Origin of the sequence: Allobaculum sp. (assembly GCF_047010065.1) — a bacterium.
Classification (GTDB): domain Bacteria; phylum Bacillota_I; class Bacilli_A; order Erysipelotrichales; family Erysipelotrichaceae; genus Allobaculum; species Allobaculum fili.
The window spans coordinates 310-45,640 of the sequence record NZ_JBKXLD010000004.1 but is presented as its reverse complement, the minus strand read 5'-3'; the positions used below and the strand labels follow the sequence as shown (position 1 = coordinate 45,640).

Here is a 45,331-nt window from a genome sequence, read left to right as displayed (position 1 = left end):
TCAATGATCTGGGCTTCGATGTTGGCGTTGCTTCTGAATACGTTCAGACGTGGGCATTCAGGAGTTCCGCTGACATTCTTGCGAACGCGAAGATGACGTTTCTGTCTTGCTTCGTTTTTTGACTGTTTTTTAATCATAGTCTTGCTCCTTTCCCACTATTTCTTACCAGCAGTCTTACCTTCCTTACGACGGATATGTTCACCTTTATAGCGAATACCTTTTCCTTTGTAAGGCTCAGGTTTGCGAACTGCGCGCACTTCTGCAGCGAATTCGCCGACGAGCTGCTTGTCAATGCCCTTAACGGTAATTGTGGTTGCGCTTGGGCAGGTTACTTCGAGTCCTTCGAAGATTTCTTTTTCAACGGGGTGGGAGTAGCCGACGTTCATGGTCAGCTTGTTTCCTTTAACCGCTGTACGGAAACCGATACCAACGAGTTCAAGATCTTTCTGGAAGCCTTCAGATACGCCGACTACCATGTTGTGCAGCAGAGCACGGGTTGTTCCGTGCAGCTGTTTTGTGGCCTTGAGATCGTTTGGACGTTTTACAGTTACTTCGTTTCCTTCAACCTCGATCGTGAGGATGTCGGAGAACTTTCTTGTCAGAGTTCCCTTAGGACCTTTGACAGTCACCTCATTCCCTGGAGCAACTTCAACAGTTACGCCGGCAGGAATGGTAATCAGTTTATTGCCGATACGTGACATTCAGTATTTTCCTCCTGCTGAACTATTACCAGATGTAGGCGAGTACTTCGCCGCCTACATTGGCTTTCTTTGCGTCGCGATCGGTCATCACACCGTGGGATGTGGAGATGATCGCAGTGCCAAGTCCGTTCAGTACGCGTGGCAGGTTGTCTGCGCCGGCGTATACACGGAAGCCTGGCTTGGAAATTCTCTTCAGACCGGAGATTACGCGTTCTCCGTTCTTGCCGTATTTCAGATCGATGGTCAGCGTTTTCTTAACACCGTCAGCTTCTGTGGAGAAACCGTTGATATAGCCTTCTTCGACCAGGATTTTAGCAATTCTTTCCTTCTCTTTGCTGGAAGGCATGGAGACAGTCTCATGCTTCTGAGCAAGAGCGTTGCGGATGCGGGTGAGCATATCCGCGATCGGATCAGTCATTGTCATGCTTGTTTCCTCCCTGCTTACCAGCTAGCCTTTTTCACACCCGGGATCTGGCCTTTGTAAGCCAGTTCACGGAAGCAGATACGGCAGATGCCGTATTTTTTCAGTACGGAGTGCGGACGTCCGCATCTCTGACAGCGAGTGTACTCGCGAACTTTGAATTTCTGAGGACGCTGCTGTTTCAACTTCATCGCTTTTTTTGCCATGAGTTCCTCCTATTTCTTAACGAAGGGCATGCCAAGAGCGGTAAGGAGCTCTTTTGCCTCTTCGTTGGTATCTGCGGTGGTTACGATAACGACATCCATACCACGGGATTTGTTGACTTTATCGAAGTCGATTTCCGGGAAGATGATCTGTTCCTTAACACCGAGAGTGTAGTTGCCGCGTCCATCAAAGGCGCTGTCTGAAACACCGCGGAAGTCTCTTACACGCGGAAGAGAGATGTTGAACAGTTTGTCCAGGAATTCATACATTCTGTCCGCGCGCAGGGTTACCTTGCAGCCGATCGGCATGCCTTCACGAACCTTGAAGTTCGCGATGGATTTTTTCGCCTTTGTGATTACCGGCTGCTGACCGGAAATCGCTGCGAGTTCTTCTACAGCTTCGTCAAGATATTTCGAGTTCTGGATCGCATCGCCGACACCAATGTTGATTACGACTTTTTCGATCTTCGGAACCTGCATAACGGAAGAATAGTTGAACTGCTTCATCATAGCCGGGACGATCTCGGACTGGTATTTTTCTTTTAACCGGTTCATTTACTATCCTCCTACTTCTTTTCTTTCAGTTCGTTGCCGCTCTTCTTGAAGTAGCGGACTTTTGTTTTCTTGCCATTTTCGTCAACGGAAACCTTAACGCCAATGCGGCCGGCTTCTTTGGCTTTTTCGTCGTAGAGAGCGACGTTCGATGCATCGATCTTCGCTTCTTTTTCAACGATTCCGCCATCCGGGTTGGACTGGGTCGGTTTCATGTGCTTTTTGACGATGTTGACACCTTCAACGATGACTTTGCCTTCTTTCGGGAATGCAGCAAGGACTTCGCCGATGGTTCCTTTGTAAGCTCCGGTCATTACCTGAACTTTGTCACCTTTTTTAATCTTCACGAGAAATCCTCCTTACAGCACTTCCGGTGCCAGAGAAACGATCTTCATGAAGTCGTGGTCACGAAGTTCGCGGGCAACCGGGCCGAAAATACGAGTACCCCGGGGGGTTTTGTCATCTTTGATCAGAACGACTGCGTTGTCGTCGAACTTGATGTAGGTTCCGTTGTCGCGACGTACGCCGTATTTGGAACGAACGATTACGCCTTTTACAACGTCACCCTTTTTAACGGCTCCGCCAGGAGCTGCCTGTTTAACAGCACAGACAACGACATCACCGATGTTGGCAAATTTGCGCTTGCTTCCGCCAAGAGGACGAATGACAAGGACTTCCTTGGCACCCGTGTTGTCGGCTACGCGCAAACGGCTTTCATTTTGAATCATTTGCTCTTCCTCCTGACTCTAGCCGCGTGCTTTTTCCACTACGCTAACCAGACGGAAACGTTTGGTTTTGGAAAGAGGTCTTGTTTCCATGATTTCAACGAGATCTCCTTCTCTAGCTTCGTTTTTCGCATCGTGGGCTTTGAATTTCTTAGTGTATTTAACGCGCTTGCCGTAGAGCGGATGTTTTTTCATCGTTTCAACGGCAACCGTAACAGTTTTGTCCATCTTGTCAGAAATGACTCTGCCACGGTAAACTTTTCGGTTGTTTCTTTCTTCCATGTCCAAGTCCTCCCTGATTAAGCCTGTTTCATTTCGCCCAGTACGGTTTTGATGCGGGCGATGTCTTTTTTAACCGCTTTAAGACGTGCAGTATTCTCGAGCTGGCCAGTTGCCTGTTTGAAGCGGAGATTGAACAGCTCATCTTTGAGGAGATTGAGTTCCTGCAGCAGTTCAGCTTCTGTCTTTGTGCGAAGTTCACTTGCCTTCATGACTATTCAGTTTCTCCTTTCTTAACAAAACGAGTTTTAACTGGAAGCTTGTGGCTGGCCAAGCGGAGCGCCTCGCGAGCTACTTCTTCCGGTACGCCGCCAACTTCGAACATTACGCGGCCGGGTTTAACAACAGCTACCCATCCTTCTGGAGCACCTTTACCGGAACCCATGCGGACTTCAAGAGGTTTTTTGGTTCTGGCCAGATGCGGGAAGATCCGGATCCATACTTTACCGCCACGTTTCATGTAACGGGTCATGGCAATACGGGCTGCCTCGATCTGACGGTTGGAAACGTAGTTGCCGCTGTCTGCTACCAGACCGTATTCGCCGAATTCGACGTTACGGCCGGCTTTGGAACGTCCTTCGTAGGAAAGACGATGCGGACGACGGTACTTCGTACGCTTTGGCATTAACATTATTCGTTACCTCCTTTAGGAGCTGCGGCGGCAGGTGCAGCGTTCGCATTGGAACGGCTGTCTCTGCGTCCGCCTTCTCTGCGGGGCTGACGTCCGGCACCTCTGCCGCCCTGACGGCGGTCGTTGCCGTTGCGTCCGTTTCTGCCTCTTGCAGGACGAGTGCGTCTCTGTTTTGGAGCTTCCGGTTCTTTAACCATTTCTCCAGGGAGAACTTCACCGCGGCAGATCCATACTTTTACGCCAAGACGGCCGTAAGTGGTAGCTGCTTCTTCAAGGGCATAGTCGATATCCGAACGAAGTGTGTGCAGTGGTACAACACCTTCGGAATAACCTTCGGTACGGGCGATATCTGCTCCGCCAAGACGGCCGGAAACAGATGTCTTGATGCCTTTCGCACCGGAACGCATGGTGTTCTGGATGGCTTTCTTCTGGGTTGCACGGAACGATTTACGGTTTTCGAGTTCGTTCGCGATCCAGCGAGCCACCAGACGAGCGTCCAGGTTCGGGTTGGCGATTTCTACGACGTTGATCTGCAGGTTTTTAACCGAAGTCATTTTCTGCAGGGCTTTTTTCAGGCCTTCAATGGATTTTCCATCCTGACCAATGACAACGCCTGGGTGAGCAGTACGAATGATCAGAGTCATTCGGTTCTGCGTTCTTTCAATTTCGATTCTCGAGATCTGAGGATCGGCTTTTCTCTTATCTGCTGCTGCTTTGGAGAGATTTGCATAATAGTTCTCGACGAATTCGCGGATCTTCACGTCTTCCATCAGGAGTTTCGAGAATTCTTTATCATCTGCATACCATCTGGACTGCCAGTCACGGATGATACCGGTCCGCATTCCAATCGGGCTTACTTTCTGACCCATGGTGTTCCTCCTTAGTCTTTCTCAGCCACAACAACAGTGATATGGCTGGTACGTTTATGAATCGGGCTGGCGCTGCCTTTTGCACGAGGCATGAAGCGCTTGAGTGTTACGCCTTCGTTTGCGTAGCATTCTTTTACATACAGTTTTTCTTCGTCCATTTCGTGGTTGTTCACCGCGTTGGCGACTGCGCTTTTGAGGACTGCGCCGACCATTTCACCGCCTTTGTTGGGAGTGAACTTGCAGATGGCTGCAGCTTCTTCAACATTTTTGCCGCGGATCAGGTCCAGGACAAGTCTGGCTTTACGGGGCTGAATGCGAAGTGTTTTTGCGGTTGCTCTTGCTTCCATACTGACCTCCTACTTCTTGCCTTTCTTGTCATCGGCTGCGTGGCCGAGGTATTTGCGGGTTGGGGCAAACTCACCGAGCTTGTGTCCAACCATGTCTTCGGTTACGAACACAGGTACGTGTTCCTTGCCGTTGTATACGGCAAATGTGTGTTCAACGAATTCAGGGAAAATAGTTGAACGACGGCTCCAGGTCTTAATGACTTCTTTTTTATTGGAAGCGTTCAGAGCCTGAACTTTTTTCATAAGGCTTTCGTCGACGAAAGGTCCTTTTTTCAAACTACGACTCATTTCAACGTTCTCCTTGTCTATTTGCCGTTTCTTCTGCGTACGATCAGTTTGTTCGACGCTTTCTTCTTAGCACGTGTCTTCACGCCAAGAGCCTTCTTGCCCCACGGCGTCATTGGAGACTTGCGGCCGATCGGCGTACGGCCTTCACCACCGCCATGCGGGTGATCGTTCGGGTTCATTACAGAACCGCGTACTGTCGGGCGAACGCCTTTCCAGCGGGTTCTTCCGGCTTTACCGAGGTTAACCAGAGCGTGGTCTTCGTTGCCGACTGCGCCAACAGTAGCGCGGCAGGTTCCGAGTACCTTGCGAACTTCGCCGGATGTCAGACGCATCGTAACGTATTTGTCTTCAATACCGAGAATCTGTGCGGAAGCACCGGCTGCACGGGCCATCTGGCCGCCTTTGCCAGGACGGAGCTCAACGTTGTGAACGATCGTACCTTCAGGCATGTTGCGCAGTTCGCATGCGTTTCCGACTTTGATATCCGTTTCCGGACCGGAAACGATTTTAGCGCCGACCTCGAGGCCTTTCGGAGCGAGGATGTAGCGTTTTTCACCGTCCGCATATGCTACGAGAGCGATGTTGCAAGTACGGTTTGGGTCATATTCAATCGCCTTAACGGTTGCAGGGATGCTGTCCTTGTTTCGTTTGAAGTCGATGATACGGTAAGTTCTCTTGTGACCGCCGCCCTGGTGACGGGTGGTGATGCGGCCTGTGTTGTTGCGTCCGCCTTTGGATTTCAGCGGAGCAGTCAGGCTGCGTTCCGGAGTTGTCTTTGTGATTTCTTCGAAAGTCAGAACAGACATTCCACGGCGGCCGGGTGTAGTCGGTTTATACTTTTTGATTGGCATAAACTTTTTCTCCTCTCAATACGCGATGTTTATTCAGGAAATAGCGTCTTCTCCCTGATGCAAAACCGTTTCTTTTTATCGGATCGGCTTCGATCCTCGGAATCAGTTTTGCGTATTTTCCTTGTCTCTATATAGATAGAGGAAGGAAGCTATGGATCGTTTATTCTTCTTCGCCGAAGATGTCGATCTTTTCGCCCTTCTTCAGAGTAACAACGGCTTTCTTGAAACCATTGACAACGCCGACTGTAGCGCCTCTGCGTTTTGTATGGGCTTTGGTATTGCTGATGTTGACTTTTTCAACCTTAACGCCGAACAGATTTTCAACAGCCTGACGAACTTCGATCTTGTTGGTCTGTTTCGGCACTTCGAAGGTGTATTTGCCTTCGTCTTCCATCGCGGCTACGGACTGTTCTGTGATAACCGGACGGATCAGTACATCTCTGTAGTCTTTCATTAAGCGAGGGCCTCCTCTACTTCTTTTACAGCCTGTTCAGTCATGAACACCTGGTTTGCGTTGAGCAGGTCGTAAACGTTGATGCCACGGGAGTTCATCATCATGACATCCGGGATGTTGCGGGCGGAGAGATAAGCATTATCTGTATCTTCGTCCATGCCTACAACGAACAGGGTCTTGCTTGGAGCTTTGATTGCTTCCACAACAGCTGCGAATTCTTTTGTTTTCGGAGCGTCGAATACCAGAGCGTTCAGTACGCCGAATTCGTTGTCCTGAACCTTGCTGGAAAGCGCAGATTTCAGAGCCAGACGGCGAACTTTCTTATTGATTCTGTAGGAGTAATCACGGGGAGTCGGGCCGAATACAATTCCGCCGCCTCTCCACTGTGCAGCACGGATGGAACCCTGACGGGCACGTCCGGTGCCTTTCTGACGGTAGGGCTTACGTCCGCCGCCGCTTACTTCGCTGCGGCCTTTAACGGAGTGCGTTCCCTGACGCTTGCCGGCCTGCTGCATTTTAACAGCTTCGTACAGAGCGTCTTTATGCGGTTCAATGGCGAAGATGCTGTCGTTCAGCTCGATGGAGCCGACAACTTCGCCCATCTGATTCAGTACATTGATGAGTGCCATTATTCTCCAGCCTCCTCTGTGCGGTTGATCAGAACTACAGGAGCCTTATCGCCTTTAGAAGCTTTGGCTGTGCGGATCATAACCATTCCTTTTTTAGGACCAGGAACGTTTCCTTTGATCAGTACGTAGTTGTTTTCCGGATCAACTTTGATTACGGTCAGGTTCTGAGCAGTTGTGCGTTTGGCACCTTCATGACCAGGCATTGCAGTACCCTTCATGATGCGTCCCTGACGGGATGTAATACCGTTGGTAGCCAGAGATCCGATGTGACGGATGTTCTTGGATCCACCATGTGTTTTTGGGCCCTGATGCGCATTGTTGCGGTAAATGGTACCCATATATCCTTTACCTTTGGATGTGCCGATTACGTCGACAGTTTCTCCAGCAGTAAAGATGTCTACGCTTACTGCGTCGCCTGGCTGAACTTCCAGGTCACAGTCGCGGACTTCGCGGACAAAACGTTTCGGGGCAGTGCCAGCTTTTTTGGCATGTCCGATTTCAGGTTTTGTCGAACGTTTTTCTCTTACGTCTTCGAAACCAAGCTGTACAGCATTGTAGCCGTCTGTTTCAACGGTTTTCACCTGCAGCACAATGTTGGGTTCGGCTTCGATTACAGTTACAGGAATCAGGACGCCATCTTCTGTGAAGACCTGAGTCATCCCTAACTTTCTTCCTAACAAACCTTTCACGATGACTTCCTCCATTAAAGTTTGATTTCGATGTCAACGCCGCTGGGCAGTTCCAGTCTCTGCAGTGCATCGATAGTTTCCTTGTTCGGCGAAACAATTTCGATCAGACGCTTGTGCGTACGGATTTCGAACTGTTCACGGGAATCTTTGTACTTGTGAACCGCACGAAGAATGGTCACGATCTGTTTTTCTGTTGGCAGAGGTACAGGTCCAACCACTTTCTTTGCACCATGTTTCTGGGCAGCTTCAACGATTTTCTTCGCGCTGTCGTCCAGAATGCGATGCTCGTACGCTTTCAAGCGGATTCTCATTGTGTTTTTTGCCATGGTTACTCCTTTCGTTTATTCTTGATAAACATGCTCTGTGCGAATTCCCCAACCCATTCCATGACAACGTATTTCAGTGGGTCAGCAACCTCGCACTTCCTCGCAGTGCTTGAACAGTCTATCAGAATATCCCCCTCATTACAAGCGATATTTCTCGGCGATTTTTACATTTTCTTAAGATCCGGCCCGACGAGTAAAGGCTTTTTCGGATTTTCAGCCTCTTTCCGTATTGAAAAATTCTTTCATCATTGTGTAAGCGCTTTTACTCTTTTAATCCTGACGTCGTCATTTCGTATTTGGCAAAACGATAAAAAAGACGTCGCCAAATCGAAGTTATGTACGTTTTTCGAATCCGCTTTTCTCTGTTCTCAGCACGTGGATGCTTCTGTATAAATGGCTGTGACATTCCATTGATCCTCCTGAGTGTTCTCGGTCCTCTCTGATTCATGTATCATTCACCAGAGTCTCAGAATTCTCGCAGGCGTCAGGCTTCCGATCTCCTGCTTCCGTCGCGGCGACTTTGCGTTTTCCTTTCTTATATTTATCTTATTTGCCTTATTTGCCGTATATGCGCTTCTTATATTTCCCCTCATATTCGCTTATTTGAATTTCTGCGCGTTCTTCCATATGTTCGCCTCGCTTGTATGCACGCTCTTCCCATTCATCCATATATAACGCAATTAAAGCGGCACATAGAATCTAGCCTGACCACGCAAAGTTCGGACCTTGGCAGACCGATCCCTCCATTCCAGCTCGATCTGCCTTTCACCTATCACTGTTCACGTATCATCCTCACCCCAGAAAGAGGATCGCAGCCCGGATCCGGAGCGTCTCTAGATGATCCGACTTCGCGTTCTGACAGATTCTTATATTAGAAAAAGCCTGAACGCTATTTTTTAGCGTTCAGGCTGATTTCTAAATGGTTTTCCTGAATAAATTTTTCCTGCATTTTCTTGAAACGCCAGAGGCTGAAGAAATAGGTGACCAGGAAAATCACAATCGAGCTGTCAAAATTGCGGAAGACCTGCATCATCAAAAACCAGAGGACGAGAGCCAGGACGTCGGTCAGAACCATCGGCCGCGTATTGCCGTACAGCTCAGCGGTCTGCAGCTGCGTTCTAAGGTTCAGGATGGCAAGCGCTGCACCAATGGCAGCAACGACGGCGTCCACCGAGAAGTTAACGAGATACTTTCCGAAAATGGCATTGCGGATGAAGGAGCAGAGCAGAACCATCGCAAACGCGGTCGTTATGCCGGATAGACGAAAGGTTCCTCGATCTTCAATCATCTGTTTTCTGGCAAAGTCCCGAAAGGAAGTGCTTCTCTTGCGGGAAAGCAGCTTTTCCGGAAGTTTGCGGTCTTCCAGTCTCTCCTGAGCCGCCCACCCGATCAGCAGATGCTTCATGCCGGCGCTCTCGTCGGTTCGATCGATCTGTTCGAGCGCTTTCTGATACGGAACATCGTCAATCAGGCCAGCGGTGTTGCTGGTAATCGATTTGGTCAGCCAGACCGGTTCTTTTTTCTTCTTCGCCATTTATTCGAAGCTTACGGAGTCTGCTCCGTCAATCTTGATATTGGTGCTGAAGTAAGTCTGCATCGCCTGGAAGAGATAGTACGGATCTTTGGCACCGCCGGTCTCAAAGGAAGAATGCATGGCCAGCTGAGCCAGTCCGATGTCAACAGCGTGTACAGATACCTGAGTATTGGAAAGGTTGCCCAGCGTCGATCCGCCGACAATATTCGAACGGTTTGCGAAGTTCTGTACAGGAACGCCGGCTTTTTCGCAGATCATTGTGAATACAGATCTCGAGAAGGCGTCGGTTGTGTACTTCTGGTTAGCGGCCTCTTTAATAATTGGGCCGTGGTTCATGTAAACCGTGTTTTCGCCGGCATCGGTTTTTTCCGGATGGTTTGGATGAACGGCATGGCCATTATCCGCCGATACGAGGAAGCTTGCGGATACGGCGCGGTAGTATTCTTCTTCCGTTTTGCCGAGCGCGCTGTTGATCCGACGGAGCACATCGTGCAGGAAGGTCGACATAGCGCCCTGCTTGGTGTTGGAGCCGACTTCTTCGTTGTCGAAGCAGCAGTAAACATCAATCTTGTTTCCGTGTTCTGCATTCAGGAAGCCCTGCAGAGTCGTATAGGCGCATTCGAGGTCGTCAAGTTTCGGGCTGGATACGAATTCATCCTTGTAGCCCCAGAGAATGCCTTTCTGACGGTTAACCAGGAACAGATCCTTGCCCTTGATGGCATTTACATCTACGCCAAGTTCGTCAGCAACCATCTGATTGAAGGAGCCTTTGGTCATTGCGCCGCAGGAGAACAGAGGGCACAGATCCACCTGACGGTTGAACGCGAAGCCTTCGTTGATCTCACGGTTGAAATGGATCGGCATGTTTGGAATGGTCAGAATATCCTGATCCATATAGAACAGACGGCTTTCGAGACCGTTGCCGGTATCGACCATGACACGTCCGGCAATAGTCAGAGGACGATCGAGCCATGTGGAATCGATCATTCCGCCGTACGCCTCGACGTTAAGACGGATGTATTCAGCCGGTCCGGTAATTTCCGGAACGGATTTGATTTTAAACGTTGGAGAATCGGTATGCGCTGCACTCATCTGGAAATGATAGTCAGTCAGATTTTCCGGAATCATGAACGCAATAATGGAACTGTTGTTGCGAATTGTATAGTAGCCTTTGCCTGGTTCAAGATTCCAGGCGTCTTTTTCTTTCAGCGCGCTGAATCCTTTGGCTTCAAGTTCAGCGGCAATGGAATGTACGGAATGAAACATGCTTGGGCACGCTGCAATAAAATCGGTCAGCTTGCCTGCAAATTCTTTGTAGGACATAAGTTTTCCTCCTTATCTAAGACAATACCATATCCAGCAGAAACAGGATGTCCTGGAAAAGCGACTCAAGTACAGAATGACAGTCCTGACTAAAACGAAAAACATCGCTGGTCTAATACGGTTTCCAGACTCCCTTTTCCTTCCTTGCGGGCGGTCTGTCTTTCTGAGCAGAAAGTGCGCCGAGCCGGTCGGTTCCCATTAAAGCCATGGTCAAAAATTATGGGCTGCATGCTTTCTCTCAGCGCAAGGACGCATTTGGCAGACAGTATCGGCAGCCAGATCACCAGATCTGCAGGACAGGGATGAAAAAAAGCGGAAAGCCCGAAGACATTCCGCTTTATATTCTCCGAATAAACTCAAATCCGCTCAAACCGAAGGGATTCGAATTCAGAAAGATCAGAGACGTTTATTTTACAATACCAGCTTTGCGATCTTCGGCCTTGCGGATTTCCGGCATGATCAGACCGAGAGCAAGCAGAACGAATGGCATCGCAATGTTCAGAATTGTACGTACGACATCGCCTTCTACATAAACACCGAGAATGCAGCAGAATGCGGTAACGAAGAAGCACCATGCACCAGCAACGATGGCGAAGGTTTTGTTTTTAACAAATACGTAATCGCTGTGGAATTTGTTTCCGGCTGTGCGCAGCATGATATATGCGAAGAATACCCAGAGGTAACGCATTGGCATGCAGACAGAGTTCAGTTTGGTCAGCCAGGTGATGATATCGGCTGCACCAGTTCCGAGCATCTGAATCAGAATGATCGAACCAGCCAGAACACCGATCAGCAGAATACCGTTGGTGTATGCACCGTATTTGTTCTGCTTGAGCAGACTCTTTGGAACATACTGACGAGCGGATTCATCGTCAAGAAGCATACGCAGAGGAGCATCGATGGAAAGAACGAGAGTAGAGAACTGACCGATCGCATTGCAGGCACCGTATACGATAACGAAGAAGTTGCCCAGGTGGTAGTATTCACCGAGTTTCTGGAAGGACATATAAGCACCGTTGGCGATGAACTGTTTCTGGAAATCCGGGTTGGCCAGATCTGCAGAGTTGAACATCATACCCATGGCGATGGTACCGAGGATAGCGCAGACCATAACCATGATTGCCAGGGAGATCATACCTTTCGGGAAGTCTTTACCAGGGTTTTTAACCTTATTTACATAAGGAGAAATCTTTTCACATCCTCCGACTGCGAATACAAGAATCGACAGAGACGTGAAGTACTGCCAGTTGAATGTCGGGATCAAACCTTCCCAGCTCCAGTCAATAGGAGCGAACGAAGCGGACGGGTTGATCGCCGGTGCTGCGAACATCATTACGATGTAGAGCAGAGACATTACGAACATACTCGATCCAGCTACGGAGGTTAGAGCCTTAAGCGGTGTCAGGCCGCGGGAAGCTACCCAGAGGAAGATGATGAAGACAACGAGAGTCGCCAGCTGTACCTGAATTGCAGGCAGGCTGTCATACCATTCGTTGGACAGGAACATCCATGCGAGAGCCTTCAGGCCGCCGCTTCCCTTCGAAGCAATGTAAGGGATATGGACTACCCAGTACGTATAACCAGCGTAATACGCCAGTTTAGGATTGGTTGTTTCCAGAACCCAGCTCGTTACACCGCCGCCGGCAGTTTTAAAAGCGGAACCAAGTTCACCAACCATTAATGCGTAAGGTACAAAGTACAGCAGGAACATCATTACCCATGAGAAGATTACCTGTGTGCCGTTGAAGTACCCAAAGCCGTTTACGACGTTACCAAATCCCCATACGGTTGAGAACGCCATGAACGCCAGAGTCAGCCAGGTGATTTTCTTAGTATCGGTTCCGGCTGAACTTTTCGTTTGGTTCATAATTTGAGAACACTCCTTTCTGACACATTATCCCATAAATATACGGATTTTGAGATAATCTAAGCGTTTAAAAACATTACATTTTCTCCTAAATATCAAAATCTGCTCAGAACGTCAAAATAGAGCATTCCCGCCTCTTTTGATGCAAGGCATTCACTTAGCATGTGCGTTTACCATTATTACACATTTCAGATAAATTTTTCATAATTTCATTTTGTTTCATCACAAATTTTCACCAAATTTTTGTCAGGCAGGTTTCAAAATTGCCTTACTTGGCGTAAAAAAGTAAAAAACAGTGAAAATCGACACTTTGTGCTCTCATTTTCGTTTTGTCAACACTTTATTTTGCGATTCGTAGACGGATGTTTTACATCTGTAAACAGTCTGTGTTCCATCACACATTCGCTTTTAACATTAAAAAGGGGACTCTGAATGGATTTTGTCTGCCGCTGCAGCATGCATGATCGTCTCAGCATTCGACATCATCTCGGCATACAGTCAGAACTTTAATGCATTCCTCGTCTGGTCCGCTAGATCACGTTTTCCCTTCCGCTCGTACTAAAACCCTTGAGCTTGCAGTCAGAGATTTATGGTTGTCTCAATGGTTTTCCTGGTTCGGCAGAATAAGGCTCCAGAACAGCGTTCTGCTGCTCGTATATGAATGCGATACAGTTTTCCTGTTATTCTCTTCAAAACCGTCAGAAAGGCCTCATACGCTTTTCTAGACCGCAAGCTATGAATAAGGACCCAATTTCCCCAGCCATTGAATTTTTTCAAATATACAGTTGAGAGGAAATAAGAATTGCTAGAGGATCGTGTGCAGAGAGGCAGCCATTATCGGTCAGGCCCTGATTTCAACTGGCGAATCCGTCTCTTCTTGGTAGGCAAAAAACAAAAAAGGAGAACCCATTCGTAAGATTGGGTTCTCCTTAATTTTTTAGTTAGCTGAAAGCTTCGTCAGTTTCTGAACGTCGATTATTCAACGATTTCAGTAACGTTACCAGCGCCTACAGTGTGTCCGCCTTCACGAATAGAGAAGGTAGTACCGTTTTCGATAGCGATAGGAGCGATCAGTTCAACGGACATTTCAACGTTGTCGCCAGGCATAACCATTTCAACGCCTTCTGGCAGAGTGATTACACCAGTTACGTCAGTTGTACGGAAGTAGAACTGAGGACGGTAGTTGGAAACGAACGGTGTGTGACGTCCGCCTTCATCTTTGCTCAGTACGTAAACCTGAGCTTTGAATTTTGTGTGAGGATGAACGGATCCTGGTTTTGCCAGAACCTGTCCACGCTGTACTTCGTCACGTGCAACACCACGGAGCAGAGCACCGATGTTGTCACCAGCACGAGCTTCGTCGAGCTGTTTGTGGAACATTTCCAGACCAGTCAGTACAGTGGAGCGAGTTGGTTTGATACCAACGATTTCTACTGTGTCGGACAGGTGAGCAGTACCACGTTCTACACGACCTGTAGCAACGGTACCACGACCGGAAATTGTCATAACGTCTTCGACAGCCATCAGGAATGGTTTGTCGACATCACGAACTGGATCATCGATCCAGGAATCAACAGCGTCCATCAGTTCTTCGATAGCCGGTGTCCATTTCGGATCGCCTTCGAGAGCTTTCAGAGCGGATCCGCGGATGATTGGAGTGTCGTCGCCGTCGAATTCATATTCGTCGAGGAGTTCACGAATTTCCATTTCAACAAGGTCGATCAGTTCTTCGTCGTCAACCATGTCGCACTTGTTCAGGAATACAACCATTTTAGGTACGCCTACCTGACGAGCGAGCAGGATGTGCTCACGAGTCTGAGGCATAGGTCCGTCAGTGGCAGCTACAACGAGGATAGCGCCATCCATCTGAGCTGCACCAGTGATCATGTTCTTGATGTAGTCAGCGTGACCCGGGCAGTCTACGTGTGCATAGTGACGTTTGTCTGTCTGGTATTCAACGTGAGCGGTGTTGATGGTGATTCCACGTTCTTTTTCTTCTGGAGCACCGTCAATCTGATCGTAATCTGTTTTCTCAGCCATGCCTTTGCCGCTGAGAACGCTGGTGATTGCAGCAGTCAGAGTTGTTTTACCGTGGTCAACGTGTCCAATGGTACCAATGTTGACATGGGTTTTACTTCTGTCAAATTTTTGCTTAGCCATTATTTCCTCCTAGAGTTATTCAGACTGTTTCATTTTAAGGCTTTCGAATTTTAAAAGCAATAATGAGTATTTTACTTACCGGACTCGGCAATGATCTTCTCAGAAATCGACTTCGGTACTTCACTGTAGTGGTCGAATTTCATCGAGTAGTTGCCGCGGCCCTGGGTAAAGGAACGCAGGTCAGTTACATAGCCGAACATTTCTGACAGCGGGATGAATGCACGTACGATGACGGCATTTCCGCGTTCTTCCTGATCGTTGATCTGACCGCGACGGCTGGATACGTCGCCCATTACAGAACCAAGGTATTCTGCTGGTGCTGTAATTTCAACGAGCATGATTGGCTCGAGCAGTACAGGATCGCACTTCTTGGCAGCTTCACGAAGAGCCATGGAAGCAGCAATCTTGTAGGCCTGTTCGGAGGAGTCGACATCATGGTAGCTTCCGTCGAACAGAGTTGCTTTAACGTCAATCATCGGGTAGCCGGCGAGTACACCTTTTTCAAGAGCGTCCTGCAGACCTTCGTTGGTTGGCTTGATGTATTCCTTAGGTACGGTTCCACCAACAACAGCGTCGATGAATTCGTATCCTTTACCTTCTTCATTCGGTTCAAACTTGATCCATACGTGACCGTACTGACCTTTACCACCGGACTGACGGATGTATTTACCTTCACATTCCGCAGCTTTACGGATTGTTTCACGGTAAGCAACCTGCGGCTGGCCAATCTTCGCATCGACGTTGAATTCTCTGCGCAGACGGTCAACGATGATATCGAGGTGAAGTTCACCTACACCAGCGATAATGGTCTGTCCAGTTTCCTTATTTGTATAAGTTCTGAACGTAGGGTCTTCTTCAGCCAGTTTGGCAAGAGCCAGACCCATCTTGTCCTGGTCAGCTTTCGTCTTTGGTTCAAGGGACTGTTCAATAACAGGTTCCGGGAATTCCATCTTTTCAAGAATGATCGGATGGTCCGGCTCGCAGAGGCTGTCACCAGTTGTGGTGTTTTTCAGACCTACTGCTGCCGCAATGTCGCCTGCGAAAACCTGCGGGATTTCGTGACGGCTGTTGGCATGCATCTGCATGATACGGCCGAAACGTTCTTTCGTATCCTTTGTGGAGTTGAGAACGTAGCTTCCGGAATCAGCTGTACCGGAGTAAACGCGGAAGAACGTAAGTTTTCCGACGTATTTATCGGTCATGATTTTGAAAGCAAGCGCAGAGAACGGTTCTTCATCGGAAGGATGACGTTCATCCGGTTCGCCATCAAGAGTCGTACCTTTGATTGCCGGTACGTCAATCGGAGACGGGAGGTAGTCAACAACTGCGTCGAGCATTGGCTGAACGCCTTTGTCTTTATAAGCGGATCCGCAAAGAACCGGGAAGAATTCAACGTCGCATACCGCTTTACGGATAACGCGCTTGATATCTTCAATGGAAGGTTCTTCACCTTCGAGGACCTGCATCATCAGATCTTCATCAAAGTCAGACAGAGTTTCGAGGAGTTTCATGCGATACTCTTCAACCATGTCTACCATGTCTTCAGGGATAGGGCCATCTTCAACGATGATACCTTTGTCGCCTTTGTTATAGACCGCTTTGCGTTCGATCAGATCTACAAGACCTTCGAATTCACTTTCAGCGCCGATCGGCAGCTGAATTGGAGCAGCTTTAACGCCCAGGCGATCAACGATCGTCTGGCAGCTCATCAGGAAGTCAGCTCCTGTTGAGTCCATTTTATTTACGAATACAATACGGGGAACTCCGTATTCGGAGGCCTGACGCCATACTGTTTCAGTCTGTGGTTCAACACCGGCCTTGGCATCGAGGACTGTAACCGCACCATCGAGAACGCGCAGGGAACGTTCAACTTCTACTGTGAAGTCAACGTGGCCCGGAGTATCGATAATGTTGATTCGGTTGCCTCTCCAATGAACGGTTGTAGCCGCAGATGTAATCGTGATACCACGTTCAGCTTCTTGTTCCATCCAGTCCATTGTGGATGCGCCATCATGAGTTTCACCAATTCTGTGGTTAACACCTGTGTAATACAGGATACGTTCAGTGGTGGTTGTTTTGCCGGCGTCGATGTGTGCCATGATACCGATATTACGGGTATTTTCTAATGAATATTCTCTTGGCATAATTCGACATCCTTTCTAGAGCTCCGATTGCCGTTTTTAATAACAGCTGAATCGGATGCAGACTACCAGCGGTAGTGAGCAAAAGCCTTGTTGGCTTCCGCCATGCGATGAACGTTGTCGCGCTGTTTTACCGATGCACCCACACCGTTAGCGGCATCGATGATTTCAGCAGCAAGTCGCTGTTCCATCGTTTTTTCGTTACGCAGGCGTGCGTAGTTCACGAGCCAGCGCAGTCCAAGTGTCAGACGGCGTTCTTCAGATACTTCAACTGGTACCTGGTAGTTCGCACCGCCTACACGGCGAACCTTAAGTTCGAGCTGAGGCATAATGTTGCCCAGCGCCTGTTCAAAAACTTCCATTGGCTGTTTGCCAGTCTTAACCTCGACAATGTCGAAGGCGTTGTACAGAATTTTCTGTGCAGTTCCACGTTTTCCGTCAATCATGATTTTGTTAATTAAACGAGTGACGAGTTTGGAATTGTAAATAGGATCTGGAAGTACATCCCGTTTTGCAATATGTCCTTTTCTTGGCATCTTTTATTCTCCTTTCACGATTGACTTATTTCTTAGGTTTCTTGGTTCCGTAAAGAGAGCGGCTCTGACGACGGTCCGTTACACCTGCGCAGTCAAGAGTACCGCGAACGATATGGTAACGTACACCAGGCAGGTCTTTAACACGACCGCCGCGGATCAGTACTACCGAGTGCTCCTGGAGGTTGTGTCCGATACCTGGAATGTAAGCAGTAACTTCCATTCCGTTGCTAAGACGTACACGAGCATATTTACGAAGAGCAGAGTTAGGTTTCTTCGGAGTCATTGTTCCGACACGGGTGCAGACGCCGCGTTTCTGCGGGCTGGACAGGCTTGTCGGTCTGGACTTCAATGAGTTGTATCCGCGGTTCAGTGCAGGAGATTTAGACATGTTCTCGCTGGACTGACGGCCTGTGCGAATTAACTGATTAATAGTAGGCATTTCTTCTCCTTATCTACTTGTATCAACTTATTCATGCGAACGAATCCGGGTGGACCATTTTTCGTCCTTTTAAAAGCGGGAATCTATCCCGCGCATGCTTTGACAGTTTAGTAGATCACAAAATATATGTCAATCACAAAAAATCATGAAAATTATGAAACTGTTTTGTAACCGGAATTTTCACTCTCAGACCACTTTTCGCCCTTACTCATCGCCCTTCCTAACTGAGTCAGCCGATACGTAAGTATTTTCTATCGGCTTTTCCCGGTCTGAATTTTGTAAAAAGACAATTCGGGCATTCATATATTCTGCTTCCCGAAGATCATGCGTTGCAAAGACGATTGCGAACCCCATCTGTTTCTGCAGCTGCAGAAGCGTATCCATAAGCACGTAACGCAGCTTTTCATCCAGCGCATGGAAAGTCTCATCCAGAAGAAGCAGATCCGGATTCTTCATCATGGCGCGAGCGAGTGCTGTGCGTTTCCGCTGACCAGCTGACAAAGTCCCTGCTTTCTGTTTCAGAAAGGTATCACAGTGAAAAATCGATGCCCAGTTCCTGGCGGCGTTCGTTCGTAAGGCGCGCGGAATCGTTCCCCAGTCGCATCCCAGACAAATGTTTTCGAGCGTACTGAGACAGGGATACAGCCGATCATCATCAAATACCATGGATACCGTTCCGACTCGATCCAGTGTTCCTTGATTTGGATCAATCAGTCCGGCCAGAACGCGGAGCACGGTACTTTTCCCGATTCCAGAGGGACCGCACAGCGCTACTCTTCCTTTACGACAAACTGTAAGCGAAAAATCTTCAAGGATCGTTTTCCCGCCAAGAGTAACATTGATTTTTTGGGCTGTGATTAAAGTCTCATAAGAATCATCCTGTTTTTTCTCGATGCCCGTCGTATCGTAGTCCATTTTCAAGCTTCCTCATGTTTGTCTATGGAATTACGATAACAAAAAAAGCCCGTCGAGCGGGCTTTTGTATTTCTTTTCAATTATTGCTTTCTTACTGGAAGCTGAATCCGAACTTTGCAAGATAATCGTAAACCTGATCCATGTTGGTCTGAGAGATCTCTCTTACAACGATCATGTTGTTGTTCTTTGCATCAAAAGCGACGACTGCATTTACGTAGTTGATGGAGTTGTTGAATACTGCAACGCTGCCAGCTCCGTTTTCCTGTTCTGCAAGCATGTAGTAATCCGACTGCGTCATAACTGCTTTTTCCTGGTCATAGGCTTCAACAGCACTCATCAGGTCATCAAAACGAGTAACACTTACATTTGCACCGCCGTCTTCACCAACAGCCTTGAAGCTGACTTTATTGCCATTTTCTGTAACGTCTTCTACCGAATAGCCATAAGCACCAAATTCCTGAACCGCCGCTTCAGATACCTCGCTGTTTGTCTGGGCTGCTGCAGCGCATCCTGTAAGGGAAAGAACCATAGCCGCTGCGGCAATAGATTTTGTAAACTTGTTCATGTTTTTATGTCTCCTTCTTTATTTCGCCTTTATTATAGGAACTTCCGTGAAGGAGAAAAGAAATTTGTCCCGTTTATTTTAAGTTTATTCGGGTCATATCTAACTATAATTTATGTATTCGTTTACATGAGAATTCTTAATGCGAATTTTGCAGATATGTATCCTCTTTCACCTTTCACGCATAGCAGAGTTGTCAATAGCGATTAGTCAATTTATTGGATTCTGCGTGAATTTGATCGGTTTTCTGCTGTTTTGCAAATTTATCCAGAAATGGAGATGTACATGTTTTTCCAGGCCCAGATATCGGATTCAACAAGTGCTGCTATTTTTGATCGCTTTCTTTCTTCAACGTTTCCGGTGATCAAACTGACATCGTTTGTATGATTTGCTATAATAAAGCCGCTCAAGGAATTACATTTTTCCTACATCTGAGATATGGGATTTCGGATGCTCTTGCCGGTGTTGAATACCAGCAATAAGCTGCTTTTTCGCGGATGAAGCTGGGATCCTAAACGCAATGGCAGAAAACCCACCTGTACACACAACAGGCAAAAATCTCATTTCTTGAGTGACCGGAGTGATCCGGTCTTTTTTTTGCCCTGGTTTTTCCGGCCGAAAGAAAAGAGCGAGGCCCCGAAAGGCTTCGCTCTTATTGTGTTTAAAAGTTGAATTCGTGCGTCTGTGAAAACAATTACTTGATTTCGACAGTAGCGCCAGCTTCCATGAGTTTTTCTTTGATCTTTTCTGCTTCATCAGGAGAGATGTTCTCTTTGATAACAGCAGGAACAGCATCAACGAGTTTCTTAGCGTCGATCAGACCGAGACCAGTGAGTTCACGTACGGCTTTGATAACCTGTACTTTGGTTCCGCCAACGTTAGTCATCGTTACGGTTACTTCGCTTGGTTCGTCGTTAGCAGCAGTGTCAGTAGCAGCTGGACCAGCAGCTACAGCAGCAGCTACAACGCCGAATTTTTCTTCGATTGCTTTTACGAGTTCGTTCAGTTCAAGGATTGTTGCTTCTTCGAGATAGGACAGGATTTCGTCCTGAGTCAGTTTAGCCATGTTAAGTTTTCCTCCAATTACGCTGCAGCTTCTTCTGCAGGGGCTTCGCCTGCCTGACCTTTTTTCTCAGCAAGAGCTTTGATGGTCAGAGCAAACTTGATAACAGGTGCATTCAGGGTAGATGCAAATTTTGCGAGCATGCCTTCTTTGTTAGGCAGACCAGCGAGAGTATTGATGGTTGCTTCGTCTACTACGGCACCGTCTACAATGCCGCTTTTCAGAATCAGCTTGTCGTGAGTTTTTGCGAAATCAGCGAGGACGCGAGCAGGAGCTACCTGATCGTGACCGAATGCGAGTGCGTTCGGTCCTTTGAGTGCAGCATCCAGACCGTCGAGGCCAAGCTGTTCAACAGCGCGCTGAGCGATGGTGTTTTTGTAAACCTTCATCTCAACGTTTTCGTTGCGGAGAGCGTGACGGAGTTCTGTGATCTCCGCTACGGTAAGTCCGCGATACTCAACTACGACAACAGAGCTAGAATCAGAAATCTTTTTCGAGAGCTCAGCAACATCAGCTTCCTTTTGAGCAAGGACATCTTTGTTCATGAGTTTTCCTCTGCTTTCTGTATATTGCATCAATATTCAAAGATAAAGCCCGCGCGTGCGGGCTTGAATGGCATATGAAAATAATGCTCTTCAATCCCTCGGTAACATGATTAAGCTTTCGCCGTTACTGTCTTTGGAATATTGAAACAATCAAATAGTACGGTTGAAGATTGCGCTTGTCAATTACTTCATTTCAACATGGATACCAGGACCCATAGTTGTGGAAAGAACAAGGTTCTTCATGTAAGTGCCTTTAACTTTGGATGGACGAGCTTTTTTGATTACTTCGTAAACTGCGTTGAAGTTTTCAACGAGCTTGTCGTTGTCAAAGGATACTTTTCCGATCAGTACGTTGATGTTGCCGGCTTTGTCAACACGGTAAGTGATTTTACCTTTTTTAACTTCGTTAACAGCGTTAGCAATATCTATCGTTACTGTACCGGTTTTTGGGTTAGGCATCAGACCTTTAGGTCCGAGTACGCGTCCCAGACGGCCCAGTTTACCCATCATGTTCGGAGTGGCGATAAGAACATCAAAATCGAACCATCCGCCCTGGATTTTCTGGATCAGTTCGTCAGAGCCTACAAAATCCGCACCGGCATCCTCAGCTTCTTTTGCTTTGTCGCCTTCAGCAACAACAGCAACGACCTGAGATTTACCAGTTCCGTTTGGGAGAACCATTGCGCCGCGGATCTGCTGGTCAGCATGACGCGGGTCAACGTTCAGGTTGAAAGATACTTCAACTGTTTCGTCGAATTTAGCGGAGCTGGCTTTTTTAGCCAGATCAACAGCTTCTTCAACGGTATATACTTTAGAGCGATCGATCTGATCTTTCGCTGCCGCATAGCGTTTACTTACTTTTGCCATTGGTCTTCCTCCTTATCCTTCGTATCCTGTAACTTTGATACCCATGTTCTTTGCAGTACCGGCAATGATCTTCATAGCAGCTTCAATGTCGTTAGCGTTCAGATCGGGCATTTTGTATTCAGCAATTTCTTTAAGCTGGTCAACAGTGATTGTTCCAGCAGTCTGTTTCTGGTCGCCGCTTGCTTTCGCAACGCCTGCTGCCTTTTTAATCATCTGAGCAGCTGGAGTTGTTTTCAGCACGAAGTCAAAGCTCCTGTCTTCGTAAGCAGTGATCACAACAGGCACGATATCGCCGCGGCGTTCTTTGGTTGCATCGTTAAATGCTGAGCAGAACTGCGGCATGTTGATTCCAACACCTGCGAGGCCTGGACCTGGTTTGGCTCCGCCAGCAGGGAACTGGAGTTTTACAACTTTGGTAATCTTTTTCTTTTTCTTAGCCATAAGACTCTCCTCCTGTATTGGTCTTATGCAGTGGTTTACGGACACGAAAGACGCGTCCTCCCACGCATGCCTTGAACATATTACTCGGAAAGAACCTTTTTTGCAATTGATAGAAATGGGAAAAGGATGTGAAAAAGCGTCAAAATCCCCTATAAATAGAGCAAGTTCGACGCTTTCAAACGCGCAGGATTCCAGATCTGAATCATCCCGCTATTCTGCAGAGTTCATAAGACATAAAAAAACCTCCGGGATATACCCAGAGGGAATATTCAATGGTGACGCGTACGGGATTCGAACCCGTGAGTGTATGCGTGAAAGGCATATGAGTTAACCATTTCTCCAACGCGCCGTTTACTTTTTGCCTTGATCGGCCTCGTTATAATACCACAGTCCCAAGCATTTGCAACCAAAAAAGAAAAAATATTTTAAGCACAAAAAAACCCGGATTACCCGGGTGGATTTCCAATGGTGACGCGTACGGGATTCGAACCCGTGAATGTATGCGTGAAAGGCATATGAGTTAACCGTTTCTCCAACGCGCCGTTTACTTGCTTAGTGCTTAACCATAATATCATCTGTTCTATAGAATGCAAATAAAAAGTGCTCTTCAAAAAATTGTTTTTAAGGCCTTCAAATTCTATCAGTTTTTGATATACTTTGACTTGCACGGGGTGTTAGCTCAGTTGGGAGAGCGCTTGCTTCGCATGCAAGAGGTCAGGGGTTCGAATCCCCTACGCTCCACCACCTATGCTCTTTACGTGCTATTCTTGGAATACCTAACTTCCAGAAATAGTTCGTCATCTAATATATAGAGAATTGGCTTTGCTAAGCATGTAGCAGGTTCACTGCACCCTCTGCAAAAAAATCCTCTTTTCATATTTTGGTACATTAGTACATATAGTAGAGACTGACCTCTCCACTTAGATCAGCGGCTGCAACTTATGTTGCGGCCTTTTTGTATTTTGTTCCTCTTCTAATCCCCGAATGATACCCAGTTCCAATATGCTCCCAATTACGTAAAAATCGGGCTAAAGCCCTAGCATTGTTTTGTTCATGAGAAGATCGCAGGAAAAAGGGTACGGGGCCGATAGAAACCGCTCCAGTCGTCGAATCATCCCTGCGTATGCAGGGAAAAGCAATTACTTTGATACGCTTGCCCGAGACGGTCAGGATCACCCCTGCGTATGCAGGGAAAAGACTGGGCAAAACCTTCCAGCATGCTTTCCATAAGGATCACCCCTGCGTATGCAGGGAAAAGAGCGATATCAGACGGATATTACATCATTTAGAGGGATCACCCCTGCGTATGCAGGGAAAAGCATAATCTCACTTTCCGGATAAAGCAGTTTTCCGGATCACCCCTGCGTATGCAGGGAAAAGACCGTACCTTGTTCAACGCTCATTGTAGCTGCGGGATCACCCCTGCGTATGCAGGGAAAAGAATCCCATGCGCTGCTTCTTGCTGAATTTGGGAGGATCACCCCTGCGTATGCAGGGAAAAGCCCGGAAGTCGGGTCATTCTGGACGGGTTGCTGGGATCACCCCTGCGTATGCAGGGAAAAGGATGGACAAGTTCATAAATCTCAATATCAGCAAGGATCACCCCTGCGTATGCAGGGAAAAGCAGATACGCGAAAAAACAGATAGATCAATGTGAGGATCATCCCTGCGTATGCAGGGAAAAGAAAAGCTTTATGGCGATTTGAACCAGGCTATCAGGATCACCCCTGCGTATGCAGGGAAAAGAACAGCATTGCCAGAACATTTGACGCTTCTTACGGATCACCCCTGCGTATGCAGGGAAAAGTAAAAAACGAGAACACAACCAAGTTCAAGCACGGGATCACCCCTGCGTATGCAGGGAAAAGGGTGAATTTGATTTCCACCCGTGCCGTTTTGAAGGATCACCCCTGCGTATGCAGGGAAAAGGATTCGCTGTCAAGGTCGCAGATCCGGAGATCAGGATCACCCCTGCGTATGCAGGGAAAAGGCAGACGGCATGATCAAAGCCACAACCGCCTTAGGATCACCCCTGCGTATGCAGGGAAAAGGCATGGCCGAACATAAGCGTGTTATGGGCGAAAGGATCACCCCTGCGTATGCAGGGAAAAGGCCAGGCTTCGGAAGCTTTGTCGGCCATCCAATGGATCACCCCTGCGTATGCAGGGAAAAGAGCGGGAAGCGCCGCGGGATTTTTCTTCCAGACGGATCACCCCTGCGTATGCAGGGAAAAGTTTTACACCCCCCCTTCGAAAATCAGGATTCGAGGATCACCCCTGCGTATGCAGGGAAAAGACTAATATTTCTCTTTATATAAAGCCTATCTATTTGTCATTAAGGCCTGTTTTGATCATTTTTTCAAGCATCAACAGGATGATTCTACAATTCTCTAAAGATTGAGATAAAGTCTCCATATCTCTTGGACGGCCAATCCCATTTAAGCCATCATACGGTCTCACATTTCCCTGCCATTTTGCCAGTTCCCGTATATCGAAAACCTGGTCCTCGCTTAAATTAATTTCATTTAACTCAGCTGCTTTTTTTAAAAACAGAAGATCCCTTTGAGGATCGAGCACCAGAATTGGCATCTTGTCACGGAAAAGATTCAGATAATAAACCGCTTCAGGTTCAGAAAGTCCTTGAGAGAGCTTTTCTAAGATATTTCCATTCTGCATAAACTGACTTTCCGGAATGGATTCAACCGATCGTATATACGTATGAAAGCAATCCACTTCCTTTCCTTTTTTCACCTTGAGCGCACCGATTTCGAGAATGGTATCCTCGTTAGGATTTGGGCCAGAAGTCTCGATACAGAGGATAATAAAACCGCTGGGCCAAAACGTATCCTTAAAATGAAGATAATCTGGCGTACTTAGCTTCTTTACATCTATAGACTCTTCCTGCTCTATCCATTTCTGAGCTTTTATATGTTTCATCAGTTGAATACCGTCAAAATCAGTCACTTCCAAATCAGAATGGTGAGTTCTGATGACATAGCCTTGTTCATTAGAAGCTGACAAAGCCATAACCGCTTTCCCCTTACGAATTGAGGTGGTAACTCGATTCCAGATTTGATCTGCAACTCGCCTTGACGGTGATCCAATATAGACTCCAGGATGAATCTCAAACAGCCATTTACTTATATCCCCCTTCAAACGTGGAGGGCATGCGGTCAAGAGTAAAACTAGCATTTCGAGCATTCACCTTTTTCTGACGATCGATTAGCCAATTCCTCTTCAGATTGATAAGAAATGCCGGATGATTTAGCAGTACGATAGTTATCCCATAAGCAAAGAGGCGTTTCCAGAGGGATAATCTCTTCTGCTTCTTCCTCTTTGATATCAAAAATAAACTTTAAATCCTGGATCATTCTTTCGATCAGCCGATTGCTTCGAAACACCTCCCTCAATTCTTTTCGCACTCTCGTTTCGATACTATCTGAAGATATTGAGGCCAAGCGAAAAGCAAGCGGAATCGTAATATCAGCTTTATACAGATCAGCAATGTCATAAACAAATGACTTTTCATGGCCTACATGAATAAAGCCTAAACCGGGACTGAGTCCTAGTCCATTAATCACGGATAACACCAAGGCGTATAGGCAATTATTAGCAACCGAGAGTGCTCTGTTAACTGGATCTCCTTTTGAAAAATCATCCGGTTCATAATCCCTTTTGGACCAAGGTACATTCCACTTCTTAGCTTGCTGCGCGTACTCTTTCCTCACGCGCGCTCCTTCTTTTCCTCTAAGCTGCTGGAGAGTCAAGCTCGTAAGATCTTCGCCTGGATAGCGGAGAGAATACATACGTTTAACCACTTCCATGTGAAGACGCGGGCTGCTCACATACTTTGCCTGAAGCTGCAGCAAGTATGTCCCGCCTGAAAGTGATCTACCCATTCCATAAAACTTTGTGTTTCCTTCACCCACCCACATAACAACTGTCCCGGAATCTGCAATCAGCTCAATTGCCCGATGCGTAACTGTCGTACCAGGGCCACAAAGGATAACCAAAAGCGCATGAGATGGAATAAGCACATAACCAGTTTTATCTTCCGCTTTTAAAGCACAATCCTGTCGGGAGATTCTGCAAGACTCCAAGTAAATGAAAGTCAATCGATCTTTCATGCTTGGAAGCTCAGAGAGTTTAGGCTTATCCGAGCCTTGCCAGCTTTTCATTATCATAACGGTGCAATTGTCAGCATTCCCATGCCGTAGGCTTTTCCTCGTCCAACTCCTGCACGTAATGCATTGCAGAAATTCTCAGGATCCTCGACAGTCAAGATCCCTTCAAACGATACTTGTTTTAAGGAAATATGTTGCCCGTCTTTCTTTCTAAAGGAAACCCACCTTGATCCAGTGACCTGAGTTGCAGACTCATCAATCGCAAACCCTCGCTTAGCAGCCTGTTCTTTCAGCCAGCTCATCTGCCATTTTGGAGATACATGAGCAGCAACTTGTCCTCTTCCATCTGACGGAAGCCATTTTACAGGGTTTGCACAAAGTCTGAATCTCCATCTGGATTTTGGAGTGACATATCGAAAAATCTCATCATATTTTTTCACTTGTGCCTGTTCTTCAGCCATTCCAAACTGGTCTTCTAGCTGGCGTGTTTCAAGAGGTTGTTCAGAAAGAATCAGCAGATAGTATTGCCCATTAACTTTGTCAATTCGCCACAAAATCCGTGTCCTTTTACCAGGGCGCGCTTTTTCTATAGCCCCATGAAACAGGTTCGGATTTTCCAAGCCAAGAATCACCTTACGTACATACGGATCAAGATGGAGTCGAGTCATATACATACTTATGTCTCCTTATATTCTGGCAGCTTGTCAAAATAATCTATCGAAGCCTCAAAATGCATTTCGGACTGGGAATGGTAAGGTTCTAGACAAATGGATTCTAACGTCATCTCTCCCATACGATATTTACGATGGTGGAAATCAAAGCTGACCGGCTGATCCATTCGCTTCCGAATAATGTCGCCCTTATTCCCCTCAGAATAAAGTGAAAGTGAATTGGGCATTGTCCCTCTTCCTGTCCACGCTATTTTTCGGAGTGCAGAAAGAGCATCTGTATCATACCGTCCATAAAGCAAAGGAAAATCAGGAGGACAGGATCTTCGGCCAAGATAAAGCGGTCTTTTCGGATTCTTTATCGCAGCTTCGATTTTCTTCAACAGGCTCTGATCCTCACATTCGATTGCACAAAGAAAGACTGCATCGCTTAAATACCAGCGTCTGGAAACAAAAGGATCTTTCTTCTCTTGTGGCTTAGATATTTGAAAATCTTCCAGAAACACTCCCGGCTGATCAATACGGACTGAAATCTTTATTTTTTGCAGATCGCTGATGTCATCATCTCGTTTGCGTCCCATCGCATTTGCAATCATTCCAATAATCCCGCTTTTGGTAGGAAAGTTTTCGGCTCTCCTGTGCTCAAAGCGGCTGTCCGTACTCCAGTTCTGCAGCGGCCCTGCCAATCGTAATATCAGCGTGCTGCCCATTACAACACTCCATTTGGCTGAAGCATTTCATCCAATTTATGCTGAATCAAACCGAGTGCAGCAGATAAAGAGGACGGACTAGCGAGGCCCTCAAGTTCTTCTCCACAAGTCACTTCCAGAGCTGGACGTTCGCCGAGCATTCCGTATATTTGATTTGCTTTTTTTGCCAGTGCTTTTCGCGACTTTTCTTCATAACCTTCTTTCGATGAAGGGATTGGCTTTTCAAAGGCCGTAACGAGCGAAATCGGCTGGTCGGTACGAATTGTGATGTAGACCGAGGCAGGCAGAGTTCGATTTGCAAATGAATTCTGCTTTCCAGTTGGCATAGAGCATATGAAGGCACGGATAAATTCAACGGCAACTTTTGAAGGGATGGCAAGATGAGTCGCTAGTTCCGTGACATTTACCGTTGCATAGCGGTACAGCGTGCTTGAATTAAACTCAACATTAGCCATGAAACCTGCTCCAGGTGAGTCGCTGTCTTTCAACTCATCGATCGCTGTTAAATAATCAAACTCATTCTGAATAGCGTGAGTTGAGATGGCATGTGCAACTTGTGAAGCTGCATCGAAGCTCAATGTCTGGGGTTTAGCTACCATCCGCCCGAACAGAACTAGATCTACAGGCGGCTGCTCCTTCAGGGCATTCTGGATCGTATCTTTAAGGGTACCGGTCTGTTCATCCTTCCCCTTTTTCTTACTCAGCTTTGCTCCTTTTAATAAACTATCTTTATTATTCACAGCAATCTTTGCAACTGCAGCCGCCTGTTTTCTGCCTACAATCATTAATGCTGGCGTGACGATATGCTCTTTTTCTGTACCGCCTTTTTCTTTTTCAGTACTCGTCTCTACACCCGCATAGTTGAGTACTTTTTTCGCGAGTTTTTCTGCCTCTGTGTCTGAAATGTCGGACTCAAGAGCAAGAATTTCCTCTTTTATCATCTCAACTGCTCTTTTCGTACGAACGCCAATCTCGTCTGGAGCGAATTTGCACTTAAACAAATCACGCATTGCTTTTTTCCAGGCTTGGCTGGAGACTCTCGCTCGCGTGACGCCGCCGTATACGGCAGTTTTGGGCGCCCCCGTTTCATCCCGGTTAACACAGCTAGGCGGGACGGTTTGAAGCACATGAATATCAACAAAAATGGAAGTCATATCATTCTTCTCCTTATTATTTGCTCTTTATTATTTGCTCTTTGCTTTTCCAGCTGTTGCAGTTTGTTGGCGTCGGGCGGTTTCTTCTCGATTCATACGAGAATAGTAATCTCTGGCCCAGTTCAGTCGTACTCCAGCTCGTCCATTCGGAGTGGAATAGAAGCAAAGATCCTGGGCAAGCAAAGCAAAATCCATACCAATACTTTTTTGATTAAGAAGCTGTACAACATTTCTGAGAGGAACAGCAGCCTCTTCCACTGAATCGGCCGCAATCAGGCGTCTAAGTCGAGGGAGAATTCGACTTTTTCCCTCTTCATCCAGTCCTTCTGTCTGGATCGTAAACTCCGCCGCAGCAGCTCCCAGACTTTTTCCTGCCTGATGAGTCGAATTATTCCTAATATCTTTACCTGACATTGTCATTGCAAATAAGGTTAAAGCGTTAAATACGGCAGATTCAGCTGGACTAATAAACTGACTCTTTCCCATCATATCTTCGGGAAGCAGCGCAAGGACTACTCGCCAGGTTTCTGGGGCTTCATCCATGTTTTTCCCCATTCCTCTTCGAAGAATCGCCAGTTCCGCACGGACACGGTTCGCATTGCCTCTTTGAAACCAGGCTAGCTTTTGCGCGACTACAGCACGTACGTTTTTCGATGAAGTCATCCTTTTCCCCCTTTCACGACCAGATGCCATCCAACATTTGTTCAGATGAGACTTGATGAATCATTCTGTCTCCGGCTTTGGATAGATCTTAGCCATCTCTGCAAAATAGCGTTTTTCCGCATGAACTACCGATTGGAAGCTGGATTTGCTCTTCTCATTCTTTACTAGTCTTCCAAAGTAAGACGACGGCGGATACTTCTGCATCTCTTGCCGAATGAGTTCAGTTCCAATAGCTCTGGCTGTTTTTTCCCATTCCTCCAGAGACTCATCGAACAATGAATCTTCATCCCCAGGCTGAACTTGACTAAGCCAATCCAGAAAAGGCTGGTTGAGCAGCCTGTTCAGCTGTGCCGCAAGTCTCTTCTTTTCATTGTTCGCCTGGGCTGGATCTGCTCCAGCTGCATAAGAGCAGGACATAGCAAACCTCCCTGCCGCTTCTGCTAATTGAGCGTTTTTTTCAATTTCGGCTAGTATGTTTTCTCTCCATTCTGCATTTTGAGATTCTAATAACTTTGAGTAAATCGTCAGCGAGCATGACGAGATGTCCGTTAAGCTCGAGTAAGATGTTCCATACCGCACAAACGGCGCCAAAATCTGGATTTTAAACCCCTTCGGGAGCAATCCTTCATCTTGCAGCCGATTAATCCATTGAATCACACCAGGAAGGTGAGCTGGTTCTCCTTTGCAATTTGAAATAAACGATGTTTTCAAATCATGCCATCGATCTGATTCCAGCGTAAAGCTTGCAGGTCTGAAACTTGGAGGTGTGTCTTTTGATTTCGATACGGGTTTCCAAAGTGTGAACTGTTCACAAAAAGCATTCTCTGAATCGAACACATCACCAGCAAAAGTTCGAAATCCCTCAATTCGTCCTTCTTTTTCATCCAGCCATATTCTTCGTGACGGGAGGGTCAGAAGCGCAGCCAGATTGGTTGGCGCGGGAATCAGTCTTCTTTCCAGACGGGCGGATTCCGTCTCTTCCTGCTGCTCCTGAATCTCCCAATACGGCTGCATGGAATCCCACACCGTGATTCCATCTTGAAGAACTACGCAGTTGAGCATCAGGGTTTCAAATAAAGTGCTCCCCGCCACGTAGACAGGCGAAATTTTCCCGCCCCAGCCAACTCCCGTAGGATGATCAACCTTCGTAACTTTTGAATAAGCCTTGTAAGGTATCGTTTTTTTAACAGCCGTGTCGTCGAACAACAGCAGATTTGGTATCCAAGAAGCTGCTTCAGCCAGCGATATGCTTGGTGTTCCTTCCCAGGATCTCATTTTGAACAGCCGATCTTTATGGCCGCTGACTGCCAAATCACCAATCAGTTTCTTACAGCTATAGAAACTTGCCTGTTTGGCGTGTTTCGACTGCATAAAACGTTTTTCTCCAAGAAGATTGAACTCCGATTCATGCTTCTGGAAATAAGGCGCCATCATTTCTGTCGGAATTTTGCCTGCTTTCCAGATCGTACTCCAGCGGTTAAAGATTGTTTTTTCATCTTTAACCGGCTTGTAGTTACCTTGAAGATCGTATCGATATACAACCGTGACAAGCAGAGCTTCCAGAATCCTCAAAATTGCAAAATTCTGTGCAGGCGTCTCTCCGGCCAAACTCGATAATTCCGAAGCTCTGGAAAACAATTCTCTGATTGAAACCGTTTCATACTCTCCTGCCAGATTTCTGGTTTGAATCCACGCCGAATCGATTAAGTTAAACAGCTCATTCATATCGTCCTCCTTATCCGATATTCACTTTTACCTCAAACCTGCGATCGATAATATAAGTATAGCTTTAATTATCATTAAATTTATAAAACATTTTTAATGTCGTTATTTTCGTATGGAATTACGAATTGAGAGACCATATTTGCAGTCATAATCGAAAAAAGAGTCCTGATCGATCACAAGAAACTTCGTTTTTTTCCAAAGTGGATCTGCTCTCCAGACTTGAAACTCTTCCTCTACGTGCCCATCATGCTGTTTGCATGCCTCCCACAGATTCAGAGGAATCTGAATAAAGCCGCCTCTAAGCCCTTCTGACATCGGCTCATCGATTTTTGCAGAAGCGGACAGACACAGGCTTGAAGAAGTACAGGGTTGATAAAAGTCTTCGCATAAATGGGCCAGGACGCATGCAGTGACATTTTGTTCGATATCTCTGGCACTGGCATCTCTCAGTGTTCCGCACTTACTCAGCTGGCCCAAAGAGCATTTTTCCCTTTCACCAAAAGTGGGCATTTTCAGCTGAACTGCACTTGCCTTATTCCTTTCCTTAGCCTGATCTGCTTCAAATTCGATTTTCTTCAATCCAGCCAGTTCGCCTTCAGCCTCTGCAGTTTGTTCGCTGTAGACATTCCGGAGCAATGAAGGTATATCTGCTGGAATATGGAGTACTTCAGGAAGCTGCATTTCCGTTCTAAGCAGCAGCCAGTCTGCATAGACCGATTCATAATTCACAGTCTGTAATGCAGAATCCGGAATTAAGATGGACATTCTGGGAATTTTCAGAAGCACCGGTCGTGATCTTCGAACGTGCCGGTGGAGACGACCTGCTCTCTGAAGCAGAAGATCAATGGGTGCAATTTCCGAAATCAGAAAATCAAAGTCCAAATCGAGCGACTGCTCAATCACTTGAGTTCCTATCACAACAGTTCTGTCTCTGTCTTTTGCAGTCGACTGCTTTCCACATTGATGAACCGTTTCTTCTTCAATCTTCGCTCGATCTGCATCGGTAAATCTGGAGTGAATAACTATAATTTTCAGATCCGGGCAATTATCTTCTAGAACTCGGCCAAAATTCTGAGCCTTTCTTACCGAATTAAAAATTACCGCACAACAGCCGCCTTCCAATAATGCGTTACAGACACGTTCTGCCGTCTTTTCAAACTCATCCATCTTGGAATCATACCGAATCTGTTCCAGATAAATCGTTCTGGACTGTCCAGAATCAGATAGTGAATTCGAATAAATCGTGCTTCCATCCGACCAGATCAGAGAAGGATATGCGGTACTCTCGTAAGCGGCCAGAGGTTGATCATCTATAGATGTATCGAGCATGCTGCTTCTCCCTTTCATGTAGCTGCGGATCAATGTCTCCTTATACCCTGGGGGAAGAGTAGCTGACAATAAAATGACAGGCACTTGGTAAATCCCCATCCACTCCAGCATTCGATAAAGAGATGACTGCATATACACATCGTAAGCATGTACTTCGTCGACAATTACTGCTTTTTCTGCTAGCCCTAAATGTCTGAGCATTACATGGCAAATATCAAGCACGCTTTTAAGTCCCTGATCTACCGTTCCGATGACAAAGTCGGCCAGCAAACTGGTTTTTGGCCGTTCTGTCCAGTCTCTTACTAATAAATGGGATTCTTCTGTTCCATCCGAATCCACATTTCCATTAACCAGCTTCATTTTGTAAGACTGATAGTCTTTGTTAAAACTTGCTTTTCCATGAGCAAGCCGGAGAGAGCCTTCTCCAGTTCCTGTCTGTCTTCCAGCCCATCTGGCGAAGCGGTCAAAAAGTCCATTCGCACTCGCCTGACTGGGAAGTGCAAAATAGATTCCATTCCGCTCTGTCTTTGCACACATCACGGCGGCCATCGCTAAAGCAGTTTCCGTTTTCCCACTTCCCGTCGGCGTTTCCAGAATTGCGATTCCCGGCTCTTTAATCGCCGAAACGATGGAAAGCACCTCATGCTGCATAGGATTGGGTGTGAGCGAAAACATGGTTTCAAATCCAGCATCATCCAGCTCTGTTTCCTGAAATTGAGGAGAATCCAAAAATCCAATGGAACTTATACCCTTTTCCCACCGTTCTGGATACACCTCAACACGGTCTTCTTTTCTGTCATCAATCAGGGAGAAATACCGCTCATCAGAAGCCAGCCAGTCCGCCTCTACCAGAAGACCGCTAAGAATCATCAGTGAAGGTTCAGTCAGATATGGAAGACCTTTTTCGTGGAGACATCCGGTCGCACGAAGCGCTGTTTTGCAGATCTTCTGCATTCTTTCTGTCCATTTTTTGGGATCTCCGTCAAACACAGCCCGTCTATAATCTCTTCTTAGATCAACTGAATCGTAGAGTCTTTCGGAGAGTATTTTTCCATGATGAGCAGCTACGATCGAAGCGATACCTTTTGGAATTTTAAGTTTCCCCTCTGGTGAATCAAACTCCATTTTGGCCAGCTGAATTGCTCCGCAGAGTGCATGATGAGCAGCTTCCGTCTGTTCAGCACGAGAATGGTTATTCGAAGAGGAGCGACCACAGCAACAATACAAGTGTTCTTGTTTTCCAATTTCGCAATTCTCCAAAATTTTTCTCTGAAATAATGCACTCTCTTTTCCAAGATCATGGACAAGGGCTAAAAACAACGCGGTTTTGCGAATACTTCTTCTTTTCTCATCTTCCGTATTTCCTGTCCCTTCACGGACAAGAACTTTCATTAAACCTTCTGGGAGTGCATACGTGATCAGCCAGTACATTACAGCCGCTGTATCCGCTAAATGCATCCAAAGAGGTAAAAAATGTTCTCCTTTTCCTTTGCCAAGAGCGTCGGAGCAGGCCTCTTTTAAAGCTGGCAGCTCTTCAAAAATGCGTTTCATCTCAGCTTCAGCCAGCAGATCTACTCTGTACTTCTTCATTTCTTTCTCCTTTTTGTAGGGCAGTCCCGATACCGCCAGACTCCATATGAACCGGATATTCGAAGTAATTTTCGAACATTCTAAGGCTGTTTAACGTTTTCTTTTTGATGACCTTTCGTATCTATTTTACGGACAGTCCCATACGAAACTGGAAACAGAAAAAAACAGGCGCAGAACGAATCCGATTTCTGTGCCTGCCTTTTTATCAAACGATCATAGTCTGCTGATTTATTTCAGTTCATTCAACTGCTGGTGATCGGGTGTCCGCCGCAGCTTCAGAAGTGCGTTATTGAGCATGCGTGCAGCTTCGTTCACTTGTTCCTGATCAGCGGCTGCATCGTCATAAACGATCTGCGCAGCGCGGATCTGGCTGTTCCACTGCTCCAAATTCTGACCTTCGAGTGCGTAGTCGGAAAGGGTGAGCCCTTTCGCCTTAGTCAGCACTGTGCTGAGCTGAGACTTATCAGCGCTTGCTGGAGTCGGATCTGCAGTTTTCGATCCAAATACCTTTACTTCCCAGACACTGATCGCATTTCCCGCCGCGTAATGATTCATCGCATTGTAGACGAATTTGATATAGCGTTTTCCTTCCGCCGGCGTATCAAAGACTATGGTATCCGTCGGGCTCATGGTCGAAGCATCCGCTGGAAGACCGGCGCCTTCTTTAATGGGTGTCCATGTTTCCTTATCGTCCGATACCAGAATGTCATAATCTGTCGCATAGCATTTCTTAAAGAATTTCGTCTCGATCTGCGTCAGAGAATAGGTTCCTTCCCCCAGATCGATGACAAGCCTCTGCGGTGTCTGCGTCTGATCGGCAGCGGTTCCCGACTTCATGACAGGAGCGCTCCAGCGGTTATCTTCTGAAGTATCATCACCATCCACGGCTTTGTCGGGGAGCCAGCGTCCTTCAACTTCCGTTCCAGATGCTTCCACCGGTCTGGAAAGAGCCAGGTTGACGACAGGTGCGACATTTTCCAGAGTTAAGGTAATCGACGCGGTATGATTTGCCGCATTGCTCAGATCCGAAGTGAGAGCGAGCGCCCCAGTAATCGTTACGGTTTTCGGCTCGGAAGTATCAAGACTCTTTGTCTGCCAGTTCACGGGTACAGCTCGTTTGGTTCCATCCGACAGCGTTACCGTTACCGTTGCCGGCAGCGGAAGATTAGCAATGGCCGTACCGGCCGGTGCAGTAATTGCCGCCGCCTGCGCTACCCCGGTAATCTCCAGTTTTTCTGGCGCTTCCCCAGTCATCACAATCTCGTAAATTTTCGGTTTGGGCTGATCGGCGCTCCAGTTTACACGCACACGAAGGGCTTTCTTTGTACCATCGAGCGCAAAGCGGTTCACCGATTTTTCCAGAGTTCCCAGATCTGTCCACTCTTCATCCCCTTCATAGAGGACTTTAACAGCTGCATTGGAGAAGTTTTCCGCGTCCTGCACGATAGTCAGAAAAGGCAGCTCGGTCTTTTCAGGAATGACATACTCAAAGGATCCTGCCGGTGCTTTCGGTTCAAAGCAGGTCGTCAGATCGTTGTCTGCTGCAAGCTGCATATTTTCTTCCGTACCTGTAAACAGAGACGGAACATCTTCCGGAAGCGGTGCGTCATTCAGTAAAATCTCATGCAGTTTCAGGAAGGCAGACTGCTCCGTTGCTTCCTCTTTGGCACTGTCCGTAACATCGATTCGAATGTAACGAATCCGCGATCCGTCACTTGTCGTACGCTGATAGCGCAGCGCGCTGTCAATTACGGTCTGATCATCCGCGGCATTGACAGTCATGACTTTTTTCCAGTCTGTTCCGTTGGCGGAAACCGAAATATCGCCATGGTAAAGACGCGGACGATTTTCTGCCATATAAATCGAAAGCGCGTTAAACGGCAGTTCACGGCCCAGATCAACGCTAATGCGCTGCCCCGCGGCCTGATTGACGCTTGTCCATGCATACGTCGTCAGGTTTCCGTCGGTCAAAGCAGACCAGGAGCCCTCTTTGAGCGGCAAATCGGAAGTAACCGTCGGAACTACCCCAGTCGTTTTCATCAGGTTCAGGGCAAAATCAGCCGGAAGCACAACTTCCACATTCGTGGTATTTCGTACCCGCGCAAAACGAACGGTCTCTCTTCCGGAAATCGTCTCGCTGCTCCAGGCTGTACCATCCAGCGAGTATTCCAGAACGCAGCCCGATGGGGCCTGTGCAGCCTGCAGGCTGGAAATGAAGATCGGATCGGTCAGCTTCACACCGATGGACTGACCCGCCTCAAGAGTCAAAGCGGAATTTGTTTTCAGCGTGACTGTGCTGTCTGTCGATTCAATCGAAGCTGAACCGGCATTTTCCTGCGTCGTATAAATTTGTGCAGGGGTGTTAGCGGACTTATTTACCGTGAACTCGCGAACGCGGGTCCAGAAATCGTGCTTGTTCGGGTTGTTCGGGTCTGTAAATCCAGTAACGCGAAGTCGAATGTAGCGGGCGCGAACATCCAGATTTTTGCGTACGATACGGCTTTCGTTGATATTTTCTTCAATCGGTGTCCAGTTTTCGCCGTCTGCAGAGTATTCAAGAGTGGATTCGTGGAAGCGGTCATGATGCGTATCCGTTTCGCCCTGAATAATTTCCACATCATGGATATTCAGCATACGGCCTAAATCGAGACCATAGTAGTCACCAGCGGTCTGGACACTATTCCAGGAAGCAAACGTCGTTTCATCGCCGTCGATCATTTTTTGCGTATTGGTGTTTTCTCCAAAGCTGGAAATTACAGAAGGCGTAAAGCCGTCGTAGTCCGGATTCAGGTTGAGCAGGATTTCATTGGACATTTTCGTCAGCAGATTCTTCACAAACGGATAAAGTCGCTTCGATCCGCCCTTAGCCGTCTTATCGGCATATTCGCGCGGACTGTTATCGTCCCATTTGGCGAATTCTTCGTTGGCTTTGCTGAGGTGAATCCAGGCGTTTTCCATATCGCCTGCGCTGAACGCCGTATAGGCATCCATGGCCGCGATGCCGGCTTTCGCCACCGCGTCGAGCGAATTGAGCCACGGATTCAGATCCGAAAGAAGCGCTTCGCTTCCGTTGGCTTTCATATCGGCAACGGCTGCCGTAATGGCCTTGAACTCGTCATACACGGCCGCAAACTCTTCAGAACTCTCTGCGGGAATTCCGCTGTTCAGTCTGTTCTGAAGCGTTTCCAGACTTTCTTTCAGGTCTTCCGATTCCGGGAAACCGCCTGGATAGCGTCCGGAGTCCGGACAGTTCGACAGATGTCTTGCCACAACCGCATAGCTGTCTGCCACTTCCGGTTCGATGTACTTAAAGCTGTTTTTCCAGATCGTATCGACGTTCTCGGAAAAGTTCTGCGTATTCCACAGCCAGCTCATAAGCTGGAAATAAGCGACCTTATTCGCTTCCGGATAATTGACCGGATTGGACATCAGACCTTTTGTATGCTGGAGATTATCGGCGGTCGAGAAATAAAAATCGATATTGCCGAGATAAATACCGGCTTTATCGTGCTCGGAGCACGGATAGTTGAGCCAGTTGACGATTTCATGACCGGATCGTTCGTAGACCCAGTCAATATCCGTCTGCGTTACTGGGCAGTTTACGCGTTCTCCTGTCCAGTACAGAAGAATATCGTCGTCGAGATTATTTTTATAGGCGTTCAGCTCATTGGTAACTGTGGCTTCCGCTGCCCAGGTCCGGTTGTAGTTGATCGGGCAGTAAACCAGCGGTCCGCAGTCACCCTTTGCTTTCAGCCAGGCGTTTACATCGTTCAGAAAGAGCGCGATATCCGCGGGGGCTCCGCTGTTGTAGTCATCGTTCAAAATGTGGAAATCGCGTACGCCGATGTCATACAGCTGCTGGAATTTTGCAAGCAGTGCAGCCAGCCGCTCCTGATATACACCGTAGTTTGCACTGTCTCTTTGCGGCGAAGCACCGTTTAAAAAGGCCGATTTTCCGGCATGGAACGACCACGCATAGCGAACCTTGCTGGCTTTGGCCACATCGACAAGGTGCTTAATCTGATTGAGCTCTTCCTGCGGATACTGCGCTTGCCAGTTTGAACCGCCGTGATACGGGTCGGTCTTGGACGCGAAGACATACATATTGCCTTTTACCTTGCGCAGAAAGCGAATCTGCGTCTCGCGGCCTTCGTAGCTGAATCCGCCGTAAAAGCCTTCGATAAATCCGCGCAGTTCCTTATCGGCATAGTCTTCAATCGATACTTCCTTAAGCTGATTGCCTTCAAAGGAAGAGAACATCATTTCCAGCGAGGACAGACCGTAAAAAGCAGCATCGGTGTCCTTGCCCACAATCGCAATTACGCTCGTGTTTCCATCCTGATCGACATCAAGCGCGTAGGCGTCGGTCTTTTCAAACAGATCGGCACTCAGCTGTTCGTTGGCATCAAACCAGGCATCAGCGGCACCGTTGGAATCATGAACGCCCAGAAGAATGTTCGTCTTTCCGCTCACAGCTTCACTTCCGGTTGTGGCGGTCAGTCCGTTTTCTTTCAGGATTTCCTGAAGATAGTCTTTGGTGTACTGATCAATATCATTTTCATAGACAACGTTCACCTCGTTTGAAACGGTGAACTTGTCCGATGCAGGATATTCCACAGAATGCGGAATCGGATAGATTTCATAACGATCTGTTTCCGGCTCTGCTTCCGGCGTTTCCACAGCGAGTACGGGTGCAGAAGGAAGCGGCAGCATCGCTGCGCTGACCAGAGCCGCAAGCAGACGCGAGGTATATTTTTTCATCCCAATATTTCCTTTCTCCTTTGAAACGGGCTCCCCTTTTTGCCCGAACGGGGAGTTTATTTCTTTTTTAGTTTACCAAATACGTCGTAAAAAAAGCGGTCATCCTGTATGCGTTTTCATGCAGACTGACCTCTGTTCGTTTTCCCGGTCTGTGGGTTCAATCGCTTTCGTCTTCTTTTTCCCTTGCCAGACTTGCAAAGCGTTCTTCTTCTTCGCGCTTTTTTTCCCGCGCCGCCGTTTCGAGCAGGCGCCGGATTTCGCTATGCCGCTCGCTGTCTTCCCAGGCGCGCACCTGAGCGAGAGCGGCTTCTTTCTGGCCGTCGGCTTCCATCAGACGAATATAAAAATGTTCGTACAGATCGATCCGCTTTCGGTTCTTTTGAATCTGGGCACTGTCTTCGGCATGGAGCGCACGAATTTTCTGATCGTAGTCGTCGATCAGATCAAAGCGCAGATCGCCGTTTCGGATATAACCCATCAGAACGTCGAGCAGTTCATCCTGAATGATCCAGTCGCCGTTTGCCATCGGCAAAATCGTATCGCACAGCTTTTCAAACGTTTCGACGCGAATTCCTCTGGCCATATACATGGAACAGGCGGTTCGATACAGCTCTGTCCAGGTCAGATTCATTTCTTCCAGTCAGCCGCTCCAGTAGTAAGACCGTTCATCCACAACACAGAGCTGCCGGGCGATTTCCAGATACGTCTGGCAGGCGAGATCGTACTCTACGGCTTCTTCTGGCATGAGGGGCAGTTCTTTGAGAATGCTTTTCATCTCATTTTTCATTTTGGTGCGGGTCGCGCCGCGGCATCTTCTCCAGCCCAGCATCCGGTCGATCAGTTTCTCCGCCTTGGTTCGAGCCTTTTTGACATCTATGATTTTCGCTTTCGCGTCAGGTGGTTCCTTACCTTCCGCCACGGCTTGGATATAGAGATCAAACAGTTCTTTTTCCTGCTTATCCATCCGTTTGAAATACGTCAGGATCAGCTCATCCTTTTTCGCACCGTCCATGCTTTTGAGCAGACGCTTTCGTTCGGTCAGTGTCATACGTTTTTGCCAATCAAAAGCCGGTATCGTTCATCCCTTCTGAGCGTCTCTTCCCTCAGAAATCGGCTTTTCGCCTTTCTATATATTGTGTACGCCTCTTATTTACTGGATACGTCTTGCGCATGGAGTACTTCGGCCAAATCCGCTTTTGGCATTCTCCTCTTCTTTTCTGTTTCAATCCATTCGTCCAGACTCAGCGGCTGATAGTCCGAACGCATGCAGAAGCAGTTGATCATCTGCAACGGAATCTGCGCGATTTCACCGGTTCCGATTCTGGCATGCGTCTGTCTGGCGATATAGTCGCAGCACACATCCAGATTGTCCTGATCGTGGGTGTTATGAATATGTCCATATAACATCCACGTCGTCGGCGTTCCCTGCTCGTCCGTTCGATACTGCCCGTTGTAGCAGATCATCGGATAGTGCGAAAGAACGACCTTTCTTCGATTGTCATGCAGTTCCGCATAGTCCTTGATCCATTCAAAATGACTCGGATCAAAGGTTTTATCTTTCAGATACAGGTCATGATTGCCCTTGATCAGAAATTTTCGGCCATTCAGCCGTTCGAGCAGTTCATTCGTCTGCTCTCCGTTTCCCCACGAAAAATCCCCCAGAATTACGACTTCATCATTTCGTTTTACCTTCTGATTCCATCGTTCAATCATATATTCATTCATCTCTTCTGCACTCTCAAACCCGCGCTGATCCATTTTGGTCAGCAGCGAGCGGTGAAAGAAATGACAGTCCGCGATGTAGTAGCGCATCGTTCAACCCCCTTAAATTTCTGGATGACCTCCATCTGCCGGTTTGTACGGCTTCCTGGCGCCTGCTCTTGGGCCGGCGACCTGTCTGCATCCGGTTCTATCCTACCGTTTTGGACAGGAAACTGCCGAATTATCCCCTTCTCTTTGTACCGGCGAGCCTGCTCAGCCGGTTCATTTTTCTTTTTCGTTCGACAGAAAAAGCGGCTGTTCAAGCCGCCACATGTGTACAGATGGATTTTCAGGCTGCGCGCTTTTGTCTTCGAAAACTGTCCAATGGGAAATTTATGGTCTTCAGAAAAGTCCAATCCCAGTCTATGTCGATATCCACTATATATAGAAAGCGGATATAGAAAGCGAACGGTTCTCTTTCCCATTTTCGTACTTCTTTCGCCCTTCACCCGGACGCCGGATTTACTGCCCGGATGTGCTCAGCTTCTCTTTTTTTTCCTGCATCTTCTTTGCGGTCCAGACATCGATCCGATCGAGAACGCCTTCGAGATCTTCGAAATTCCGGCCCAGGGAAAGCCGGACATACTGATCCATTCCAAAGCACCAGCCCGGAACGAAGAAAATACCGGTTTCTTCCAGAAGTCCTTTCGCAAATTCCCGGCTGGACAGCCCTTCGGGAAGTTTCAGAAAGGAAACCGTTCCCTTGCGCGGCAGCTGGCAGGAAAACCACGGAGATTTTTCCAGCCACTTCGCCAGAATTTTCTTGTTCTCGGCGATTTTCTTTTTGGAGCGTTCGAGTATTTCCTGACGGTGGTGCAGACCGGCCCAGGCCGCTTTTTCAGAAAGCGGTCCGGCACAGATCAGCGTATAGTCACGGAACACATTAATCTGCGCGATGAGTTCGGGGCAGGCTTTCACCCATCCCAGTCGTACGCCGGCCAGACCGAACAGCTTGGAAAGCGAAGCGGTGCTGACGCCTTTTTCATACACATCGCTCATGGCGCATTCGTCCGCGTCGTACTGCCGGTACACTTCATCGCAAAGAATCCAGACATCGTATTTTCGCGCCAGATCGCGCAGACGCAGGACCTCTTCGCGATTGAGCCAGGTCCCGGTCGGATTGTTCGGCGAGGCGAACACCATCAGGCGCGTGCCCTTCTGAAATTCTTCTTCCAGCGCCATCCAGTCGAGCGTCCAGCCGTCTTCAATGAGCGGCAGTTCGCTGACGGTGCATCCAAGCCAGCGGGGATAATCGGAAAACTGCTGGTAGCCCGGCGTGATGGTCACTACATGATCGCCCGCTTTCAGCAAAATGTTCATGACCAGTTCATTGGCCTGAAGCGTCCCGTTGGTCATGGTCAGCGTTTCTTCGCGCTGGTCTTCATATAAAGAAAGGATTTCCCGACGAAGAGCGGGATCACCGGTAATCCATCCGTAATCCAGAACGAGACCGTTAAAAAGATCCGGTTCAAACGCCAGCAGTTCCTCCATGCCCATCGGCAGAGCCGATGTGTCGGTCATGTTGAAACGCGCCTGACGTTCATAGTCGTTCATCCACTGTTCAGTCAGAAAATCCTTGATGTTCATAAAATTCCTTTCCTGCAGGGCGGTTCCTGATCAGGAATAGAAAACTTTGGACAGGAACTCTTTTGCCCGTTCACTTTGCGGGTTTGTGAAGAATGTTTCGGAATCCGCCTCTTCCACGATCTTTCCGGATTCGAGGAAGACAACACGGGTGCCGACTTTGCGGGCGAAGCCCATTTCGTGGGTAACCACGATCATGGTCATGCCCTGGGCAGCCAGATCCTGCATAACTTCCAGTACTTCCTTGATCATTTCCGGGTCAAGAGCGGAAGTCGGTTCGTCAAAAAGCATGATTTCCGGATTCATGCACAGCGCTCGGGCGATCGCCACACGCTGTTTCTGTCCGCCGGAAAGCTGGTTGGGATAGCTGTCCCGTTTTTCGAGCAGGCCGACTTTTCCCAGATATTCGAGCGCCACTTTTTCGGCTTCTTCATCCGAACGCTTCAGAACCGTCGTCTGGGCAAGCTTGCAGTTGTCGATAACGGTTTTGTTCGGGAACAGATTGAAGTGCTGGAAAACGAAACCCATTTTATTGCGCAGCTCGCGGTATTCCGCCTTGTTTTTCGGATCCATGCGCTTGCCGTCAAGAGTAACGGATCCTTCATCCGGTGTTTCCAGACCGTGAATGCAGCGAAGGAACGTCGACTTGCCGGAACCGGAAGGACCGATCAGGCAGACGACTTCGCCTTTTTTGACCTGAAGGGAAGCATCGTGCAGCGCATGCAGCTTTCCGAAGTTTTTGGAAAGATGGGAGGCATCGATCATGATGCCAGAAGCTTTCGCTTCGTTTGTTTTTGGATCAGTCACTTACAGCCATCCTCCTTTCCAGCTTTCTTGAGAGCCAGCTGATGATCAGCGTCATGAACAGGTACATGATGCCGGCCACGATTAGCGGAACAAGATAGTTATAGTACTGCGCACCGAGCGTCTGCGCGTTGCGCATCAGTTCGCCGGCACCGATGCAGCTGGCCAGAGAACTGTCCTTGATCAGGGTAATGAACTCGGAAACCAGAGGCGGAATGATGCGCTTGAACGCCTGGGGCAGAATGACCTGAAACATCATCGGCCAGTAGGAAATGCCGAGCGTTTCGCACGCTTCCCACTGTCCTTTGTCAACGCCCTGAATACCGGAACGGAACAGTTCACACTGATATGCACCGGAGTTGAGCGACAGAGCGGTCAGCGCCACCGCATACACATCCATGCGAACTCTTACCCCGGTAATCATCCGGATCAGAACCGGAATGCCGAGATAGAAGAACATGATCTGCAGAAGCATTGGCGTACCGCGGAAGATTTCTACATATATGCTGCAAAGCCAGTTGAGAATTTTAACCTTGGAAAGACGGCCGGCTGCCAGCAGGATACCGATTACCATGCCGATCAGCAGAGCACCCAGGGCTAAAAGCAGCGAAATGCCGGCGCCTTTGAGCAGGAAAAGCAGGTTTTCCTGGGTGAGAATTTTTTCCATTCGTCAGGGCATCTCCTCACTTATTCGGCGTCTTTGTCCGCCGGAGCGAACCATTTTTCGGTCAGAACGGTGTATTCGTCACTTTCCTTGAAGGCTTTGATCGCCTCGTTGATTTCATCCATCAGTTCCTTGTGGTCTTCTGTGGAGTAGATGATGTTTTCTTCATCCATCAGAGCGTCGCCGATGATTTTGAAATCGCCGTTGGCTACGTACTGGTCCGCTACAGCCTTGTCGATGACAACTGCGTCGATGCCGTGTGCTTTCAGGTTTTCCATCATGAGGTTGGCATCGGATACGGCCTGTACCTGAGCGCCTTCGATCATGGCAGCGGCTTCTTCGCCGGTAGCTCCCTGCTGAGCGCCTACCACTTTGCCGTTGAGATCGTCAGCGTTAGTGAATTCGGAATCCGAAGCGACAACGATAACCTGTGCGGAATCGTAGTAGGAATCGGAGAAGATACCTTCACGGTCTTCATCGTAGGTGAAACCGGAAATGCCGAGGTCGATCTGGCCGGCCTGCAGCGCGGAAATAATGGTGTCGAAGGAAAGTTCTTCGAACTTGTAGGTGTAGTTGTGTCCGTTTTCGTTGAGATAGTTGAAGATCCAGTCGGTCATATCCGGGTCAAAACCGATGATCTGGTTGCTGGAATCCTTGGATTCATAAGGCGGATAGTCGGGGGAAATACCAATGAGGATTTCCTTGGCGTCCGCTTTGGCCGCGGTGCTGGAAGCATCGGCCTTGCTGGATGTTTCGGCCGGTGCGGAGGAGCATCCGGCAATGCCGCAGGCGAGCAGTGCGCTTAATGCGATCGATACAGTCTTTTTCATTTTTTTATTCCTTTCCTGGGCATCGGCCCATATAGAAGATCAGAATCAGGAAGCGGTCCGATAAAAAAAGCGTCCTTTCGAAATTGACGAAAGGACGCAGATTATACGCGGTACCACCTTACTTCCCCGGCAATAGCCAGGGCTCTTTCATCCTTAACGCGGATTACGGCGGGGATTAGTCCGCACTCCAAGACACGTTCAAAGCTTTATCCCTGACCGCTTTCACCAGCCGCGGTCTCTCTGCAAGGTTCCGGCTTTTACTACTTCTCTTCTTCGTTTTATGCAACGATTTAAACACAAGGCCCTTCAAAAGGCAAACCCGGACGAGCGGCTTTTTATCGGAAAAGAGCGTTTAAGCGTTTTTTTCATCGTTTTTTTTCTTGATTTTCAGGACTGGTTTCCCATTTTAGTTTTTCAGGGCCTGCAGCGGAGCCGGGATACGGCCGCCGCGGTTGACAAACACGCTGTTTTTCTCCTGATTGACCGGCATAACCGGGCCGCTGCCCAGCAGTCCGCCAAAATCGAGAACGTCGCCGACTTCCTTGCCGATGGCCGGAATGATGCGTACAGCGGTGGTTTTCGTGTTGACCATGCCGATCGCGGCTTC

Annotated in this window: 48 protein-coding genes, 3 tRNA genes, 1 CRISPR repeat array and 2 other annotated features; of the genes, 1 reads left to right on the top strand and 50 read right to left on the bottom strand. The window is 47.8% G+C overall.

Annotation, left to right across the window (positions count from 1 at the left end; translation table 11 throughout):
• The 33 genes from ACLUYS_RS00910 to ACLUYS_RS00750 form a co-directional block, all read right to left on the bottom strand.
• Positions 1 to 137, bottom strand: a 137-nt coding sequence (locus ACLUYS_RS00910; protein ID WP_412658685.1) for a 50S ribosomal protein L18, incomplete at its 3' end; no start/stop codon positions are given.
• Positions 138 to 155: 18 nt separating this feature from the next.
• Complete coding sequence (rplF, locus tag ACLUYS_RS00905; RefSeq protein WP_230268153.1) at positions 156 to 701, bottom strand: 50S ribosomal protein L6; 546 nt, start codon at positions 699 to 701, stop codon at positions 156 to 158.
• A 25-nt stretch (positions 702 to 726) separates the two neighbouring features.
• Positions 727 to 1,125, bottom strand: coding sequence for a 30S ribosomal protein S8 (gene rpsH, locus ACLUYS_RS00900; RefSeq protein WP_230268152.1), 399 nt, complete (start codon positions 1,123 to 1,125; stop codon positions 727 to 729).
• A 17-nt stretch (positions 1,126 to 1,142) separates the two neighbouring features.
• Positions 1,143 to 1,328 carry a type Z 30S ribosomal protein S14 gene (locus tag ACLUYS_RS00895; protein ID WP_019893566.1) on the bottom strand — a complete coding sequence of 62 codons (186 nt, stop codon included), beginning with the start codon at positions 1,326 to 1,328 and terminating at the stop codon, positions 1,143 to 1,145.
• Positions 1,329 to 1,337: 9 nt separating this feature from the next.
• Positions 1,338 to 1,880 (bottom strand): 50S ribosomal protein L5, encoded by a 543-nt coding sequence (gene rplE / locus ACLUYS_RS00890; RefSeq protein WP_230268151.1) that lies wholly within the window; start codon positions 1,878 to 1,880, stop codon positions 1,338 to 1,340.
• An 11-nt stretch (positions 1,881 to 1,891) separates the two neighbouring features.
• Positions 1,892 to 2,224, bottom strand: a complete 333-nt coding sequence (rplX, locus tag ACLUYS_RS00885) for a 50S ribosomal protein L24 (RefSeq protein ID WP_230268150.1) — start codon at positions 2,222 to 2,224, stop codon at positions 1,892 to 1,894.
• A gap of 12 nt (positions 2,225 to 2,236) precedes the next feature.
• The gene (rplN, locus tag ACLUYS_RS00880) at positions 2,237 to 2,605 is read right to left on the bottom strand and encodes a 50S ribosomal protein L14 (protein WP_230268149.1); all 369 of its coding nucleotides are present in this window, start codon (positions 2,603 to 2,605) and stop codon (positions 2,237 to 2,239) included.
• A gap of 18 nt (positions 2,606 to 2,623) precedes the next feature.
• Positions 2,624 to 2,884 carry a 30S ribosomal protein S17 gene (rpsQ, locus tag ACLUYS_RS00875; protein ID WP_230268148.1) on the bottom strand — a complete coding sequence of 87 codons (261 nt, stop codon included), beginning with the start codon at positions 2,882 to 2,884 and terminating at the stop codon, positions 2,624 to 2,626.
• Positions 2,885 to 2,901: 17 nt separating this feature from the next.
• Complete coding sequence (rpmC, locus tag ACLUYS_RS00870; protein WP_230268147.1) at positions 2,902 to 3,093, bottom strand: 50S ribosomal protein L29; 192 nt, start codon at positions 3,091 to 3,093, stop codon at positions 2,902 to 2,904.
• Between the two features lie 2 nt (positions 3,094 to 3,095).
• A complete protein-coding gene (gene rplP, locus ACLUYS_RS00865) occupies positions 3,096 to 3,512 on the bottom strand; it encodes a 50S ribosomal protein L16 (RefSeq protein WP_230268146.1) in 417 nt (138 codons plus the stop codon).
• Positions 3,512 to 4,381 (bottom strand): 30S ribosomal protein S3, encoded by an 870-nt coding sequence (gene rpsC / locus ACLUYS_RS00860; RefSeq protein ID WP_230268145.1) that lies wholly within the window; start codon positions 4,379 to 4,381, stop codon positions 3,512 to 3,514. The genes rplP and rpsC overlap by 1 nt, the downstream gene beginning before the upstream one ends.
• Positions 4,382 to 4,392: 11 nt before the next feature.
• A complete protein-coding gene (gene rplV, locus ACLUYS_RS00855) occupies positions 4,393 to 4,728 on the bottom strand; it encodes a 50S ribosomal protein L22 (protein WP_230268144.1) in 336 nt (111 codons plus the stop codon).
• Between the two features lie 9 nt (positions 4,729 to 4,737).
• Positions 4,738 to 5,016, bottom strand: a complete 279-nt coding sequence (rpsS, locus tag ACLUYS_RS00850; RefSeq protein WP_230268143.1) for a 30S ribosomal protein S19 — start codon at positions 5,014 to 5,016, stop codon at positions 4,738 to 4,740.
• Positions 5,017 to 5,033: 17 nt separating this feature from the next.
• On the bottom strand, positions 5,034 to 5,867 hold the full coding sequence (rplB, locus tag ACLUYS_RS00845; RefSeq protein WP_230268142.1) for a 50S ribosomal protein L2: 834 nt from the start codon (positions 5,865 to 5,867) through the stop codon (positions 5,034 to 5,036).
• A gap of 160 nt (positions 5,868 to 6,027) precedes the next feature.
• Positions 6,028 to 6,321, bottom strand: coding sequence for a 50S ribosomal protein L23 (rplW, locus tag ACLUYS_RS00840; protein ID WP_230268141.1), 294 nt, complete (start codon positions 6,319 to 6,321; stop codon positions 6,028 to 6,030).
• The gene (gene rplD / locus ACLUYS_RS00835) at positions 6,321 to 6,950 is read right to left on the bottom strand and encodes a 50S ribosomal protein L4 (RefSeq protein ID WP_230268140.1); all 630 of its coding nucleotides are present in this window, start codon (positions 6,948 to 6,950) and stop codon (positions 6,321 to 6,323) included. The genes rplW and rplD overlap by 1 nt, the downstream gene beginning before the upstream one ends.
• A complete protein-coding gene (gene rplC / locus ACLUYS_RS00830) occupies positions 6,950 to 7,639 on the bottom strand; it encodes a 50S ribosomal protein L3 (RefSeq protein WP_230268139.1) in 690 nt (229 codons plus the stop codon). The genes rplD and rplC overlap by 1 nt, the downstream gene beginning before the upstream one ends.
• A gap of 14 nt (positions 7,640 to 7,653) precedes the next feature.
• The gene (gene rpsJ, locus ACLUYS_RS00825) at positions 7,654 to 7,965 is read right to left on the bottom strand and encodes a 30S ribosomal protein S10 (protein ID WP_230268138.1); all 312 of its coding nucleotides are present in this window, start codon (positions 7,963 to 7,965) and stop codon (positions 7,654 to 7,656) included.
• A gap of 889 nt (positions 7,966 to 8,854) precedes the next feature.
• Positions 8,855 to 9,499 (bottom strand): hypothetical protein, encoded by a 645-nt coding sequence (locus ACLUYS_RS00820; RefSeq protein ID WP_230268168.1) that lies wholly within the window; start codon positions 9,497 to 9,499, stop codon positions 8,855 to 8,857.
• Complete coding sequence (locus ACLUYS_RS00815; RefSeq protein WP_230268169.1) at positions 9,500 to 10,822, bottom strand: M18 family aminopeptidase; 1,323 nt, start codon at positions 10,820 to 10,822, stop codon at positions 9,500 to 9,502.
• A gap of 406 nt (positions 10,823 to 11,228) precedes the next feature.
• Complete coding sequence (locus tag ACLUYS_RS00810; RefSeq protein ID WP_230268170.1) at positions 11,229 to 12,689, bottom strand: APC family permease; 1,461 nt, start codon at positions 12,687 to 12,689, stop codon at positions 11,229 to 11,231.
• Between the two features lie 975 nt (positions 12,690 to 13,664).
• Positions 13,665 to 14,849 carry an elongation factor Tu gene (gene tuf, locus ACLUYS_RS00805; RefSeq protein ID WP_230268171.1) on the bottom strand — a complete coding sequence of 395 codons (1,185 nt, stop codon included), beginning with the start codon at positions 14,847 to 14,849 and terminating at the stop codon, positions 13,665 to 13,667.
• Positions 14,850 to 14,920: 71 nt separating this feature from the next.
• Positions 14,921 to 16,993 carry an elongation factor G gene (gene fusA / locus ACLUYS_RS00800; RefSeq protein ID WP_412658680.1) on the bottom strand — a complete coding sequence of 691 codons (2,073 nt, stop codon included), beginning with the start codon at positions 16,991 to 16,993 and terminating at the stop codon, positions 14,921 to 14,923.
• Between the two features lie 62 nt (positions 16,994 to 17,055).
• On the bottom strand, positions 17,056 to 17,526 hold the full coding sequence (gene rpsG / locus ACLUYS_RS00795) for a 30S ribosomal protein S7 (RefSeq protein WP_230226607.1): 471 nt from the start codon (positions 17,524 to 17,526) through the stop codon (positions 17,056 to 17,058).
• 25 nt (positions 17,527 to 17,551) lie between these two features.
• Positions 17,552 to 17,965, bottom strand: coding sequence for a 30S ribosomal protein S12 (gene rpsL, locus ACLUYS_RS00790; RefSeq protein ID WP_412658679.1), 414 nt, complete (start codon positions 17,963 to 17,965; stop codon positions 17,552 to 17,554).
• A 204-nt stretch (positions 17,966 to 18,169) separates the two neighbouring features.
• Positions 18,170 to 18,880 (bottom strand): ATP-binding cassette domain-containing protein, encoded by a 711-nt coding sequence (locus ACLUYS_RS00785; RefSeq protein ID WP_230268174.1) that lies wholly within the window; start codon positions 18,878 to 18,880, stop codon positions 18,170 to 18,172.
• Positions 18,881 to 18,971: 91 nt separating this feature from the next.
• Entirely contained in the window at positions 18,972 to 19,445 is a 474-nt protein-coding gene (locus ACLUYS_RS00780) for a hypothetical protein (protein WP_288338758.1), read from the bottom strand.
• 691 nt (positions 19,446 to 20,136) lie between these two features.
• Positions 20,137 to 20,508: a 50S ribosomal protein L7/L12 gene (rplL, locus tag ACLUYS_RS00775; RefSeq protein WP_412658677.1), complete on the bottom strand. Its 372-nt coding sequence runs from the start codon at positions 20,506 to 20,508 to the stop codon at positions 20,137 to 20,139.
• Between the two features lie 17 nt (positions 20,509 to 20,525).
• The gene (gene rplJ / locus ACLUYS_RS00770) at positions 20,526 to 21,050 is read right to left on the bottom strand and encodes a 50S ribosomal protein L10 (protein WP_412658676.1); all 525 of its coding nucleotides are present in this window, start codon (positions 21,048 to 21,050) and stop codon (positions 20,526 to 20,528) included.
• Between the two features lie 32 nt (positions 21,051 to 21,082).
• Positions 21,083 to 21,205: a sequence feature (ribosomal protein L10 leader region), on the bottom strand.
• A 28-nt stretch (positions 21,206 to 21,233) separates the two neighbouring features.
• Complete coding sequence (gene rplA, locus ACLUYS_RS00765) at positions 21,234 to 21,917, bottom strand: 50S ribosomal protein L1 (RefSeq protein ID WP_412658674.1); 684 nt, start codon at positions 21,915 to 21,917, stop codon at positions 21,234 to 21,236.
• A gap of 12 nt (positions 21,918 to 21,929) precedes the next feature.
• Positions 21,930 to 22,358 (bottom strand): 50S ribosomal protein L11, encoded by a 429-nt coding sequence (rplK, locus tag ACLUYS_RS00760; RefSeq protein WP_412658672.1) that lies wholly within the window; start codon positions 22,356 to 22,358, stop codon positions 21,930 to 21,932.
• A gap of 273 nt (positions 22,359 to 22,631) precedes the next feature.
• Positions 22,632 to 22,707: transfer RNA gene (locus ACLUYS_RS00755), tRNA-Glu, on the bottom strand.
• 117 nt (positions 22,708 to 22,824) lie between these two features.
• A tRNA-Glu gene (locus ACLUYS_RS00750) sits at positions 22,825 to 22,900 on the bottom strand.
• A gap of 126 nt (positions 22,901 to 23,026) precedes the next feature.
• On the opposite strand from ACLUYS_RS00750, the gene ACLUYS_RS00745 reads away from it, so the two are divergent.
• Positions 23,027 to 23,102, top strand: a tRNA-Ala gene (locus ACLUYS_RS00745).
• A 364-nt stretch (positions 23,103 to 23,466) separates the two neighbouring features.
• Positions 23,467 to 24,653: direct repeats of the CRISPR family, unit length 28 nt; unit sequence GGATCACCCCTGCGTATGCAGGGAAAAG.
• A 29-nt stretch (positions 24,654 to 24,682) separates the two neighbouring features.
• On the opposite strand, the gene cas2e is transcribed toward ACLUYS_RS00745, so the two are convergent.
• From cas2e to ACLUYS_RS00660, 17 genes are all read right to left on the bottom strand, one after another.
• Positions 24,683 to 25,549: a type I-E CRISPR-associated endoribonuclease Cas2e gene (cas2e, locus tag ACLUYS_RS00740; RefSeq protein WP_412658670.1), complete on the bottom strand. Its 867-nt coding sequence runs from the start codon at positions 25,547 to 25,549 to the stop codon at positions 24,683 to 24,685.
• Complete coding sequence (gene cas1e / locus ACLUYS_RS00735) at positions 25,543 to 26,535, bottom strand: type I-E CRISPR-associated endonuclease Cas1e (protein WP_412658668.1); 993 nt, start codon at positions 26,533 to 26,535, stop codon at positions 25,543 to 25,545. Before cas1e ends, cas2e begins: the two co-directional genes overlap by 7 nt.
• Before the next feature lie 2 nt (positions 26,536 to 26,537).
• Positions 26,538 to 27,155 (bottom strand): type I-E CRISPR-associated protein Cas6/Cse3/CasE, encoded by a 618-nt coding sequence (gene cas6e / locus ACLUYS_RS00730; protein ID WP_412658666.1) that lies wholly within the window; start codon positions 27,153 to 27,155, stop codon positions 26,538 to 26,540.
• A gap of 2 nt (positions 27,156 to 27,157) precedes the next feature.
• Positions 27,158 to 27,859, bottom strand: a complete 702-nt coding sequence (cas5e, locus tag ACLUYS_RS00725) for a type I-E CRISPR-associated protein Cas5/CasD (RefSeq protein ID WP_412658664.1) — start codon at positions 27,857 to 27,859, stop codon at positions 27,158 to 27,160.
• Complete coding sequence (cas7e, locus tag ACLUYS_RS00720) at positions 27,859 to 29,013, bottom strand: type I-E CRISPR-associated protein Cas7/Cse4/CasC (protein WP_412658662.1); 1,155 nt, start codon at positions 29,011 to 29,013, stop codon at positions 27,859 to 27,861. Before cas7e ends, cas5e begins: the two co-directional genes overlap by 1 nt.
• 30 nt (positions 29,014 to 29,043) lie before the next feature.
• A complete protein-coding gene (gene casB / locus ACLUYS_RS00715; protein WP_412658660.1) occupies positions 29,044 to 29,676 on the bottom strand; it encodes a type I-E CRISPR-associated protein Cse2/CasB in 633 nt (210 codons plus the stop codon).
• A 60-nt stretch (positions 29,677 to 29,736) separates the two neighbouring features.
• Positions 29,737 to 31,401, bottom strand: a complete 1,665-nt coding sequence (locus ACLUYS_RS00710; RefSeq protein WP_412658659.1) for a type I-E CRISPR-associated protein Cse1/CasA — start codon at positions 31,399 to 31,401, stop codon at positions 29,737 to 29,739.
• 102 nt (positions 31,402 to 31,503) lie between these two features.
• A complete protein-coding gene (gene cas3, locus ACLUYS_RS00705; protein WP_412658657.1) occupies positions 31,504 to 34,320 on the bottom strand; it encodes a CRISPR-associated helicase Cas3' in 2,817 nt (938 codons plus the stop codon).
• A gap of 228 nt (positions 34,321 to 34,548) precedes the next feature.
• Positions 34,549 to 39,081 (bottom strand): beta-N-acetylglucosaminidase domain-containing protein, encoded by a 4,533-nt coding sequence (locus ACLUYS_RS00700; protein WP_412658656.1) that lies wholly within the window; start codon positions 39,079 to 39,081, stop codon positions 34,549 to 34,551.
• A 157-nt stretch (positions 39,082 to 39,238) separates the two neighbouring features.
• The gene (locus ACLUYS_RS00695) at positions 39,239 to 39,712 is read right to left on the bottom strand and encodes a hypothetical protein (RefSeq protein WP_412658654.1); all 474 of its coding nucleotides are present in this window, start codon (positions 39,710 to 39,712) and stop codon (positions 39,239 to 39,241) included.
• Between the two features lie 9 nt (positions 39,713 to 39,721).
• Complete coding sequence (locus ACLUYS_RS00690; RefSeq protein WP_412658652.1) at positions 39,722 to 40,129, bottom strand: hypothetical protein; 408 nt, start codon at positions 40,127 to 40,129, stop codon at positions 39,722 to 39,724.
• Between the two features lie 98 nt (positions 40,130 to 40,227).
• Positions 40,228 to 40,893, bottom strand: a complete 666-nt coding sequence (locus tag ACLUYS_RS00685) for a metallophosphoesterase (protein ID WP_230268099.1) — start codon at positions 40,891 to 40,893, stop codon at positions 40,228 to 40,230.
• 411 nt (positions 40,894 to 41,304) lie between these two features.
• Positions 41,305 to 42,429, bottom strand: a complete 1,125-nt coding sequence (locus tag ACLUYS_RS00680) for an aminotransferase class I/II-fold pyridoxal phosphate-dependent enzyme (protein WP_288338736.1) — start codon at positions 42,427 to 42,429, stop codon at positions 41,305 to 41,307.
• A gap of 30 nt (positions 42,430 to 42,459) precedes the next feature.
• Entirely contained in the window at positions 42,460 to 43,191 is a 732-nt protein-coding gene (locus ACLUYS_RS00675) for an amino acid ABC transporter ATP-binding protein (protein WP_230268116.1), read from the bottom strand.
• Positions 43,192 to 43,225: 34 nt separating this feature from the next.
• Positions 43,226 to 43,897 (bottom strand): amino acid ABC transporter permease, encoded by a 672-nt coding sequence (locus ACLUYS_RS00670; protein ID WP_230268101.1) that lies wholly within the window; start codon positions 43,895 to 43,897, stop codon positions 43,226 to 43,228.
• A 20-nt stretch (positions 43,898 to 43,917) separates the two neighbouring features.
• The gene (locus ACLUYS_RS00665) at positions 43,918 to 44,724 is read right to left on the bottom strand and encodes a transporter substrate-binding domain-containing protein (protein ID WP_230268102.1); all 807 of its coding nucleotides are present in this window, start codon (positions 44,722 to 44,724) and stop codon (positions 43,918 to 43,920) included.
• An 87-nt stretch (positions 44,725 to 44,811) separates the two neighbouring features.
• Positions 44,812 to 45,007, bottom strand: a binding site (T-box leader).
• Between the two features lie 123 nt (positions 45,008 to 45,130).
• A partial coding sequence (locus tag ACLUYS_RS00660) for a DUF711 family protein (protein ID WP_412658649.1) occupies positions 45,131 to 45,331 on the bottom strand: 201 nt, incomplete at its 5' end.

Coding starts and splice junctions, on each gene's coding strand:
- rplF (WP_230268153.1), bottom strand. CDS start 701: ATGTCACGTATCGGCAATAAACTGATTACCATTCCTGCCGGCGTAACT.
- rpsH (WP_230268152.1), bottom strand. CDS start 1,125: ATGACAATGACTGATCCGATCGCGGATATGCTCACCCGCATCCGCAAC.
- ACLUYS_RS00895 (WP_019893566.1), bottom strand. CDS start 1,328: ATGGCAAAAAAAGCGATGAAGTTGAAACAGCAGCGTCCTCAGAAATTC.
- rplE (WP_230268151.1), bottom strand. CDS start 1,880: ATGAACCGGTTAAAAGAAAAATACCAGTCCGAGATCGTCCCGGCTATG.
- rplN (WP_230268149.1), bottom strand. CDS start 2,605: ATGATTCAAAATGAAAGCCGTTTGCGCGTAGCCGACAACACGGGTGCC.
- rpsQ (WP_230268148.1), bottom strand. CDS start 2,884: ATGGAAGAAAGAAACAACCGAAAAGTTTACCGTGGCAGAGTCATTTCT.
- rpmC (WP_230268147.1), bottom strand. CDS start 3,093: ATGAAGGCAAGTGAACTTCGCACAAAGACAGAAGCTGAACTGCTGCAG.
- rplP (WP_230268146.1), bottom strand. CDS start 3,512: ATGTTAATGCCAAAGCGTACGAAGTACCGTCGTCCGCATCGTCTTTCC.
- rpsC (WP_230268145.1), bottom strand. CDS start 4,381: ATGGGTCAGAAAGTAAGCCCGATTGGAATGCGGACCGGTATCATCCGT.
- rplV (WP_230268144.1), bottom strand. CDS start 4,728: ATGGAAGCAAGAGCAACCGCAAAAACACTTCGCATTCAGCCCCGTAAA.
- rpsS (WP_230268143.1), bottom strand. CDS start 5,016: ATGAGTCGTAGTTTGAAAAAAGGACCTTTCGTCGACGAAAGCCTTATG.
- rplB (WP_230268142.1), bottom strand. CDS start 5,867: ATGCCAATCAAAAAGTATAAACCGACTACACCCGGCCGCCGTGGAATG.
- rplW (WP_230268141.1), bottom strand. CDS start 6,321: ATGAAAGACTACAGAGATGTACTGATCCGTCCGGTTATCACAGAACAG.
- rplD (WP_230268140.1), bottom strand. CDS start 6,950: ATGGCACTCATCAATGTACTGAATCAGATGGGCGAAGTTGTCGGCTCC.
- rpsJ (WP_230268138.1), bottom strand. CDS start 7,965: ATGGCAAAAAACACAATGAGAATCCGCTTGAAAGCGTACGAGCATCGC.
- ACLUYS_RS00820 (WP_230268168.1), bottom strand. CDS start 9,499: ATGGCGAAGAAGAAAAAAGAACCGGTCTGGCTGACCAAATCGATTACC.
- ACLUYS_RS00815 (WP_230268169.1), bottom strand. CDS start 10,822: ATGTCCTACAAAGAATTTGCAGGCAAGCTGACCGATTTTATTGCAGCG.
- ACLUYS_RS00810 (WP_230268170.1), bottom strand. CDS start 12,689: ATGAACCAAACGAAAAGTTCAGCCGGAACCGATACTAAGAAAATCACC.
- tuf (WP_230268171.1), bottom strand. CDS start 14,849: ATGGCTAAGCAAAAATTTGACAGAAGTAAAACCCATGTCAACATTGGT.
- fusA (WP_412658680.1), bottom strand. CDS start 16,993: ATGCCAAGAGAATATTCATTAGAAAATACCCGTAATATCGGTATCATG.
- rpsG (WP_230226607.1), bottom strand. CDS start 17,526: ATGCCAAGAAAAGGACATATTGCAAAACGGGATGTACTTCCAGATCCT.
- rpsL (WP_412658679.1), bottom strand. CDS start 17,965: ATGCCTACTATTAATCAGTTAATTCGCACAGGCCGTCAGTCCAGCGAG.
- ACLUYS_RS00785 (WP_230268174.1), bottom strand. CDS start 18,880: ATGGACTACGATACGACGGGCATCGAGAAAAAACAGGATGATTCTTAT.
- ACLUYS_RS00780 (WP_288338758.1), bottom strand. CDS start 19,445: ATGAACAAGTTTACAAAATCTATTGCCGCAGCGGCTATGGTTCTTTCC.
- rplL (WP_412658677.1), bottom strand. CDS start 20,508: ATGGCTAAACTGACTCAGGACGAAATCCTGTCCTATCTCGAAGAAGCA.
- rplJ (WP_412658676.1), bottom strand. CDS start 21,050: ATGAACAAAGATGTCCTTGCTCAAAAGGAAGCTGATGTTGCTGAGCTC.
- rplA (WP_412658674.1), bottom strand. CDS start 21,917: ATGGCAAAAGTAAGTAAACGCTATGCGGCAGCGAAAGATCAGATCGAT.
- rplK (WP_412658672.1), bottom strand. CDS start 22,358: ATGGCTAAGAAAAAGAAAAAGATTACCAAAGTTGTAAAACTCCAGTTC.
- cas2e (WP_412658670.1), bottom strand. CDS start 25,549: ATGCTAGTTTTACTCTTGACCGCATGCCCTCCACGTTTGAAGGGGGAT.
- cas1e (WP_412658668.1), bottom strand. CDS start 26,535: ATGAAAAGCTGGCAAGGCTCGGATAAGCCTAAACTCTCTGAGCTTCCA.
- cas6e (WP_412658666.1), bottom strand. CDS start 27,155: ATGTATATGACTCGACTCCATCTTGATCCGTATGTACGTAAGGTGATT.
- cas5e (WP_412658664.1), bottom strand. CDS start 27,859: ATGGGCAGCACGCTGATATTACGATTGGCAGGGCCGCTGCAGAACTGG.
- cas7e (WP_412658662.1), bottom strand. CDS start 29,013: ATGACTTCCATTTTTGTTGATATTCATGTGCTTCAAACCGTCCCGCCT.
- casB (WP_412658660.1), bottom strand. CDS start 29,676: ATGACTTCATCGAAAAACGTACGTGCTGTAGTCGCGCAAAAGCTAGCC.
- ACLUYS_RS00710 (WP_412658659.1), bottom strand. CDS start 31,401: ATGAATGAGCTGTTTAACTTAATCGATTCGGCGTGGATTCAAACCAGA.
- cas3 (WP_412658657.1), bottom strand. CDS start 34,320: ATGAAGAAGTACAGAGTAGATCTGCTGGCTGAAGCTGAGATGAAACGC.
- ACLUYS_RS00700 (WP_412658656.1), bottom strand. CDS start 39,081: ATGAAAAAATATACCTCGCGTCTGCTTGCGGCTCTGGTCAGCGCAGCG.
- ACLUYS_RS00695 (WP_412658654.1), bottom strand. CDS start 39,712: ATGAATCTGACCTGGACAGAGCTGTATCGAACCGCCTGTTCCATGTAT.
- ACLUYS_RS00690 (WP_412658652.1), bottom strand. CDS start 40,129: ATGACACTGACCGAACGAAAGCGTCTGCTCAAAAGCATGGACGGTGCG.
- ACLUYS_RS00685 (WP_230268099.1), bottom strand. CDS start 40,893: ATGCGCTACTACATCGCGGACTGTCATTTCTTTCACCGCTCGCTGCTG.
- ACLUYS_RS00680 (WP_288338736.1), bottom strand. CDS start 42,429: ATGAACATCAAGGATTTTCTGACTGAACAGTGGATGAACGACTATGAA.
- ACLUYS_RS00675 (WP_230268116.1), bottom strand. CDS start 43,191: ATGATCGATGCCTCCCATCTTTCCAAAAACTTCGGAAAGCTGCATGCG.
- ACLUYS_RS00670 (WP_230268101.1), bottom strand. CDS start 43,897: ATGGAAAAAATTCTCACCCAGGAAAACCTGCTTTTCCTGCTCAAAGGC.
- ACLUYS_RS00665 (WP_230268102.1), bottom strand. CDS start 44,724: ATGAAAAAGACTGTATCGATCGCATTAAGCGCACTGCTCGCCTGCGGC.